This is a genomic window from Blastococcus saxobsidens DD2 (assembly GCF_000284015.1).
Lineage (GTDB): Bacteria > Actinomycetota > Actinomycetes > Mycobacteriales > Geodermatophilaceae > Blastococcus > Blastococcus saxobsidens_A.
Genome location: NC_016943.1, coordinates 1,655,694 through 1,711,853, shown reverse-complemented (window position 1 = coordinate 1,711,853; position 56,160 = coordinate 1,655,694). Strand labels below are relative to the sequence as shown.

The window sequence follows — 56,160 nt, the reverse complement described above, 5'->3', positions numbered from 1 at the left end:
AGTCATGAGCTGCGCACCCCTTTGACCTCGATCCGGGGGTCGCTGGGGCTGCTGGCCAGCGGTGCGCTCGGGGCTGTTCCGGAGAAGGGACAGCGGATGCTGGACATCGCCGTGTCCAACACCGACCGGCTGGTCCGTCTGATCAACGACATCCTCGACATCGAGCGCATCGAGTCGGGGAAGATCGCGATGGAGCGGCAGCGGACGGCGGTCAGCAAGCTGGCCGCCCAGGCACGCGATGCGATGGAGGCCATGGCCGCCGGGGCCGGCGTGACCGTGACCGTGTCCGCGGTCGAGGCCGACCTGTGGGCCGATCCGGACCGCATGATGCAGACGCTGACCAACCTGCTGTCCAACGCGATCAAGTTCTCCGACCGCGATGGTGTGGTCGAACTGGTCGCGCGGCACCACGGCGGAGAGGTGCTGTTCTCGGTGGCCGACCAGGGGCGGGGCATCCCCGCCGACCGCCTGGAGGCCATCTTCGAGCGGTTCCAGCAGGTGGACTCCTCCGACGCCCGGGAGAAGGGCGGCACCGGCCTGGGCCTGCCCATCTGCCGCAGCATCGTCGAACAGCACGGCGGCCGCATCTGGGTGGAAAGCACGCCGGGCCAGGGCAGCACCTTCTTCTTCACCGTGCCGGCGTACAGCGCCGAGCCGTCGCCGCCCGCCGCGGATGCTCCGGCGGTGCTGGTCTGCGACGACGACGCCTCCGTGCGAGAACTGGTCTCGGTGCTGCTGGAGCGCCGCGGCTACCGCGCCATCGCCGCCGCCTCCGGCGAGGAAGCCCTGCACCTGGCGGCCCAGGAACAGCCGGCGGCCATCCTCCTCGACCTGCTGATGCCGGGGCTCAACGGCTGGGAGACCGCCGCTCGCCTCAAGGAACAGCCAGACACCGAGCGCATCCCCGTCGTCATCTGCAGCGTGCTCACGCCCGAGGAGGCCACAGAACCGGCTCCGGTCGGCGTGGCCGGCTGGGTGGACAAGCCACTGGACGAGCAGTCCCTCCTGCAGGCGCTGGCAACCGCGCTGGCACCTCCCCTGCAGATCTCCCGCGTGCTCGTCATCGAGGACGACCCCGACCTCGCCGGCGTGCTCACCACGATGTTCGCCCAGCACGGGCTGGAGACCTTCCATGCCAGCACCGGCAGCGAGGCGCTGCGACTGGCCCAACGCGTACTGCCCGACCTGCTGGTGCTCGACCTGATGCTCCCGGACACGGACGGGTTCACCGTCGTGGACTGGCTGCGCCGGCACGAGCGGCTGCACCACGTGCCGCTGGTGGTCTACACCGCCCAGGACCTCGACGAGTCCCAGCGCGAGCAGCTACGGCTGGGAGAGACCCGGTTCTTCACCAAGGGGCGGATCAGCCCCGCCGACTTCGAACAGCGCGTCATGGGCCTGGTCGCCTACATGACCACCGAAAAGGAGGCCAGCCTTGTCCGGTAACCGGATCCTGGTGATCGACGACGAGGACGACATTCGCGAGGTCGCGCAGATGAGCCTCGAGGCGATGGGCGGCTGGCAGGTACTAACAGCCCACTGCGGCGCCGCCGGTCTGGTCACCGCCGCCGCCGAGCGCCCCGACGTGATCCTGCTCGACGTCATGATGCCGGACATGGATGGCCCCACCACCTTCCAGCGGCTGCGCACCGACCCCGCCACCGCCGACATCCCCGTCGTCTTCTTGACCGCGAAGGTGCGCTCGGCCGACCGGCAGTTCCTCACCGACCTCGGCGGGGATGCCGTGCTCAGCAAGCCGTTCGATCCGGTCAGCCTGTCCGACGAGATCATCGCGGCGCTCGACTGGCCTCCCCGGTAATGACGCTCGCGCCCCAGCCGCCCACCCCCGCCGCGGTCACCGATTCCGTCGCCGCGCTGTGGGACCGCCGCAAGGACGACGTCATGCGGCGTGCCGTCGTCTTCGACGACGTCGTCGTCGCCCTGCTCAACGGCGAGCTGACCGAGGAACTCCGTCAGCAGGCTGCGCGGGAGGCACACAAGCTCGCCGGCTCGTTGGGGATGTTCGGCCTGCCCGAGGGCTCGCGGGTGGCCCGAGAACTCGAGCACCTGTTCGAGACCGCGACCGCCCTGGACCACCGCCGGGTGCCGCAGCTGTCGGCGCTCACCCTTGAGCTGCGCCGCGAGCTCGAGCGGCCTGCGGTCCCCGCCGCCGCCCCCGCAGTCCGAGGTGATCGGCGGGGATCGGACCGCGGAGCTGTGCTCGTCGTGGACGATGACGAGGATTTCGCGGCCGGGATCGCTGCGGTGGCCGCCTCGGTCGGCCTGCGCGAGGAGGTTGCGGGGAGCCCCGCCGCCGCACGGCTGGCCATCGCCCGGCGACGTCCCGACCTGGTACTCCTTGACCTTGGCTTCCCGGGTGGCAGCGATGACGCCCTGGCGCTGCTTGCCGAGCTCAGTGCCGCCCGGCTGCCGGTCTTCGCCCTGACGGTGCGCGACACCTTCACCGACCGCGTCGAGGTCGCCCGGCGCGGCGCAGTCGGATTCCTGGAGAAGAGCCTGTCACCTTCTCAGGTGATCGAGGCGGTCCTCGACCAGTTGGAGCGCGGCAATGGCACGTCGGCAACGGTTCTGACAGTCGACGACGACTCCTTCGTGCTGGATGCGGTCAGGGCCCTGCTCACCCCACAAGGCCTGCAGGTCCACACCCTCGATGACCCCCGTCGGCTGTTCGAGGTCGTTGACGACATCTCCCCAGACCTGCTCGTGCTCGACTTCGACATGCCCCACGCCAACGGCGTCGAGCTCTGCCGCGCCTTGCGCAACAACGCTCGCTGGACCGCGCTGCCCGTGTTGTTCCTGACCGCCCGAGCAGATCCGGGCACCGTTCAGGCCATCTTCGCAGCCGGTGGCGACGACTACCTGACCAAGCCGGTCCTCGCAGCCGAGTTCCTGGGTCGGGTCATGAATCGCCTCGAGCGCGTCCGGCTGCTGCGCCAGCTCGCCGACACCGACGCGCTCACCGGCGTCAGCACCCGCCGGCGCTCCACCGAGGTGCTCAACCGTTTCATCCGTACCGCCCAGCGCTTCGGCCAGCCGTTGTGCCTGGCCGTGCTCGACCTCGACCAGTTCAAGTCGGTCAACGACCGCCACGGGCACACCGTGGGAGACGAGGTGCTGCGCCGTCTGGGTGAGCTGCTCACGGAGACGTTCCGGGGAGAGGACATCACCGCTCGCTGGGGCGGCGAGGAGTTCGTCGTCGGCATGTACGGCATGACCCGGGACGACGGTGTGCAGCGCGTTGCCGAGCTGCTCGAGAAGTGGCGGCATGAGGTCTTCACCTCCGTAGCGGCCGCACCGTTCTCGCTGTCCTTCAGCGCGGGGGTAGCGCAGTACCCATTCGACGGAACCGACGTAGAGGCTCTCTACCGCAGCGCCGATCTCGCGCTGTACCAGGCCAAGGCCCAGGGGCGGGACCGGGTCGTCCCGGCCGGCGCCCATCACACCGATCCGACCGATATCGACGTCGCGATGGTCGATGTCGCGCTCGTCGAGGACGACGAGGTGATCGCGGCACTGATCCTGCACAGCCTGGCGACGCGCGGGTACTCCACCTGCTGGCTCCGCGACGGTGACGAGGCCGCGGCCAGCCTGACCGGTCCGTTGTCGCCTCGTCTGGTGCTGCTGGACTGGGATCTTCCGGGTCGCAATGGTCTCGCCGTCCTGGCCGCCATGGCCGAGGCCGGTGTCCTCGAGCGCACTCGGACGATCATGCTCACCGGCCGCTCCACCGAGGAAGAAACGCTGGAGGCCCTGGAGCTCGGCGCGATCGACCATGTGGCCAAGCCGTTCAGCCTTCCCGTGCTCATGCAGCGGGTGCGGAGGGCGCTCGCCCGATGAGCGTCGCCGCACCGGCAGCGCTACTCGCGCACCTGGCGCTCGTCGAAGGTGCGCTGCTCAGTGCCGCCGCGGCCGCCCTGGTCGGCCACGCCCTGCACGCCCGTCGACGGGCTCGGCTGGACCGGGCGCGATTTGCCGTGCTCCACCGCCTGACCTCGCTTCGGCTGGCGGAGGGCACGGGCCGGCTGTCGTCCGCGCTGCTGCGCTCGATGCCGTTCAGGCTGCAGGTGCGGCTTCTGCAGGAGCTGGCCCCTAGCCTGGTGGGCGCTCAGCGCGCTCGGCTCACCGAGCTCATGACCAGGGTCGGTGTCACGGAGCGCGCCGAGCGGTGGTGCGGCAGCCGCCGGTGGTGGCGACGGTTGCAGGGCCTGCGCCTGCTCACGCAGCTGCGCGCCGGCGCCGCCATTGCTCCCGCACTGCTCAACGATCCGCGCCCGGAGGTACGGGCTCAGGCGATCGAGTGGGTCACCGAGAATCCCGATCCGGCGCTCATCGACCAACTGCTCCGCCTGCTGGACGGCAGCCAGATGAGGGGGCTGCTACCGGTCAAGGACGCGCTCGTGCGGATCGGCCGGCCATGCCTGGGCGCGCTCACCCACTTCCTCTCCGATCGTCGCGGGAGCGCCCTGCAGGCGGGACTGGAGGTGGCCGTGGTCCTGACCGACCCCATGATGTTCGGGCCGGCGCTCACTGCGACGACGGACGAAGACCCACATACGCGGGCGCTGGCCGCTGCCCTGATCGCGGCGGTGGGCGGCACCGACGCGGTGGACCGCCTCGCGGAACTGCTGGACGACCAGCATCCGGACGTGCGGGCCGCGGCTGTGCGGGGCCTGGGTCGCCTCGAGTACTGGCCCGCGGCGGCGCAGGTGGCCCGGCTGCTCAGCGATCCCGCCTGGGACGTGCGCAGCGAGGCGGCGCTGACTCTGAAGGCCCTCGGCTCGACCGGGCTCCTGCTGCTCCATCGCGCGCTCATGAACGACGACCCGTTCGCCCGCGATGCCGCGCGGCGCGTCCTCGACCTTCCGGACGCGCGACCGGAGTTGGCCGCGTGACCATGCCCGGAGCGGAAGCGGTCCTCGGCGCAGCCCAGGCCGTCGTCCTCGTCTACTTCCTCGTCCTGAACAGCTGCTACGCCGTCCAGTTGGTCGCCGCGACGCTGGAAACACTCCAGCACACCCGTACCGTCCGGGGGGCCGACCATCGGCGGCTGCTCGGCTCCGGCGTAGCGCCACGGATCAGTATCCTGGCGCCGGCCCACAACGAGGAGGCCACGGTCAGCGAGAGCGTCACCTCGCTGCTGACCCTGCAGTACCCCAACCTGGAGATCGTCCTGGTCAACGACGGCTCCGCCGACGGCACGCTGGACGTCGTCACGCGGGCGTTCGGGCTGACGTCGATCCATCCGGTCTACTGGCGGCGCATCGCGACGAAGCCGGTCCGGGGCCTCTACCGCTCCTCCACCCATCCCGACCTGATCGTCGTAGACAAGGAGAACGGTGGTAAGGCCGACGCCCTGAACGCCGCCCTCAACGTGGCCACCGGCGACCTGGTCTGCGCCATCGACGCGGACACCCTGATCGAATCAGACGCACTGCTGCGCATGGTCCGCCCGATGCTGACCGACGACACTGTCCTCGCGGCCGGCGGCACCATCCGCGTCGCCAACGGCTCGCTGATCCGAGGCGGCCGGGTGGTCACCGCTCGAGCGCCCCGGACCTTCCTCGCCGGCGTACAGGCAGTCGAGTACCTGCGCGCCTTCCTGTTCGGCCGGCTAGGCTGGAATCGGCTCGGCGGCAACCTGATCATCTCCGGCGCGTTCGGACTTTTTCGGCGGGATGCAGTGATCGCTGTCGGCGGCTATCTCCACGCGACCGTCGGCGAGGACATGGAGCTGGTCGCGCGGATCCGGCGGAACGCACGCGAGCAGCGGCTTCCCGACCGCGTGGTCTTCATCCCCGACCCGGTGGCGTGGACGGAGGTCCCGGAGTCCCTCGCGGTGCTGGGCCGCCAACGCGACCGCTGGCACCGAGGGCTGGCCGACGTGCTCTGGCGGTACCGGCGGCAGCTGCTCAACCCCCGCTACGGCGCCTTGGGCATGGTCGTGCTGCCCTACTTCCTCCTCATCGAGCTGTTGGCCCCGGTCGTCGAGTTCCTCGCCATCATCGGGCTAGTGCCCGCGCTCCTGTTCGGTGCCGTCGATGTGCGATTCGCCGTCCTGCTCTTCCTCGTCGCCTACGGGTACGGCCTGCTCCTCACCGTCTGCACCCTCCTCCTGGACGAGGTGGCCTATCGCCGCTACCACGGCCTGGCCGACCGTGCCGTCATGGTCCTATGGGCCGTGGTGGAAAGCCTCGGCTACCGCCAGCTCACCGTGGTGTGGCGGCTACGAGGGCTCTGGAAGTACCTGCGCAAGCGCACCGACTGGGGAACCATGACCCGCCGCGGCTTCGCCCCCTCGCCCTGACGACCCACCGATCCGCGGTCGTCCCGGGTGACCGTGGCACCTGAGCCAGCGCTCAGGCAGCCGAGGACGTGGGGAGCGATGTCGGCGCCAGAATCAGACACTCGCGAGAGGACTCCTCCCAGCACTGGGTAATCACGGTGAGACGCGCCATCCCCTCGTCGAAGACGAGCTGAATATCCGCCGCCGCGGCAGCTGTGATGTCCTCGAACGCGTCCTGATCCTGCTTCACCGTCGTCATCAACAGACTATCGGCAGCCAGCGCGCGGACCGTGACTGCGAGAGCTTGGCGTCCCCGGTGATCGTCGGTGTGCCGGTGGTCGATCAAAGCTGCGAGACCGTCAGGGGTTGACCCGAAGCAACGGTCGATGTAGGCGGCCGGCGCACGGCCCGCTCAGGGCCGATCAGGCACTGGGGCAGCCCGAGGCACTCAGCTCGGCCAGCTGGTTCACGAGGGCCGGTGAGTCCGCCAGTGCATCGTGCCAGTCCTTCCACTGCGCATATGTCAGGCCGGCTGCCGCGAGGCGAACGTCCAGGTCCCTGGTGATGCCGGCCTCGTCCGGAAAGGTCTGCGAGGTGACGGTGCATTGCCGCTCGAACTCGACCGCCGCGATCCGCTGCGTGAACTCGTCGGCGGGGACGGCGCCAGGGGACGAGTCGGCAATGGTCCCGTCCATCGACTGCTCGGCCCCGGATGCGCAGCCGCTGACAGCCAGGACCACCGCAGCGAGCACTCCCAGCACCCGGCGGAACGGCCGGCGCTGCCGTCCGGGGCGGCCGCTGACGGTCGGCGGGAGTTCACGAAACGACAAGGGTCACCGTCCCGGTCGTGGTGACGGGCGATGCAGCCGTGTAGCTGATCGTCAGCGGAACGGTGTACGTGCCGGCCGGGAGGGAGGTCGCCGCGAATCGGATACCCACGTGGTCGGTACGGCGGCCGACGAGCGTGCTGCCGCCGTTGAGAGTGCTGGCGGCCCTGTCGCCGGGGTAGGCCACCTCCAGGCCCGCGGGCAGCGCGCCCACGCGCACGCTGAAGGCGGCGAGGTCGGTCTGGCCGCCGGTGAACGAAATCTGCTGAAAGTCGCTGCTCCCCGCCGCAATCGCGACCCGGATCGTCTCCTGGGTGAACGGCGGGCCGACGGCAGGCACCACAGGCACGGTCACGGTCGCCGTGGTGCTCGACGTCCTGCTCTCGTTCCTCTGTCCCCGGTTCTTGCACTGGCCGTTGTCCCCGCAGAGCGTGTACGTCGAGGTCACCGTGACCGGGAAGCTTGTGCGCTGGCTGTAGGGCACGGCGAGTCTGAAGGCTGTGAAATCTCTGGTCTTGCCGACCAGGGTCGCCGAGCCGTACAGCGAGGTGTCGGCGCCGCCGCGGGTGGTCGGGTAGGAGACGGTCACACCGGCGGGGGCGCTGACGGTCGTGGACCAGTTGGTGACCGTCTTGTCCGCGGCCCAGACGACCGCGACCCAGGCCGACTCCCCGGGGGCAAGGGGCGCCGTCATCGGGGTCTCCGCGCGCACGTTGCTGTTGTCGGCGCCGGCGTTCGCGGCTGTTGCAGGCAGGAGCAACGACCAGCCGAGCAGCGGGCCGAGCAGCGCCAACGCGAGACCACCACGACAGCGCCCTCGGGACCCTGGGTGTCTCGACGCCGCTGGCAGGAGTCTCACCCGGGTCGTATCGGCATATATGACGCAGTTCTTGAGGCCAGCGCATGGATTGCGGCCCGGTGCTGTCAGGGAGGAGCCCCTGGCGTGGATCCCGGCCCTGGCGGCTACCCCAGCCAGCTGCGGGCGTGGCCGGTCCTCGTCCAGGACGGTGCGCACGGCTGCGGTCAGCTTGGCAAGCAACGCGGCTGCCTGCTCCGCTTCGGCGCGGGCCTGCTTGGCGCGGATCAGCGCGTGGGCGAACCGCCCCGCCCCTCCCCCGCTGCCGCGAATCAGGGTGGCGGTGGTCCCGGGATGGCCCCCGTAGACAGCGACGGCGGCGGCCTGGTCCAGGGTCAGCCCCGCACCGGCGACCGCGGCGGTTTAGGTTCTCGGCGAGCACCCCCACCTGCCGGGCCTCGGCGGCCCGGTCGCCGTCGGTGGCGTTCCCGTCGTTCGCGAGGTCGGGGCGCAGCACGCACGGCACCGCGGTCAGTCCGGCGAGGAGCGCGGCGGCCGCCCGGCGGTGACCGGCCACGATCTGGTGGCCCGGCGCTCCGTCGGCGGCGGCGTGCGGGATCACGGTGAGGGCCTCCAGCACGCCCTGGGCGGCGATGGAGTCGGCCAGCCCGGACAGGTCGCCGAGGTCGTCGCGGACGTTGCGGGGGTGCACGGCCAGCTCCCTGGGGTCCAGCCACACCAGCCGGTGTGCCCGCCCGCTGTCCTCGGCCGTCCCGGCGCGTGCGCTGCCCGTGCCGGCCGGGTCGACGTGCTCGGCCTCGCTGTACTCGCTCCCGGCACGTCGGGCGGTTCCGGTGGTGGAAGGCTCGTCGGGCGTGCTGTCGCGGCCGGTGGTCAGGCCGGCAACTGTCGTGGTAGTGGTCATGGCGGGTTCTCCTTCGATGCCCTGCGGTGTGGCGGTGCCCTCGGTGGGGGTGCTGGTGGCGGTCATGTCGCGCTCTCCCCGCTCAGGCGGTGGCCAGGACGCGGGCGCCCTCGGGCGGCGGGACCGGTCCGGCGAGCGGGGCGGTCTCCCAGTCCCCCAGCGCGTTCTCGGTGCTCTGGGCCTCGTCGAGGTGGCTGAGGATGCGGCCGGCGGCGGCGGTCACCGTGGCCGCGGCGGCGCGGACGACGTCGGTGTCCCCGGCCGACCAGGCGGCGACGTAGGGGACGGTGTAGGCGCCGGCGTCCAGCCCGGCCCAGGCGGTGACGATGTAGGCGACCGACTCGGCTTCGGCCTCCGCCCGCCCACGGCACCCGCGGTAGTCGTAGCCCTCGGCAGTGTGGCCGCACTCGATGTGCGCCAGTTCTTTTCCGCACCAAGATCGTTGTGTGCAGACGATCGCGGTGACCGGCCGGACCGGTGCAGCGCAGGGCGCACTAACGTGTTGACGTGGCGTCTTGGCTCCGAAGGGTTGGCCAGTACCTCGGCCTGATCTATCGCGATGACGGGACCTGGAAGATCGGTCGCGGCTACCCGAAGCCGCCGCGGAGCAGCCGTCGCTCGCGGCCCTCTCGCTAGGGACCGTTTCTCATCGTCGTCTCCGTACTCATGGCGGTGTGATGGCCGCTGGGGTGGCTGGAATGGCGGGGAGGCCGAGGTCGGTGGTCGTTCGGCTGCGGCGCATCTGGGCGAGCTTCTGTTCGGCCGCGGCGAGGCTGGTCTCCAGGCCGTCGACCTCGCCGAGCCAGTCCTGATCCTTGGCCTCGGCCAGCCGGGCGTGGAGGTTGGCTCTGATCTCTTCCAGCCGGTGCTGCTGCGCGGGGTCGGGCCGCAGCATGGGGCAGCGGATGCAGGCGTGCTCGTGCTGGCAGGGGGTGCCGTAGGCGCGCCCGCAGACGCCGAGCTCGACCTTGCGCCGTTGGAAGTGGCCGAGGAACTCGTCCCATTCGGCGTCGGTCGGCTCGCGGTACTCCTCGCTGGGTCGCACCGCCCTGCGCCGGGCGAGGAAGCCGCGGTAGTGCTCGACGACGTCGGAGTCATAGACGGCGACGTAGATCTGGGTGGTGGCCAGCGTCTGGTGGCCGAGGATCTTCGCCGCGATGTGGATCGGCAGGCCGGCGGCGACGGCTTCGGTGGCGAAGAGCCGCCGGAAGTCGTGCGGGGAGAACCGCATGGGCGTGCCGTCGGGAGCGGTCAGCCCGGCGGCGGTGACCAGCCGGTCGAGCAGCACCCGCACGTAGTGGTGGGTCAGGCAGTGCGCCGAGGCGCCCCACCAGCGTTGGAACAGGAACGGCAGCGCGGAGCTGTGCACGCGTTCCATGTGGTCGTAGCGGGAGACCAGCGGGATCTGCTGGTGGCCGGCGCGCACTCGGGCGATCACGGCGGCGAGCACGTCGGCCAGCTCGGGGCTGACCACGAGCAGCCGTTCCCGGTCGGTCTTCGATGGCACGATCTGCAGCAGCGGCACCACCTCGCCGGTGTCGGGCACGGTGTAGGCGACGAAGGCCCGGTGGGTGAGCTCGAGCATCTCCTCGATGCGCATCCCGGTGTGCCGGAGCACCTCGACGATGGCCCAGGTCCAGAACGCGTTGTCCTCGGCGAGGGTGAGGTTGCACCGCGGGCCGCCGTCGGGGTCGTCGACGTAGACGACGCCAGGTCGCCGGGTGCTGGCGGCGCGCTGGCCGGTCGCGACCGCCGAGCGCCGCCGCTGCACTCCGTCGAGGTCGAAGGTCTCGCCGGGAGCGACGGCGGAGGCGGCCTGTAGCAGCGCCGCCGCAGTCCGCCGACCGGTCTCGGCGGCGTCGACCAGCGCGGGCAGCCCCGAGGCCTGGGTGCGGGTGCGCTGGTGCATGCGGGCGGTGGTGCGGGTGCGCTGCTTGCCCATTCCGCGCAGGTCGTTGGCGCTGACCGGGTTGGGAGCGACCCACCGCCCCCAACGGAGCGGTTCCTCCAGCGCCCAGTGGGTCAGGTCGGCGTAGAACGCCCGCACCGCCATCAGGATCGCGTGCGGGTCCTCGCGGCGTTCCCCGATCCGGTGGTTGCCATAGCGGATCTCGCCCAGCCGGCTCTTCCAACCCCGCACCATCTGCTGGGACAGCTGGAACGAGTCGATGCCCGGTTCGTGGAGTTCCAGGTCGCGCCAGAACAGCAGCACCAGCTTGGTCGCCAGCTGGCGCAGCGAGGCGTAGTCCATGCCGGCCTGCCGCTCGTGCAGGTAGTCCACCAGCAGGTCGCGGACCGGACGGCACTCCACGTCGTAGCCGTCGACCAGCTCCTCCACGGTCAGCTGCCCGCGTCGGCTGGCCGCCCAGATGCTCGGTGGGCTGCCCGGCGGCAGGATGCCGGCCCGCAGCAACAGCACGTACCAGTAGCTGTGCCGGCGCTGGCTGTATCCGGCCTGCGCCCGGTAGGCCTCCACGCAGTCGGCAAGGGTGACGTCAGCGAGCCGGCCGCCGTTGTGGATGAGGATGCGGGTCAGCTGACAGAAGGCCAGCCGCCGATCCGCCGGGGTCAACCGCGTGTCGTCCTCGGTGAACAGGGCGTCCAGCGCGGCGAACCCGTCCGGGTCGTGGCGGGCGCGGAACCGCTCCAGCACGCTGGCCGAGCGCAGCGCATACAGCCAGGCGTAGCTCGGCCGCAGCGCGCCGAGCACGATCAGCCGGCCGACCGCCCCGGTGAGCTGTGCGCGGCGGTCAGGGCCGGTCTGCAGCCCGTCGACGTCCACCAGGTCGGCCCAGTCGGAGCCGGCGGCGTCCGCGCCGCAGGCCTGCCAGCGCTGCTGCCAGGACCCGCCGGGAAAGGTCTGCAGCCAGTCCAGCAGCAGTCCGACCGCGGCGCGACGGCGGCGCCGCTCTTTGACCGGCACCCCACCGCCCAGCTCGTCCAGCGCGGCGAGGACCTCGCTGCGGCTGCGGGCGGTCTCCGGCCACACGCTCGGCCGCGCCAGGATCGGGGTCGGCAGCGTCGGCGTGCGGAAGTCGTGCTGCTCGGACGGCCGGCGGGCGGTGCGCGGGCCACGTCCGCGCGGCGCCGGCACCGCATCGACGTAACGGTCCGCCCCGGAATCGACGCCCTGCTCTACGAGCTCCTGACCGGACTGGCGGCCGGTGGTCTCAGCGCGCATCGCGGGCCTGCCCGAGCAGCTCGCGCAGCGAGTCCGGGCGGTAGCCGCCCGACGGCGGCGCTGCCGGCTGCCGTGCCGGCCGGTCACCGCGCGCCCGGTGGTGCTCGAGCACCCGGGCGACCACCGCGTCCTCGCGTGGACGCAGGTAGATCTGCGTGGTGGCCAGCTGCGCGTGCCCGAGCACCCACTGCACGTCGGTCAGCGTCAGCCGCGGATCCTCGGCCATCCGGAAGGCCGCGGTGTGCCGCAGATCGTGCAGCGTCCAGCCGGTGCCCAGCTCCTCGTTGGCCCGCTGCAGCACCCGCCGCATCGCCGAATAGGTCAGCGGCCGGTGCGGTGCCCGGCGGGTCAGCCACAACGCCTGCTGCCCGGCCGGCCGGTCCTGCCGCTGCTGATAGAGCCGTAGCCACACGAACGCGTCCGCCGACCCGGGCAGCCACTGCAGCCGACCGCTGCCCTTGCGATGCACCCCGATCCGCTGAGCGCCCACGTCGACCCGGTCCACGCTCACCCCGAGCAGCTCGCTGGCCCGGGCGCCGGTGCTGACGTAGAGGGCCAGCAGCGCCCGGTCCCGGTCACTGCGCATCGCCGCGAACAACGTGTCGAACAAGTGATCTGGCAGGCTGCGCGGCAGCCGGGCCGGCGTCTTCTGCCGCAGCGGCGCGCGGCGGTGCCGCTCCGGCGGCGCCATCGGATTGGCGTGCGCACCCACCCGCTGCCCGCCGCGGCCGACCGCCTCCGGCACCGGGTTGACCACCGGACCGTCCCCGGCCGCCATCCGGTCGGCGTAGAAGCCGCGCAGCACCGCCAGGTTGTGGTTGATCGTCGCCGGCGCGTACCCGACCCGCTCTCCCACCCGGCCGGCGCGCGTCGCGCCGCCGGCAGTCGTCGCGGCCAGCCGCATCCACAGCACGAAGTCGCGGGCCTCGACCCGACTCGCCCGCTGCCAGCCCAGCTCCACGGCCGCCAGAAACCGCCACCAGCGCAGCAGCGCGAGCGCGTAGGACCGCACGCTGCCGGTGGCAGCGCCGCTGGCCAGCAATGAGCACAGGTAGTCCGCGATCGCCGGCACCGGCACCCCCGCAGCGTCGAGCACCGCCACCCCGGGCAGCTCGTCGCTCACCCGGATCCCGCCAACCGCGGCCACCGTCAACCCCGTCACGTCCCGTGACGGATCACACTCCCCGGCCCTCGCCACAGCGGCTCCTCCCCACATCGGTGGAGAGAGCGCAGCAGCCAACCAGCCCGGATGATCGCAACCGAACCCGCGACGGCGAGTCCGCTGCGCGCGAACCGGCCGCGCACGCTCACCGACCCGGCTTGGTGCGGTCAATAGGTCGTGGGCGAGGGTCTTCACCGCCTGCGCGTCGGCGACATCCGGGCGGACCCGGACCGTGCGGGCTGCCGGGTCGGTGAGGCCGTTGGCCTGCCCGCAGGCCTCGCGGGTGAGCGTGTAGCCGTGGCGGGCGACCTGGACGGCCAGCGCGCCCCACAGGGCGGCGGGGGCGTTCCCGGTCAGCAGCTCGGGGATGATGTCGGGCAGCGGATCGCCCTGGGTCTGGGAGATGTCGAAGACGTGCGCGACCCGGAACCCGCGCAGCACCCGCCCCCGGGCCGGCTGGTCGGCGTGCCCGCCGGCCGGCTCCCCCGCCGCCCCCGACCCCGCCGTAGCCGCGGCGGCGGGCGTGGCCTGACGGGTGTCCTGCCCGGTGCCGGTGTCGGGTCGGCTGTCCTTGGGGGTGTAGGTGCACGGCGCCAGGACCGCGAGCCCGGTGGACCCCTTGACCACGCTGCGGCCCAGCGCCTTCCAGGTGCCGAACCCGGCGACCCGGGTCGGGCTTATGCCCAGCCGCGCGGCCTGCAGCGCGATCAACAGCTGATTGTTGAGGCTGTAGGTGTGGAACTTCGCGGCGGCATCCAGCATCGCCCGCCACTGCGGATCGGCGGTCAGCTGCTCGACGCGCTCGCTGATCCGCTCGTGCAGGGCGGCGATCCTCGCCGCCCGCGCGCTGTCGGCCGCCTCCCGCTGCGCCGCGCTGAGCTGCCGCCGCCCCCTCCCCTTGCCCGCGCCGGTGCCACTCGCGGTGCGGCCCGTGCGACTGGCCGTGCTCCTCGTTGTGCTGCTGGTGCTGGTGTTGGTCATCTGGACCCTCCCGGGACTGGAGCCGACACCGGTACGGGAGGGACCACGGAATGGGTGTCCTGCCACCCATTCCCCGGCCCGTCCGGCAAAGAGCTCTGCTCAGGGGCCGGGAGCGACGGCGGGGGACGACCGGACCAAGACTGCTTCCGCAGCGCAGCGCCCGAAGGGCGGAAGGATCTTGGTCCGGTCGGGAGGAGACGGCGCGGGAGGCCCCTACGCTGAGCTGCCGGACGGGTCGGGGGACCAGCAAGGACAGCCCGCCGCAGGCGGACCTTGACGACGGCGCAGCCGGCGCCACGCGCAGCGTGGCCCGAAGGGAGCTCCTGGCCCCGCCCCACCGGACGCGGCGCGACGACATCGACGGCGCGCCCACCGGATAGCGAATCTCGATCAGCTGACACGTCGCGCAGGCCCCCCGCGGACCGACCACATGCCCCGCCGTCTCGCCGTGCTCCGGGTGCGGTGTCCAGCGCCATGAGTCGAGCGTGGCCACGCCGGCGCCCGCCGCAGGGCGTCCGCCCGGGCGCTGTGGACAAAAGCCGTCGTCCACAGGGACCAATTGCGCGCGAGCGCCCCGATGCTCGCGGCCTGTGCATCCGCTGACTGGAGGACAACAGGAGGACAACTGGAGGAACCCCAGGCCAGCAGCGGACCTCCAGTTGTCCTCCAGTCCCTGTGGGCACGCGGGTCCCTCGACTGTCGTCGGCCTACCGGAGAACGGCTTCACACCGCACGAGCGAGGCAGGTCGGTCAGCGACAGCGTCGCGGACAACAACCGGGCATCGGCCGGAGACGAACTGGAGGCGGTCCGGGACTGCCTATCGGGACGGGGGCCAACTCAGGCGCAGTACCGATGCTGTCCACCGGCTGTCCCGGCACCGACCCCGGCGTCGGGAGATGCAGGGCTTCCAACGCTGGCGGGTAACGCGCCGGGGCGCCACTACAGGAGCAGAACTGGAGGCATCGAGACAAGGCTGGCTGTGAAGTGTCACCACCGGGGCCGAAATGGCGCCTTCTGTGGTGAAGGCACCGCCCACCACCGACGACCTCCGGAGCCAGCCATGCCCGACCTCACCGCCGACCACGACCCCGAGTTGCTCACCATCACCGAAGCCGCGGACGTGCTCCGCGCGCCCGTCGCCACTCTCCGGTACTGGCGACACTGTGGCACCGGCCCGAAAAGCTTCCGACTCGGCCGGCGCGTCCTCTACCGCCGCGCCGACCTGCGCACCTGGATCGACGCACAAGCGGCCCAGTCCCCGCGCCGATAGCTCCGCGCCCCCGGAGGGCGGCTGGACGGGGCCCCATCCGGCTCTGGGCACACGGTGAGGCCTGGTGGCCACTCCCCGGCTGTGGACAACGACGGCCATCCACAGAAGCCAAGCCGGACAGGCCGGGTCAGCGCCGGAACGGCGACGCTGCACACACGCACCGAGAGGAGGAGCGATGGGATGGATGGGCCCGGTCGTGGACGACCAGGAGCACGAGGGCTGGGTGGTGCCGCTGTTCGCGGACGGCGCGCACGGCGCCGGCACCAGCAGCGCCCGCGGTGTGCTGGTGGCCCGCCGACTCGACGACGGGCCGGGCAACGGCGACCTGGTGCGGTTGACCTACCGCGACGGCTGCACCGCCGAGGGCCTCTGGCAGAACGGCACGGTTCTCCGCGGCGACGGGATCGTGCACGCCCACACCAGCGGCCAGGTTCGGCTCGAGGTGATCGAGCAGGCGGAGCAGTGGCGCCCGGACGCCGCGGTCGTCGGCTGGGTCGCCGGCTGCACCTGCGGCTGGCGCGGCACCCCCTGGACCCGCGTACCACCGGAGCTGGTCGACCCCGCGGCGCGGCGGCTCGCCGTCACAGGTCCGTGGGCCGATCTGGAGGCGCCGACGAGAACCAGGTGATGACCGAATGGCGCTGCCACATCGCCGGTTGGCAATCCCTGGAAGACGTCGAGGCGGCCGCCGCCCGGCAGGCCGCCGCCGCCCGCGCGCTGGACCAGGCGGTGCAGGTTGCACTCGCGGCCGGAGCCTCGTGGGCCGACATTGTCCGGGCCGCCGGCATGACCGGACGGTCGGCCACCGAGCGGTGGTCCGGCCGTGACTGAGCAGCCGGCCGGCCACCCCGGACGGGGCGACGCCGCCCCGGCAGGGCAGTGCACCGTGCTCGTCGTCGACCTCGACGGCGAGCCACTGGCGCCGATGCGCGCCCTGGAGGAAATCCTGCTCTGCCTGGGCACGTGGGAGGACGACGACCGGCGGCATCCGGGCGCCGACACCGAGCCGCTACGGCTGCCGGCACCACTGGCCGACCGGGTCGCCCTCGCCGCCGTGCAACGCCTGCTCGGCGCACTGGCGCCCACCCAGTCTCGGGAACCCTGGCGCGGCCGGCTGCTCGCCCCGGACGGCCGCTACGAGCACGCGCCGATGACCGCGCTCACCCTGCCCTCCGCCGACATCGACCTCCTCTGCGCCACCGCCGCCGCACTCGGGGATGCAGCGCTGAACCCCGAGATCGCCGACCTGGTCAGCACCTTCGCCGAGCAGCTCGGCAGCGGCTGCCGCTCGGGCGGCCGCACCGAGCTGGTTTCGCTTCTCGCACGGCTGGCCGGCCTGCTCGACCTCTCCCCCACCGACGACACCCGACTGCTCATCACCCGGCTGCGGACCACCCCGCTTGGTACCGACTGCGTGCTCAGCGACGCTGAGGAAGCCGCCCACGCCCGCACCGCCGACCGCATGAACGACCTGTGGGCGCACGGCTCCGGCATCGACCGCTACCTGTATTGACCCGCGCGACCGCCCCGGAGCGGCGAGCCGCCAGAGAACCGCACCATTCTGCGAGAACACGTGCAACGGACGCTCGGGCCGACGCGGTGGGCAGAGGGGGCCTCATCGCCGGACCGACGATCAACGAACCGACGGCAGCGATCATGGTCCGCACTACAGGCTGAGCGGGCTGACCTTCATCGCCGGGGTCAGATCTGGTCGGGCCGACGCTGGGCGGCACGCTGCCGTGCTGCGGTGATGCGCTCGGCAGCGGTAAGCGGCGGGTTCGCCGGCGGGGTCTCCGATGGTGGCTGGGCGGCCCGAGCCCGGTGCGTTGCTCCGGCCAGCCGGTACAGCTCGGGCAATGCCTCTTGGTCCTTCCGGCGTGCCGCGGTCTCCTTGGAGCGGATGACGTCCTGGAGCGCTGCAACGAGCACCTCGACACCACCGATAATGCGGCGGCTGGCCCCGGGCGTCAGGTCGTCGTAGCCGCCCTCGAATGCGGCCGGGCGAATGGTCAGGTCAAGCTCGCCGTGGCGGGTCTGCAGATTCAGCACCCGCTGACCAGCCATGGACTCGCCCGAGGTGCTGAACGGCAGCCCGTCCGGCTCGGCGTCGGTGCGAATGCGCGCGTCAAGCTCGCGCAGTGCTGCGGCAAGCCGGTCCAGATTGTCCGGAGTGGTGGCGGGGGTGATGTCGATGTCGCGGGTGGGCCGGGTAGCCCCATGGACCACCGCAGCGAAGCCGCCTACCACGACGTACTCCACGCCGTGGCGCTCGAGAATGCTCAGGATGGGCGTGGCGTCGAACGGCTCTACGCTGGCTGCCTCGGGACCGGTCACTGCTTTCCGGCGGCGGTGAAGGCATCGACCAGCGCCTCGTGACGTGCGTCGGTGGCCGCTTGCTGATCGGGGGGCATCGCGGCGTAGGTGGCGTCCAGGACGTCGTCGTGGTTGTCGTAGTCCTCCAGCCGAATGCGCATCTCCAGGTCGATCGCCGCGAGCAGCTTGCTGAGCGTGACCAGCGAGGGCTGCCGGGTCCCGGCCTCGATCCGTTCCACGGTGGAGCGGGGAACTTCGGCCAGCTCCGCCAGTTGGGCCTGCGAGACACCCTTCTTGGCGCGGGCGCTACGCAGCAGATTGCCCGCCCACCTTTCGGTATCGCGTCGCGTCGTGAGCCCCATCGTCGCCATACGCTGAGAGTAGCCAACTGGCAGGTATGACGCCAGCTTTCGACTGCGAGGGCTCCGGTAATGCGTAGAGCACCGGTGGTGTGGACAAGCCTCCCATCGCCTTTCCGGTATCGACCCCTCACGCCCACCGCGCCCACACCGCGCCCACACGACGCCCACAGAAAGCCCGTATCGCACCATCGGAAGTCAACGACGGTTAACGTTGAAACACCAGGTCGGAAGCGGTATTTTCGATATACGCGCAGGTCAGCAACACGCCTTGAGGTATCTCATAATCCCTGGGTCGTGGGTTCGAGCCCCACCCGCCCCACTACCAGGCCATACCTGGGATATTCGATCCCGGCAGCGGCGTCAGAACCCCACTGGAAATCACCGTACTCCGCGAGCCCGCCTGGCCGGAGCTTCGTTTGGCCCAGCGGATAGAGCCGGGTACTCGGCCAGCCACGAAACTCATTGAGCAGCGATTCACCTCGTCAGGACAGCGCTACGCGGGTAAGAGCCCATCATCCCTGGGTCGTGGGTTCGAGCCCCACGGCCGCCCCGGGACTATCTACCGCTCTTGCTACTCGGGTAGTAAGATGGAAGCGTGGCTGCCGAGAAATTCTCCGCATCGATGGATGACGCCCTCCTTGCCGACGCCCGCGCTGACGCCGAGGCTGAAGGGCTCACCCTTTCCAGTTGGCTCGCCGATGCCGCCGCCGACCGTCTACGCCTCAAAGCCCTCCGCCAGCTGGTCGACGACTGGGAAGCCCAGCATGGCGCAATCAGTACCGCCGAGCTCGACGCCCTCGAGAACAAGGTGGCAGCCGCGCGCCGTACTGCCGCCCTGCGACTGTCCCGGTCGCAGGTATCGAGCCCGCGTCAGCAAGCCGCTTCGTGAGCGCCACCTTTGATACCGGCATGCTCATCGCGCTGGACCGCAACGCGCGAGAAGCCTGGACGGTGCTCCGACGGCTGGTTGACCGAGGAGAGGTCCCGACCGTGCCCACGGTCGTGACCGCTCAGGCATGGCGCGATGGTCGTCGCCAAGCCCGGCTGGCTCAAGCCCTCCGAGAATGCCGAGCCGATCCACTCGGTGACGACGTGGCCCGACGGGCCGGTGAGCTATGCGGCCGCGCCGGAACCTCCGACGTCGTCGATGCCGCCGTCATCGAAACCGCCCGACGTCGCGGCGACGACGTCTACACCAGTGACATCGACGACCTGGAACACCTCGCCGATCACATCACCCGCGCAATTGCCATCGTGCCCATCGGCCACTGAAGTCTCCTCAATGGATTGGCCGTTCGGCGGTGTGAGCGCGTTGCCGGCGTCCGAGATGTCGCGAGTGATGATCTCGCCGACGTCGTGGCAGATGTCCACCCTGACGTACGGTTGCGCCGAAAGCCCCGGTGGACCGCTGGTCGAGACCGTGTCGCCGGGGCTGCGTCCTCCCGTGCATCTGCTCATGTGGGATGCCGGCGGCCATGGTCACCGTGCCAGCCGCCCCGCCGGAGGTCCGACAGCCGAGGCAGCGGGGCGTGCGCTCGCCATGCCCCGCAGAGTGCCGGCGGGTGCATAGAACCGACGTCCCGCAGACGGGCGCCGAGACCGGGTGGTCTCCGGGTCGCGTTACAGCCGGGTATTGGCTACCGCACGCTCGCTAGCGACCTGCGTCTTTGCAGGTCAGCACAGCGTTCCGGCGGGAAGTGCGCATAATCCCTGGGTCGTGGGGTCGAGCCCCACCCGCCCCACCAGCGTTTCCCCCAGGCCGTCACGCCTCATCGGGATGCGGCCCGTACTTCTCCTCCAGCACCTCGCGCTGGTCGCCCTCGTTCAGGTTGATGGGCCGCGAGAAACCCGACGGCGGGTCGTCCGGATCGATCACGTTGACGTAGATGAGCGTGAGCGGGGTGATCTCGCTCTCCCAGATCAGCCGCACGCCCTCGGCGTAGAGGGCCTCCATCCCACCGGAGCAGCCGGCCATCGCGGCCAGGACGAGCGGCGCCAGGGCGGCGGCCGCCCTGCGCCAGGTGGCGAAGCGGATCAGGCGCACCGGGTCACCTCCTGCCGATCGAGTAGACGTGCGCCACCACCTCCGCGTCCGCACCGGGAAGGGCGAAGAACGGGGCGGCACTGGCCCGGTACGCGGCGATCGACGGGTCGTCGCTGCGGTCGACGATCCGGGCCGCACCCAGGTACGCGCTGTTGATGCCGTGATTCTCGCCGACGGAGCCGTACTGGGTCTGGAAGGTCACGGTGGTGACGTTCGGGTCGTCGTCGTTGGCCCGCCCGTCCAGGTGGGGGACGACGTCGTGGGCGTTCTCCAGCGCGAGCATCTGCACCGACGACGGCACGTCCGCCCGGGCGACCGGTGATCCCACGGCGAGCACGCTGCGCACGTCGTACGGGAACGCGGCCGTGCCGGCGTCGTGCGCGGCCTGGGCGGCCACCATCCCGCCCTGGCTGTGACCCACCAGCATCACCGGATCGCTCGATCCGGCGCCCGCCCGTCGCAACGCCTCGGCGACGGCCGCCTGCCGTGTGGTGGTGTCACCGCCGAGCACCCGGACGTTCGTGCCGAGGTCATGGGTGGGCGGGTTGACCGAGCCGCTGGGCGGCGACCAGTTCCTGGTCCCCGGGATGTCCACGATGTAGGCCCTGCTCCCGTCGGCGCGGGAGATCACCCGGACGCTGATCTGGTCCTCCCCGGCGCTGGAGCGGACGGCGCGGAGATCGAGGGCCACCAGCAGGTCGCTGACGTTCGTGGGCGGCCTCGTCACCGGTCCGCGCTGGTCGTCCGGCAGCGGAGTGACGACCGGCCGGCCGTCGGGCCACAGGTGCCCGAGCCGGCGCGCGGCGGCGCGGACGTCGCTCCCGCCGAGCCACGGCGAGAGCAGGCCACCGGTCATGGCGGTCGCCCGCGAGGCCAGGCCCGGCGCCGTGCTCACCGCGTGGTCGACCAGGCCGGGGTGCTGGGTCAGCCAGCGCTCCGGATCGTCGATCAGCGCGTCGATCTCGCCGACCGTGCCGGCCGGATCGGCCAGGAACTGCCCCACCCCCAGCGTGACCAGCCCGGCCAGGGTGGCTGCCGGGAAGTAGCCCGCCGCCCAGTGCAGGTCGTCGGCCAGCTCGGCGAGGGCGGCGTCCGCGGCCTCGTAGGCGGCTGCGGCCGCCTGCAGTACCGCGGCCCGTGCCGTGAACCTCACGGCCAGGGCAGTCAAGCCCTGCGGACCGTGCAGAACCTCGAGCAGCGCGGCCTCGAACCGGACGACGCCGGCGGGGTCGAGCAGGGCGGAGGCGAGCAGGTCCGGGTCGGTGAGCATCCCGGAGCAGGTTCCGCCGGTAGCGGCGAGCAGCTCGGCCAGGCCGAGGCTGCTGCGCCCCAGAACGGCGAGGTCGGCGAGCTCGGCCTCCAGGCCCCCGGCGCCACCGCTCACCCGGATCTCAGGGCCGCCCATCGGAGTTCCCCAGCAGCGCGCCCACGGTCGGCGCCACCCACGTTCCGATGTCGCCCGGCTCCACCGGCACCAGGTCGAGCATCCGCCGTGGCTCCCCGCCCAGACGCGGCCGGAGGCCCACCCACCCCGCGTGGGTCGCCAGCCAGGAGACCTCCCCGGAGCCGACGGCCGAACCCGCCCGGCCGGCCACCCGGCAGCTCAGCGAGCCGGCCGTCCGCCGCTCCAGCTCCTGCGCCAGCGCCCGTTCCTCCGCCGTCGCATCGGGCGACAGCACGTCCTCCAGCAGGGCCAGCGGAAGGGGGCCGGCGGTCGGGACGCCGTCGCCCGGCTCCTCCCCAGCCGGCCAGGGCCCGGTCAGCTCCGCCGCGTGGGGCACGGCCCGCGCCAGCTCGGCGCCCAGCCGCACGGCCGGCGCGAGCGACAGCTCCACGCCGCCGTCTGCCAGCGTGAGCAGTCCGACGACCACGTCCCGGCCGAGGGCCAACCAGCCCTGACGGGCACCGGTACGGCCGGTGACCTCGAGCTCGACCGTCAGCAGCGGGCGGCCCAGCGTGGCCAGGTCGGCTGCCAGGGGCGGCACCGGCTCGACTGCTCCCCCGTCGTGCCGCACCACGATCCCGGCGCCGACCAGAACGGAGATCGCGACGTCCCGGTCGCCAGGGCTCAGCGGGACCGGGGCGAACGCCGCCGGCGGGTGCGTCAGCCGACCGGCCGCGACCACCGACCACCCGGCCGCGGTGAGGGTCTGCCGCCGCGGCTCGGCGCTCACCACAAAGCCAGTCTGCTGAGCCGGCCCGACACCTGGCGCCAGGCGTCGGCGCCCGCCTCGGGCAGCTGGCCCAGCACGTCGCCGACGTCGCCGAGCAGCTCGCCGCCGCGGGCGGCCCGCTCGGAGAGCCACGCCCGCACCGCGTGCTCGGCCCGGGCGATCTCCGCCAGCTGCTCGCGCAGCTCGTCGGCGTGCCGGCGCAACAGCTCGGCGGCCTCCGCCATGGCCCCGGCGGCGGTATCGACGTCGGTGCAGTCGAGCGCCACCTGCCGGCGGTACGCCGCGGCGGCGTCGGACACCCAGCGGGCGCGCTCGGCCCCGCGCCGGTGTTCGGCGCCGGCCGCGCGCACGTCCCGGGCCCGCTGCGCGAGCTCCGCCGCCAGCGCGTCGAGCGCCTCCGGGTCTCCGTACCACCCCACCGCCGCCGCCTCCCCGGTCCAGAACTGCAGCGGAGCCTAGGTGCGCGCCTGAGCGCCCCGTCGCGGTTCCGGAGCACCTGTGGAGACCGGCTGGACCTGTTGAGGAATGCTGGGCCGGTGCCTGGTGAAGCCTCCTCCGACGCCCGCGTGCAGGCCGTCCTCGACATCCCGCTGCACCGGTTCCTCGGGGTCGAGCTGCGCGACGCGCGGGACCCCTCGGCGGGGATCCGCTTCCCGGTCGGCGAGGCCGCGCAGAACCCGGCGGGGCTGCTGCACGGCGGCATCGTCTACGCGCTGCTCGACGTCGCCTCGTTCCTCGCCCTGCTGCCCTCGCTGAACGACGGCGAGCACGCGGTGACCCACGACGTCGCCGCCTCGCTGCTGCGGCCGGTCGCCGCCGGCGCGACCGTGGAGCTCTCCGCGACGGTCCTGCGGCGGGGCCGCGCGGTGGCGTTCATGCGGGCCGAGGCCACCGTCGACGGGGTGCTCGTCGCCACCGGTCAGGTGACGAAGACGGTGCTCATCCCCCGCTGAACGGGCTACCAGAGCGCCATCGACCGGCGGAAGATCCCGGCGAGGTCCTCCGCGGTGACCTCTCGGGGGCAGGTGGCCAGCAGCCGCTGCTGCTTCATCGCGCCGTCCACCAGGACGGGCACGTCACCGTCACCGAAGCCGACGGCGCCCACCCCGTTGGGGATGCCGATGTCGCGCATCAGGTCGGCCAGCACCGTGGGCAGGAACTCCGCCAGGTCCGACGGGCGGTCCGCCCCCGGCGCCAGCAGCTCGGCGGCGCGCACGTGCCGGTCGGGCGAGGCCTCGAACGTGAACCGGAAGGCCTCCGGGGCAGTCAGGGCCACCGACATCCCGTGCGGCACCATCGGCTCGTCGCCCGGATAGTCGTCGGGGTGGAAGTCCGTGACCTGCCCGGCGATCGGGTAGGCGTTGGCGTGCGGGATGTGCACGCCGGCGTTGCCGAACCCCATGCCGGCGAACGTCGCGGCGAGCGCCATGTCGGCGCGGGCCTGCACGTCGTCCCCGTTGCGGACGGCGGTGCGGAAGGAGCCGGCCAGCAGCGTCATGGCCTTCTCCGACCACATGTCCGAGATCGGGTTGGCGCCGCAGTAGGGCACCCGCTGCTCGGGCGACTTGCGCTCGTAGGCGCTGAACCAGCGTGCGGTGTAGCTCTCCAGGGCGTGGCAGAGGATGTCCATGCCCGACGCCGCCGTCACCCCGGCCGGCTGGCTGCGGGTCAGATCGGGGTCGATGACCGCCAGGGTCGGGCGCAGCCGCGCGTGGCTGATCCCGGTCTTCACCTTCAGCGACAGCACGTCCATCACGCAGATCGTGGTGCTCTCCGAGCCGGTGCCGGTCGTCGTCGGCACGGCGACCAGCGGCTTGAGCTGCTCCGTCGGCGCCTGCCCCTTCCCCACCGGCACGTTGACGTAGTCCATCAGCTCGCCGGGGTTGGTGGTGAGCAGGTTGATCGCCTTGGCGGTGTCGATGGCCGAGCCGCCGCCGACCGCGACGAATGCGTCCCACGGGCCCGACGCCCGCGCCTCGTCGATCGCGGCGATCAGGCTGACGTCGGTCGGCTCGACGTGCACGCCGTCGAAGACGCGCGCCTCGATGCCGAACCGCTGCATCTGCTCGGCGACCCGCTGCGGATGGCCGGTGGCCGCGACACCCGGGTCGGTGATCACCAGCACCCGCCGCACGCCGTACCGGCTGAGGTCGTAGCCGATCTCGTCCGACGCGCCACTGCCGAACTTCAGCTGCGGAGCGCCGTAGGTGAAGACGGACTCCGGATTGCCGGGCACGCTGCTCGTCATGGGATCCCCCTGGGCGGGTCGGGCGGTGCGGTGACGGTGATCGGGTGGACCGAATGGTGCACCAGCGGTCGTGCTCGCCACCACGGCGGTCCGGATGACCGCACCGGCGCTCCCCACCTCTGGTACGACGGCAGAACCGGATGCCGGCAGGACGTGGCCGCACGTCGGCGCGGCAGCCGGTACGCCGGTCGACCCCGTCGTCATCGAGGAGCACCGTGAGCAGCTACGACGACCGTCCCTGGCTGGCCGTCTACGGCGACCAGCCGGCCGACTACGCGATCGAGTTCGAGAGCGCCCTGGACATGTTCCGGACCGGCGTCGAACGGGACCCCTCCGGGGTGGCGCTGCGCTACTTCGACGGAACGATCACCCGCCGGGAACTCGACGAGCTCACCGACGGCCTGGCCTCCGGGCTGCTCGCCAACGGGTTCGCCCCCGGCGACCGGCTGGCGGTCTACCTGCAGAACGTGCCGCAGTTCGTCATCGCGATGGTCGCCACGTGGAAGGCCGGCGGCGTCATGGTGTCGATCAACCCGATGAGCCGGCAACGCGAGCTGTCGTACCTCGTGACGGACTCCGGCGCCACGGTGCTGCTCGCCCTCGAGTCGCTCTACGACCAGGTCGCCCGCGAGGTCGTGCCGGACACCGACGTGCGCCTGGTGCTCACGACCAGCGAGCTGGACTTCCAGACGCGCAACGACGAGCGTCTCTTCGCCGGCGTCACCCGGCAGCGCCACGAGGGGACCGTCGACCTGCTGGAGCTGATCGACCGGCACCGTGGGCAGACGCCGCCACCGGTCGGGCTGCGGTCGGACGACGTCGCCTTCCTGACCTACACCTCGGGGACGACGGGCGTCCCCAAGGGCGCGATGAACACCCACCGGAACGTGGTGTTCACCGCGCAGGTCTACCGGGACTGGGTGCGCGCCGGGCGGGACGGCGCGATCTTCGGCATCGCCCCGCTGTTCCACATCACCGGGCTGATCGGGCACGTCGCGGTCAGCCTGCTCGTCCCCGCCCCGCTCGTGCTGGCCTACCGGTTCGAGCCGCAGGTGGTGCTCGACGCATTCGTCGAACACCGGCCTGCCTCCACCATCGGCGCCATCACCGCGTTCACCGCCCTGCTCAACGCCCCCGGCTGCAGCCGCGACCACTTCGCGTCGTTCACCTCGGTCTACTCCGGTGGAGCGGCCATCTCCCCCACCGCCGAGCAGGCGTTCCTGGCGGCCACCGGAAAGCAGGTGCACAGCGCCTACGGCCTGACCGAGACGACGTCCCCCATGACCGTCACCCCGCTCGGTGCCACGTCCCCGGTCGACCCGACCTCGGGCGCCCTCTCGGTCGGCGTCCCGGCGCCGAACACGGTCGTGCGCATCCAGGACGACGAGGGACGGGACCTGCCCCTGGGCGAGATCGGCGAGATCGTCGCGGCGGGGCCGCAGATCGTCGCCGGCTACTGGGGCAAGCCGGAGGAGACCGCGGCGAGCCTGCCCGGTGGTGCGCTCAAGAGCGGGGACGTCGGCTTTCTGAACCCGGAAGGCTGGGTGTTCATCGTCGACCGCAAGAAGGACATGATCAACGCGTCCGGCTACAAGGTGTGGCCCCGCGAGGTGGAGGACGTCCTCGCCGAGCACCCGGCGGTCCGGGAGTCGGCGGTGGTCGGCGTCCCCGACGAGAAGCGCGGCGAGACGGTCAAGGCCTTCGTCAGCCTCAAGGCCGGTGCCGCCGTGACCGAGGACGATCTGATCGCGCACTGCAAGGAGCGGATGGCCGCCTACAAGTACCCCCGCAGCGTGGAACTCGTGGACGAGCTGCCCAAGACCGTCACCGGCAAGATCCTCCGCCGGGAGCTGCGGGGCTGACCGCCGGCCGCGATGACCGGGCGCAGTGGGGCCGGTTGCGGCAGGGTGGAGCCATGACGACGCCGGAGACGCCGCAGCCCCGCGACATCGCCCTGGAGCAGGAGAGCGCCGAGGTGGCGGCGGACCTGGAGGCGCAGAGCGCACCGCGCGAGGCGCCGCAGGGCGACGAGCGCGACGTCGAGGGTCACCCCTCCTAGACCGGTCAGCGTCCGCCGGTGAACTGCCGGAGGGGGATGCGGGCCTCCGCGACGTAGTACAGGGTCGCCCCGACCGGTACGGGCGTGTCCCACGGCGGGTTGAGCACCGGCCCGTCCGCACCGCGCAGCGCCAGCGCGGTGGCCCGGAACTCCCGGCCCAAGTGGGACTGGCAGTCACCGAAGGTCGCGTACGGGAATCCGGGCGGCACCGTCAGCGAGTAGGTGTTGCCGCTCCCACCGCTGCGCATGAGGTCGGTGTAGACCTGCGCGATCCCGGGGTCGGTCGCCTCCTCGGTGAGGAGGAAGGGCATGTGCCACTGCACGACCTGGATCCCGTCGTCGACGTAGCGGAGGTTCTCCCCGCGGTCGAGGTCGCGGACGGCGGCGACCACGTGCACGCGCGGGTTGGCGTGGACGACGGCCACCGCGATCGCCAGCGTCTCGTTGTCGTCCCGTCCGTCGATGACCACGGTGCGGGCGGCGGCCACGCAGGCCCGGGACATCACGTCCTCGCGGGTGAGGTCGCCACGGACGAAGTGCACCGCCGGCCGGTCGGACACGGGATTCTCCGGGACCTCGTCCCAGGCGCAGAGAGCGACCTCGGTACGTCCCTCGGCGGTCAGCTCGGTCAGGATCCGCTCGGTGCGCCCGGGCCAGTAGCCCAGCAGCACCAGGTGGTCGGACAGCTCCAGGGGGACCACACCTCTCAGACGCCGGCTCCGGACCGACTGCAGGGCGTCGGAGAGCCGGGTGAACAGCAGGGTCAGGGTGACGATGCCACCCACGATCACGTACCCGCCGACGATGCGGCCGCCGAGCGAGGACGGGAATACGTCGCCGTAGCCGACGGTCGCGGCGGTGACGAGGAAGTACCACCAGTAAGTGGCGGGGGCGGCGATGTCGGTGTCGGCCGGCTCGACCAGGGCCATCGCCAGCCAGCTGGAGAGGAAGACGAACACGGCGACGGCCAGCGGCAGCCGCCAGCCGGTCAGGCGCGCCCGGACGAGCCGCGTGAAGCGGTGGAGGAAGAACGGCAACGGATCTCCTGGCGACGGCGTCCGGACGAGGCAAGCTACCGCGCGCCGTCCCGGGAGGGCTGCCACGACCGAGCGGTGTCCCCTTCCTCGCGCGACGGGCAGCCGGCCCCGGTTCGCCGTACGTTCGAGCTGTGACCGTCGACAGCCCTGACTTCTACGCCTTCGAGGACCTGCTCGAGCCGGAGGAGATCGCGATCCGGGACCGGGTCCGCGCCTTCGGTGAGCAGGAGGTCCTCCCGCGGATCAACGACTACTGGGAACGGGCGGACTTCCCCTTCGAGCTGGTGCCCCGGCTGGCCGAGATCGGCGTCGTCGGGGGGATCATCGAAGGGTACGGCTGCCCCGGCATGAGCAACGTCGCCGCCGGTCTGGTGGCCGCCGAGCTGGCCCGTGCCGACGGCAGCATCGGCACCTTCAACGGGGTGCACAGCTTCCTGGCCATGCAGTCGATCGCCCTGCTCGGCGACGAGGAGCAGCGCGAGCGCTGGCTGCCGGAGATGGCGCGGCTGGAGAAGATCGGCGCCTTCGGCCTCACCGAGCCCCGGCACGGCTCCGACGCCGTCGGCCTGGAGACCTCGGCCCGCCGCGACGGAGACGCCTACGTGCTCAACGGTCAGAAGAAGTGGATCGGCAACGGCTCGATCGCCGACTACGTGATCGTCTGGGCCCGCGGCGAGGACGGCGCCGTCAGCGGGTACGTGGTGGAGAAGGGCACCCCCGGCTACGAGGCCACGGTGATGACGGGGAAGACGGCGCTGCGGGCGGTGTGGCAGGCCGAGATCACGCTGACCGACGTCCGGGTGCCGGCGGAGAACAAGCTGGCCAACTGCCATTCGTTCAAGGACGTCTCGCAGGTGCTCGACCGGACCCGGTACACCGTCGCCTGGCGCGCGCTGGGGCTGGCGACGGCCTCCTACGAGCTCGCGCTCGCCCACGCCCTCCAGCGGGAGCAGTTCGGCCAGCCGATCGCCGGATTCCAGCTGGTGCAGGACAAGCTCGCCCGCATGCTGGCGGAGATCACCTCCATGCAGCTGATGTGCTGGCGGCTGTCCAAGCTGGCCGATGCGGGCAAGATGACCGCGGCCATGGCGTCGCTGGCGAAGATGAACCACGCCGCCAAGGCCCGGGCGATCGTGGCCGACGCCCGCGACATCCTCGGCGGCGACGGCATCCTCATCGACCACCACGTCGCCCGGCACCACGCCGACATGGAGGCCGTGTTCACCTTCGAGGGCACCGACTCGGTGCAGGCCCTGATCGTCGGCCGGGCGATCACCGGGCTGTCGGCGATCAGCGGCCGGAAGCCCGAGAAGAGCTGACCGGCACGACACAGCCCCGGGGCCCGTCGGGACGGGATCCGGGGCCGGGCGGAACGGTCAGCTGGCGGCGGACAGCCGCCTTCCGACCGCGGTGATGCGGGCGCACTCGGGGCACCCGGTGCGGCCGACCCCGACCCGCTGCCATTTCTGCGTGCCCCACACCTGGACGATGGCGCCGCAGACCGCCAGCTCCACCTCGCCGTCGAGCTCGGCCGGCGGTCGGTGTGCCTCCACGGCGTGCCAGGGGTAGCTCTGTTGGTTGCGCGACCCACCCGACCATCGATCGGGACGGGCGAACCCCACCGCGTACGTTTCCACGGGATTCACCGTGCCCCGCCGACACGGCCGCCAATCCCCCTGATCGGGCGAAACGTGCCTCGGGTCACGACCCCGGCGCGGTCACGCTCCGCAGTTCCGGCATGCCTCGGTCACCCCTCCGGGGACCGTGCCGGCGCGCTACCGTCGGAAGCCTCGCGCGGGAGGTGCACGACGATGGATCCGATCAGCCTGGCCGTGGGCGCAGCCCTGCTCGGGGCCGGCTTCCTGGCCGGGCGGCTGGGTCGGCACCGGCCGGTGGCCGCTCCCCCACCGGTCACCCCGCTGTGCGGGTGCGGGCACACGCTCAGCCAGCACGACACCGAGAGCAACACCTGCTACGCGGAGCTGCGCCGCGACACCTACGACAAGCGAGGCCGCTGGTCGGGGCACAACTGGGTGCCCTGCACGTGTCGCCAGTACGTCGGTCCGCGCCCTGTCGACGAGGTGTTCGTCCCCCGGGTCCTCCCGCCTGGCGACTGATCCGCCGGCTCCCCGGGCATCGAAGGCAGGTGTCCACCCGTCCCGCACCGGCCCGCCGCGATCGCGCCGACAACCTCCTGGCCCTCACCGAGCCGGCCCGCGCGCTGGTGAGCGCCGGCGCCCTCGCCGCCGGCCGGCCGCTGCTGTGCCTGGCACCACGCGGCGAGCCGCACCCGGTCGTCGTGCTACCCGGGTGGCTGGCCTCCGACGTCTCCACCCGCACGCTCCGCCGGTGGCTGGGGCGCCTCGGCCATCCGACCGTGGGATGGGATCTCGGACGCAACCACGGCCCCCGGCCGGAGGTGGTGGAGGGGGTGCGCACGCTCGTGGAGCGGCTGGTCGACCAGCACGGCACACCGGTGAGCATCGTGGGCCAGAGCCTGGGCGGGATCTTCGCCCGCCGGCTGGCCCGGCGCACCCCCCGGCTGGTGCGCCAGGTCCTCTCGCTGGGCTCCCCGTTCGCCGCGGTCCCTCCCCGGCCGCGCCCTCCGTCGGGGGCGGGCATGTACCGGGAGTACCGCCGGCTGCGGGCGGTCGAGCAGCTGCGGCCGGCCAAGGCGCTGTCCGTGCCGAGCACGTCCATCTACTCGCGGTGGGACGGCGTCGTCGACTGGCGCACCTGTCTCCAGGAGGAGGGTCCGCGCAGCGAGAACGTCGCCGTGCACGCCAGCCACCTCGGCATGGGCGTGGACCCGGCGGTGCTCTGGGTCGTCGCCGACCGGCTGGCCCAGCCCGCCGACGACTGGCGCCCGTTCGTCCGGCCGTCCCGGTTCGGCCTCCGCGCCCTGTTCCCGGAGGAATGAGCGGCCGGTTCAGGTCCAGGCGGTTCCGGCGGCCAACACGACCAGCGTTCCGGTGGTGGCGATCTCCAGCACGGCGCCGAAGACGTCGCCGTTGACGCCGCCCAGCCGCCGGGCGGCGTGCCGGGCCAGGAGGGCGGCGACCAGCAGCGCGACGACGACCGCCGCGACCCACCACAGCACCTGCCCCGCCGATCCGCCGGTGACCACCCGGGCGCCCGCGGCGGCGACGAGCAGCCCCGCCGTGGTTCCCCAGCGCACGACCGGAGCCCCGGAGCCCGCCACCAGCACGCCGAGCGACGATCCGGAAGCGGGCGGCCGGGACGCCGCGTGCAGCACCGCCACCCGACCGGTCGTGGTCGCCAGCGCGACGGTGAGCACCCCGACGGGGACCGACGACACCGCCAGCACGCTGCCCAGCGCGGTCACCTGCAGGATGAGCACGCACGCCACGGCGGCAACGCCGAACGCACCCACGTCCGGACGCCGCATGATCGCCAGCGCCTGCCCGGCCGGCCGGCCGCTGCCCAGGCCGTCGGCGAGGTCGGCGGTGCCGTCCAGGTGCAGCCCGCGGGTCAGCAGCGCCAGCGCGGTGACGACCAGGGCGGCGCCTAGCAGCGGAGACCCGGCGCCGGCGCCCCGCCACACGGCGAGGGCGGGCAGGCACGCCAGCGAGCCGAGCAGGAGCCCGACCACCGGCAGCCAGTGCAGCACCCCGGCCATGGGGTGGCGGGCATGCGCCGGCACCGGCACCACGCTGAAGAGGCCGAGCGCGGCGAGCAATCCCCCGCTGCCCGCGTCCTGCCGCGGGGCGGCGCTCATCGCAGCCGCTGGGGCAGCCCGGCGGTGAGCAGCCACACCCGCTGGGAGGCCGCCGCGATCCGCGTGTTCAGGATGCCGAGCTCGTCGCGGTACCGGCGGCCCGACGCGGTGGCGGGCACGACCCCGGACCCGACCTCGTTGCTCACCGCGACCACCCGCCGGCGGGTGCCCTCCCAGGCGGTGACCAGCGCATCGACGGCCGCGTCCAGCCGGGCATCGGCGCCCGCGGCGTCGGACCACACCCCGCAGTCGTCCATCACCCGCGCCAGCCAGGTGGAGAGGCAGTCGACGAGGACCGGCGGGCCGGGTCGGCCGAGCACGGCTCCCAGGTCGACGGTCTCGACCGTGCGCCAGGACGCCCGACGCCGGTCGCGGTGCAGGGCGATCCGGCCGTCCCACTCGGGGTCGCTGCCGTCGGCCGGCAGCCCGCAGGCCACGTACTCGACCCGCCGCGCCCGGGCGACCAGCTGCTCGGCGTGCCGGGACTTGCCCGACCGGGCACCGCCGAGCACGAGGGTCCGGCGCGGTCGGCCGATCACGAGACCCGACCGGCGGTGCGCCGGGCACGGACCGCGGTGAGCAGCAGCTGCGCGGCCAGTGCCGCACCGACCCCCTCCCCCGAGCGCAGCCGCAGGTCCAGCAGCGGCTCCAGACCGAGCTCGGTGAGCACCTCGGCGTGCGCCCGCTCGCGGCTGCGCTGGCCGGCGACGAGCGAGGTCTGCGCGGCCGGTTCCAGGCCGACGGCGACGACGGCCGAGACGGAGGTGACCAGCCCGTCGAGCACGATCGGGACGCCGGCCGCAGCCGCCCCGAGCGTGAGCCCGGCCAGCACGGCGACCTCCGGCCCACCGAGTGCGGCGAGTGCCGTCAGCGGCTCCCCGAGTGCGGTTCCGTGCTCGGCCCGGGCCCGCTCGAGCGCCCCGGCGACGACGGCGCGCTTCCGGGCGAGCATCGCGGCGTCGGCACCGGCGCCCAGCCCCACCGCGTCGTCGGGTGCGAGGCCCAGCAGTGCGCAGGCCAGCGCGGCGGCCACCGTGGTGTTGCCGATGCCGACCTCGCCGAGGCAGACCAGACCGTGCGCGGCCAGCTCCCGGCCCAGCTCCCGACCCTCCTCGACGAGAGCCGCGGCCGCCGCCGGGGTGAGCGCATCCGCGGTGACGAGGTCGCCCTGCCGGTCCGGTGAGACGGCGTGGTGCGCCACCACGCGGAGGCCCGCCTGCCGCGCCGTCGCCGCACCCAGCGACTCCCCGGCGCGGGTGGCGGCGAGCACGTCGGCGGTGACCGACGCCGGATAGGCGGACACCCGGTGCGCGGTGGCCACCGGGTGCTCACCGGCGACCACGACCAGGGTTCCGGTGCCGGGCCCGACGCCCGGCAGGGCGAGCACCCGGTCGACGGCGCGGTCCAGGACGCCGAGCGAGCCGGGGACGGCGAGCAGGTCGGCGCCGCTGTCGCGCCCGGCCACCACGGCGTCCGGCTGCGGGCCGGCCAGGTGCGACACGGGAGCCTCCGGGCTCCCGTCGGCCGGCCAGCGCTCGGCGAGGACCACGTCGTCGAGCGAGAGCCGGCTCGACCAGCCGTGCCGCACCAGCCCCGGCTCGGGCGGACGTTCGTCGGGCCAGCCCAGGCAGAGCCAGCCGAGGGTCTCGACGCCCTCGGGAAGGTGCAGCAGCTCAGCGAGGTCGGCCGGCTGGAACAGCGTCACCCAGCCCACGCCCAGCCCCGCGGCGCGGGCGGCCAGCCAGATGTTCTGGATGGCGCAGGCGCAGCTCCACAGGTCGGCGTCGGGAAAGGTGGCCCGGCCGAGCACCCCGGTGGCGTGCGCCCGCCGGTCGCAGGCGACGACGACGCCCACCGGCGCCTCGCGGATGCCCTCGAGCTGCAGGTCGAGCAACCGGGCCCGCCGGTCGGGGCTGAGCAGCTCGGCCTGCCGGAGCCGCTCGCGGTCGGCGAGCACGGCCGCGCGGTCCCGGGTCGCCTGCTCGGTGACGACGACGAAGCGCCACGGCTGCGAGTGCCCGACCGACGGCGCACGGTGGCCGGCGCCGAGGACCGTCCGCAGCAGGGCCGGCGGCACCGGGTCGGGGCGGTAGCGGCGGATGTCGCGGCGGGCGTCGACGACGGCGTGCAGGGCCGCGACGCTGTCGGCGTCGAACGCCCAGCCCGCCGGGTCGGCGGCGCGCTGCGCCGCATGGGTGCGGTCACCGATCACCGGGACCGGCCGGGGCCAGGTCATGCCGTGGACCTCACGGTCACCGGCCGGCGTCCAGGTCGTCGGCGACATCCTCGTCGCGCGCCCCGGCTCCGTCGCCGCCCCGAAACATGGGGGGACCATACTTCTCCCCGCGCGGGTGGCCGCCCACGAACAGGGCTTCGTGTGGTTCGCCATCGGCCTTGTCCTGCTGGCCACCGGCCGCAGGCCCGAGATCAAGGCGGAGGAGAATTTGTGACCCTCGAGGTCGTCTCGCTCAACCCCGAGCCCGGCCAGTACCGCTACAGCTTCGGCGGAGCGCCGGAGCCGCTGCTCCGGGTGCAGCCGGGCACCGTCGTGGAGCTGACCACCGAGGACTGCTTCGGCGGCCGGGTGACCAGCACCGGCGACCTGCCCAGCCAGGTCTGCGACTTCTCGCAGCTGAACCCGGTCACCGGCCCGATCCACGTGGAGGGCGCGGAGCCCGGCGACACCATCGCCGTGCACTTCGTCGACATCGCCCCGGTGCGCGACTGGGCGGTGTCCACGACGTTCCCGCACTTCGGGGCGCTCACCGCCACCCACAGCACCGCCATGCTGCACGACGCCCTGGAGGATGTCGTGTGGGTGTACGAGGTCGACCGCGTGCGGGGCACCTGCCTGTTCCGCCCCCGCCGCGGCGGCCCGGAGGTGGAGCTCCCGCTCGACCCGATGCACGGGACCGTGGGCGTGGCCCCGGCCGGCGGCGAAGTCTTCGCCAGCATCACGCCGGGCGCGCACGGCGGGAACATGGACACCCCCGAACTGCGCGCCGGCACGACGGCGTACTTCGGCGTCAACGTCCCCGGCGCGCAGCTGGCCATCGGCGACGGCCACTGCCGGCAGGGTGAGGGCGAGGTGTGCGGCACCGCCGTCGAGGCGGCCATGCGCACCGTCGTCGTCGTCGACCTCATCAAGGGCGCGGGCACCCCGTGGCCGCGGCCGGAGACCGACGACTTCCTCATGTCCACCGGCTCCGCCCGCCCCCACGAGGACGCCTACCGGGTGAGCCAGCACGACCTCGTGACCTGGGCCGCCGAACTGACCGGCTGGGACACCCTGGACGCCTACCAGCTGGTCAGCCAGGCGGGGCTCGCCCCTACCGGCAACGTCGTGGACACGAACTACACGATGGTGGCCAAGCTGGCCAAGAAGTACCTGGGCCGTGCGGGCGTCACGGTCGCCGGCGGCGTGCACGACCGGCTCCGGCAGACCGGCGCGGCGTACCTGGCCCAGGGGTAGCCGCCGGCACGCGTGCACTGCCGAGCGGCGGGTACGGCGGAGAGCGAATCGCCTGCACCGACCTCGGAGGAGGACAGACGCATGACGAACGAGACGCCGAACACCCCCGGTTTGAGCGAGACCGAGCTGCGCGAGATGACGGTGGACGACCTCCGCCGGCGCGCCAAGGACGACGGCGTGGAGGGCACGTCGTCGATGAAGAAGGAAGAACTCGTCGACGCGATCTCCCAGGCGTACGAGGAGGACCGTGGCGACGGCGGCGACAAGGGCGGCGACAAGGGCGGCGGCGAGGCCGGCGAGCCGGGTGACCGCGGCCCCGACGACGGTCACCTGCGCACCGGCGACCAGACGTCGAAGTCGCTGAAGTACTCGCAGGAGATCACCTCGCTGGACGAGGACCCCGAGCGCGCGGGACGCAGCCTCGCCACCACCAGCCACGAGGTCGTCCGCCGCTGGGCCGAGGACCGGGGCGGTGTCCCGGCCACGGTGGAGGGCACCGAGCACGGCGACCACCTCGGCGTCCTGCGCTTCGACTTCGGCGGCGACTCCGAGAACCTCCGCCACGTCAGCTGGGACGAGTGGTTCGACACCTTCGACGCCCGGAAGCTCAACTTCCTCTACCAGGAGGAGCGCAAGGACGGGAACCAGAGCACCTTCTTCCGCCTGGAGAGCCCCGACCGCGAGGACGCCTGAGCTGAGGCGGGCGGTGGTCGTCCCCGGGGGTGACCACCGCCCGGCCAGGCGTCAGGACGCCTTGCTGGTGCCCCCGCCGCGGGCCTCGGCCACCGCGCGGGCGAGCTCGTCACGGGTCATCTTCGACCGGCCGGGGACGTCGAGCTCCTGCGCCAGCTCGTAGAGCTCGCTCTTCGACATCTCCGCCAGGTCGTCGGCCGGCGCCTGGTCGGCGTCCCGGCCCGGCTTCCGGGTGGCCAGTGTGCCGGCCGACGCCGCGTTGCCCGGCCGGTGCTTGCCCGCGGCCTCGACGCTGGCACGCAGCGCGGCCATCAGGTCGACGACGTTGTCCGACGTGTCCGGCTCACCCTGGATGACCACCTCCTCACCGCGGCGCTTGGCCTCGATGAGCTCGTTGACCCGGTCGCGGTAGGTGTCCCGGTAGTTCGTGGGCTCCCACTCGGTGCTCATGGTATCGATGAGCGAGACCGCCATGTCCAGGTCGCGCGAGGTGAACGAGTGCTTGACCGGTAGCTGCTCGATCTCCTCCACCGGATCGCGCACCTCGTCGGCGAAGAACATCGTCTCCAGCGTGAGCACGTCGCCCTGCGGGCGGATGGCGGCCAGGTACTGCTTGGACCGCATGACGAACGTGGCGATCCCGACCCGTCCGGCGCGCTCCATCGCCTGCAGCAGCAGTGCGTACGCGCGCTGGGCGGCCTCGTCCTGCGGGGCGAGGTAGTAGGTCTTCTCGTAGTAGATGGGGTCGATCTCGGCGACGTCGACGAAGTCGGAGATGTCGATGACCCGGGAGCGGCCGGGCTCGATCTCCTCGAGCTCCTCCGGCGTGACGATCACGTACCGGCCGTCGCCGATGTCCTCGCCCTTGACGATGTCCTCGTAGTCGACCTCGTCGCCGGTGTCCTCGTTGATCCGCTTGTACCGGATCCGGGACGACGTCCCCCGCTCGAACTGGTTGAAGTGGACGGAATTGTCCTGGGTAGCCGCGTACAGCCCCACGGGGACGTTGACCAGCCCGAACGTCACGGCTCCGGTCCAGATGGCTCGTGCCACGGCAGTGCTCCCTCCTCGACAGCCCGTCGACGATCACGGGCACCTACCCCGCTCCCGGACGGTCACTCGGCGCGGCCCCGTCCGTGTCGGCCGCCAAGCGCTCCACCCGCGCACGTGCCCGGTCACGGGCGGTCCGTGCCCGCCCCGACCGGCGCTCACCTGCGTCCCGGCGTCGCTGGGCGTCACGCAGCTCCGCACCGAGCGAGGCGGCTTCCGCCTCCGCCCGGCGCAACCGCTGCTCGAGGTCCTCGACCTGTGCCCGGGCCTCCTCCCGCCGGGCGGTCACGTCGGCCAGCCGGTCCCCCGCGGCCCGCGCCTCGTCGTCAGCCTCCGCGGCGGCCACCTCGGCCTCCTCCAGATCGGCACGGGCCTTCGCCAGCGCCTGCTCCCGTTCCCGCCGCCGGCGCTCCTCGGCCGTGGTACGGCCCTTCCGAGCCCGCTTCCGCCGCGGGGCCGCCGCGGACCCGTCATCCCCGAGGTCCGCGACGGCACCGCTGACCTCCGACCTCGCCAGCCCCCGGTGCGACAGCGCGGTGAGCAGCCGGCCCGAGAGCACCGCCTGCCCGGCGTCCTCGTCGGCGATCGCTGCGCGGAGCGTGTCCTGCACCTGGCCGGCGACCGCGTCGCTGACCGGGCGCCCCAGGTCCGAGGCGAGTGACCGCGCCTGGCGGGTCAGCGCCGCGACCACCCGGTGGCGCTGCTGGGAGAGCTCCTTGAGCTCGTCACCGTCCAGGCTGCCCTGGGCGTCGCGCAGCGCGGCCCCCAGCTCCACGAGCTGCGCCAGCTCATCGGGCTCCCGCCGGACGAGGGTGTTCACCACCCAGGCCGCCGTGGAAGGCTTCCGCAGCTTCCCGACCGCGCGGGCCAGGTCGCGGTCGCCCCCGGCGCGGGCGTCCTTGCGCCGGGCCTCGCGCGTCTCGACGAACTCCTCGGGCGGCACGCCGTACAGCTCGTCGGCGACGTCGGCGAGGGTCACGCCCGCGACCGGCCGGAGCGGGCCCACGCCAACAGCCAGCCGGCCTCGAGTACCGCGTCGACCAGGTAGCCGCGGCTGATCCGCCCCGGGATCGCGTAGGCCAGGTCGGCGGCCGCGAGGGTGGCCGCCGTCCCCAGGCCGATCCGGCGCGCGCCGGCGATCCCCTGGGGAGACGGTTCGGCGCGCCACTGGGCGAGGCCGTTGGCCACCATCAGGCCGGCGACGGTGCGCACCAACCAGCGGTCGGCCTTCGGCCCGGTGACCGCCGAGAAGCTGCGCATGGACAGCAGCGGCCACAGCCCACCGACGCTGGTGAACGACCCGTGCGCCTTCGCCGGCCCGGCCGGCCCCGATCCGATCCGCATCTGGTCGTCCTCCTCCTGGTCGGACTCCTGCCCTTGGTATCAAAACGGGGGTGGTCCGGTGGCGGCAACCAGGCCGGTGGGTGTGGTGACGGTGAGGGTGCCGGTCGGGTCGAGGTCGTAGGTCCAGCCGGGTGCCTGGTGTTTGCCGCGGTGGTGGCCGGTGCAGAAGCCGGTGAGGTTCTCCGCACTGGTCGGCCCGTCGGGGTAGGGCGTGTTGTGGTCCAGTTCCCCGCCCCGCGGGACGCGGCGGCGGCAGCCGGCGAAGCGGCAGCGGCGGTCGCGGGCGCGCAGGTACCGGTCCAGTGCCGCCCCGGGTCGGTAGCCGTCGGTGGGTGGTGGCGGGCCGAGGCCGGGCCGACCGGTGAGGTCGTGCTCGCAGGTCTCGGGCCGGCGGGTGCAGGCCGGTCGGCCGCAGTGCGCCCTGCGGCGTAGTTCGCGGGCGTCGGTGAGTGCCAGCAGGGCGCCGGTGAGCTCGTCGACGACCGCGATGCGTGGCCGGTCGACCAGCGTGCCGCCACCGGATCGGTCGAGCAGTTCGGCCAGCGCGGCGCGTTGGGGGGCGGTCGCCGCGACCAACGCTGCCAGGTCCGATCCGGCCGCGTCGATCCGGCCGGCCGGGCTGCGCCGCCAGCTCTCCTCGTCCTCGTGGTCGGCCATCCGCGCCCGGTCGACCGCCCCGGAGGCGCGGTTCATTGCCCGGTCCAGCGCCAGCAGGGCGAGGCTCGCCTCGTCCACGGCCGCATGCGCGGCGGGCCACAGCCCGGCCGGCGCCGGGGCCGGGGCCGGGGCCGGGGCCGGGGTCGGGGCCGGGGCCCCGCAGGGCGCGGACTCCGTGGCCGCCCACCGCTCGTCCTCCCGGGTGGGGACGGCTGCGTGCGCTGCGCCCGGCCCGCCGTCGTCGGCCCGGAGCTGGGCGGTCCCTCGGAACTCCTCGTCCCAGAGCCGCTGCCGCACCTCCGGTGGCGGATCGTCCTCACCGCCCCATCCGCCGGCCAGGGCGCGGGCCTCCAGCTCCGCCCACCACCGCTCGTCGGCGTCGCGCAGCCAGTCCGGCCAGGTCTCCGGCGGTGACGTCTCGACCTCCCACTGCGCGAGCAGGTGGCCGGGGATCGGGCCCTCGCCGGTCGACCCGGTATCCGCCGGGCCTGCTGCCGCAGGCGCCAGCAGACCGAGGCCGCGCGCCAGTGCCCGGACCATCTCGGCCGGTACCGGCTCACCGCCGATCTCGCCGGGTTCCTCGCCACCGGCCAGGGTCCGCACCCCGGCCACGACGGTGAGCTGTGCCTGTACCGGCGGCAGCTGGCTCTCACCCGGGCGCAGCACCAGGTCGAGCAGCACGTCGGCCATCTTCTGCCCCCGGGTGCGGCGGTCCTCGGGGTCGTCGAGGGCGTCGGCGTACCGGCCCAGCACGTCGACCACCGCCTGCGCCTCGGGCTGGGTGAGCAGTGCCGTCAACGCCGCCATGCCGGGCCGGCGGTCCGGCCGTGCCCACACCCCGCGCTCCCTGAGCGCCGCCAGCAGCTCGTTCGCGTCCTGCCGAGGGTCGCGGCCCAGACCCATCCGACGCAGCTTTCCACCGAGCTGCGCCGGGGTGGTGATCTGCCGCTTACCGGCCCGCTCGGCCACCCAGGCGAGCACGTCCCGCTCGAGGTCGGCCCGCTTCTGCTCGTCGGTGACCGGCGCGACCCGCTCCAGCAGCGCCCACAGATGCCGGTCGTGCAGCAGCCCGGACTCCATCGCATCCACGGTCCCGGGCAGCTTGTGCACCAGGGTGAGTGATCGCTCCAGCAATTGCCCGGCGCCCTGCCTGCTCAGCCCGAGGGCGATCGACAGCTCCTGAGCTGTCCACTCCGACACATCAGCCAGCACCGCGGGCCGGGCGGCCCGCCGCGCCGCGCTCATCGCACCCGGCTCACCGGGCTGCCGGTCCACCGACGCCGGCCGGGACGCCGCGAACTCCGCCACCGCCCGCGCTCGCACCGCCGTCTGCCGGGCGATCTCCCGATCGGCGGCCTGCACCGCGCCCAACGGCCCCGACGCCCAGCCGGCCACAGGCGCACCGGCGGTGCCGGCCGCGAGAGTGGTCTCCTGCTCCATGTGTTCGATCATATGTTCGACCACCGACAGAAACGGGTCACGCGAGGGAAGGCCGGACGCGGAAGTTGGAGGAACGCCTCGGACCTGGACGTATCCCGTGAGCTCCGCACCCATCCGGCCGCGCCCGTGGCCGGCTCCTGGCTACCGGTCCCGCTCAGGCCCGCCGACTCCCGTCCACCCCCGGTGCGGCGCCCCGACGCCCTCCACGTCTGCGTCCGCCTCCTCCGGCGTCTCGCGTCCCGCGCGCGCCTCGGCCCGCGCGAAGGCGTGCGCGATGGGCACGTCGGTCGAGGAGTGCGCGACGATCGAGGCGACGATGACCAGCGCGATCAGGTGGAACATGGCGTCCGCGCCGGGCGCGTCCGCCTCGAGGATCAGCAGCCCGTAGACCACCGAGGCGAACCCCTTGGGCCCGAACCAGGCCGCGACCGCCTTCTGCGGAGTCGGCAGGCCGCTGCGGAACAGCGACACCGCGGTAGCCAGCGGACGGGCGAGCAGCAGCGCCAGCACGGCGAACAGGTAGCCGTTCAACGGGATCTCGCCCAGGAAGGCCGGCGAGATGAGGGCGCCGAACACCAGGATGGCGGCGAGCTTGAGCAGCTCGGTGACCAGCTCGCCGAACTCGGCGAACGACTTCTCCACCTGCGGCGCGAACGTGGCGATCGTGACACCCGCCGTGAACGCCGCGAGGAAGAGGTTCCCGTGGGTGAGGTTCGCCAGGCCGAGCACCATCAACCCGATCGACAGGCCGCCGAGCGACGCGTAGAGCGGGGTGGCCGAGGTGAACCGGCTGCGGATCAGCAGGATCGCCAGCGCCGGGACGGCGAAGCCGATGCCGATGCCGACCGCCAGCTCGGTGGCCAGCGCCCCGTAGGAGACGTCGTCCCGGGCGAGCACGGAGAGCAGGACGAGGACGACCGGCAGCGCCAGCCCGTCGTTGACCCCGCTCTCCACGTTGAGCAGCGACCGCAGCCGCCCGGGCACCTCCTCGCGGCCGACGATGGCCGAGGCGAAGACCGGGTCGGTGGGCGCCAGCACGGCCCCGACGAGCATGGACTGGATCCACGGCAGGCCCGCGACGTAGTGCGCGAGGAGCGCGGTGATCCCGAAGGTGAGCGGCATGCCGAGCACGAGCGCCCGGCCGGGCAGCCGCCAGGCGGTCCGGAGATCGGAGAAGCCGACCCGCATGCCGTCGGTGAAGAGCACCGAAAACAGCGCGAGCTCGGCCAGCCCCACGACGATCTCGTCCTCCGGCTGCAGGTCGAGCACGCCGGTCACGCCGTCCCCCAGCACGAACCCGGCCAGCAGGAACAGCACGGCTGTCGACAGCACGGTCCGGTGCGCGAGACCGGAGAAGAGCACGCCGACGAACAGCAGCACCGCGAAGACCAGGAGGAGTTCCACCGGTGTGCCGTACCCCCGCACACCCGCTCTCGGCTCATTACGGTTTGCCGACGAAACGGCCGGTCAGCGCTCCGGAACGATTGCGTGCACCTGCACCCGGCAACCCATCCCTGGTGTCTGCGACCTCCACCGACGGCAGCTTCCGCGCCGCGCCGCTCACCGACGGCCCCCCGGCCGTGGCCCTCGACGACGCGGCCGCGACCGACGACCGGCTGACCGGCGCGAAGGCGGCGGCACTGGCGCGCGCCCGCGCCAAGGGCCTGCCGATCGTGCCGGGGTTCGTGATCACCACTGCCGCCGTGGAGCGGCTGGCCTCCGGCGTCCCGCTCCCCGACGAGGCGCTGGCCGCCTGGCGGGAGCTGTCCGAGGACGGCCGGCGGTCCCTGGTGGTGCGCAGCAGCTCGACGGTGGAGGACCTCGGGGACTCCTCGATGGCCGGCCGCTTCGAGTCGGTCGTGGGGGTCGAGGGCCGCGAGGCGTTCGACCGCGCGGTGGCCACCGTCATCGCCTCGCGGGAGACGGCGGCCGCCGGGTCCGACACCCTCACCGGGAGCGAGCCCCTCGCCGTCCTCGTCCAGCCGCTGCTCGAGGCCCGCAGCGGCGGTGTGCTCTTCGGGATCGACCCGGTGTCGGGCCGGGAGGACCGGCTGGTCGTCGCCGCGGTGACCGGCGGGCCGGACCGGCTGGTGAGCGGCGAGGTCGACGGCGACCGCTACGAGCTGGACCGCTCCGGGCGCCGCACCGACGTCACCCGGGGCGACGGCGGCGTCCGCCTGCGCCGTCCCCAGCTGCGCGCCCTGGCCGACCTGGCCCGCCGGACGGCGGCGGTCTTCGGCGGACCGCAGGACGTCGAGTGGGCGTTCGACGAGCAGGGGCACCTGCGCCTGCTGCAGAGCCGCCCGGTCACGGCGGAGGGACGGGGCCGGCCCTACGGACCGGTGCTCGGGCCCGGTCCCGTGGCCGAGACGTTCCCCGAGCCGCTGCAGCCGCTGGAGACCGACCTCTGGATCACCCCGCTGCGCGAGGCGCTCCGGCACGCCCTCCTGCTGGCCGGCACCGCCGACCGCACCGCCGTGGACGACTCCCCGCTGGTCACCGTCCTGGGCGCCTGGCCGGCCGTCGACCTCGACCTGCTGGAGAGCCGTCAGGAAGCGCCGCGGCTGCGCGAGCGGCTCGACCCCCGCCCACGGCTGCGCCGGTTGCGGGCGTCCTGGCGGGTGGGCCGGCTGCGGTCCGCGCTGCCGGTGCTGGCGCAGGACGTCCTCGGCTCCGCGGACCACGTGCTCGGTGGTGTCCCACCCCTCGCCGCGCTCTCCGACCGCCAGTTGGTCGCCGTCCTGCACCGCGTGCAGCCGGCCCTGCGCTCGGTCCACGCGCACGAGGTCCTCATGGGGATGCTCGTCGACCCGGCGGCGCCCCGGCTCACCGGGGTCAGCGCGGCCCTGCGCGTGCTGGCCCGGTCCCGGCAGTCCGGGCTGACCGACGCCCAGATCGTCGCCGCGAACCCCGTCGTGCTCGCCCTCGCGGCGCCGCGGATCTGCGCCGTTCCCCAGCTGCCGCCCGACGTCGACGCACCCGACAGCGCACCGCCCGGTGACGAGACCGACGCCGGGCTGCTCCGGGAGGCGCTCCGCCTGCGGGTCCGCTGGCTCCAGGAGGTCACCGCCCGGGCGGCGTGGACGCTCGGGGAACGGCTGAGCGCGGCCGGCCGGCTGGGCGGCGCCGAGCAGGTGCGGGGGCTCCGGCTGGAGGAGCTCGCGGCCGCCGTGCACGCCACCGATCGCGAGCTCCGGCCGCAGCTCGAGGAACCGGGTGAGCCGCTGCCCGCCCGGTTCCGCATGAGCGACACGGGCCGGCCGGTGGCGGTCACGGGCACGTCCGGCGGAACGGGTGCCGGTGGTGGTGCCGGCAGCGGGCCGGTGCACCACGGCGAGAATCCGCCGGAGGGAGCCGTGCTCGTCGTCCGGAACCTCGATCCCTCGCTCGCCCAGGTGCTCCCCCGGCTGGCCGGTCTGGTCGCCGAGACCGGCAGCGTGCTGGCACACCTGGCGATCCTGGCGCGGGAGTCCGGCGTGCCGACCGTCGTCGGTTTCTCCGGGGCGCTCGATCAGTTCGAGCCCGGCACGACCGTCCGGGTCGACGGCGACACCGGTTCGGTCGAGGAGGAGACGTCGTGAAGAAGCTGAGCTGGCTCATCGGCGTGGTGGCCCTGATCGCCACCGGCGCCTACCTGTTCGTCTACATCTACCGGTGGGAGTGGCACCGCGCTCTGCTGGTGGGGATCCTCTTCCTCGCCACCCTGGTCGGCCTGTGCACCGCCCTGGTCATGCGCCGGCTGGGATCGATGGACGAGCGCGTGCGAGCCATGGCCGGTGATCCGAGGCCGCCCGGCGCGCTGGAACGGCTGCGGGCCGCGCCGGTGGAGACGCAGCCCTTCCGGTGGCTGTCCGCCGATGCGCTCGACCGCACGCACATCTTCATCCCGGTGCTGCTCGGCGGCGGCTTCGTCGTCTCCGGCATCGCCTGGCTGGTCGAGCGCGTCGCCGGGGGCTCCGCCCGCGCAGGCGTGGAGGAAGAGCTCGCCACCGAGCTGGAGGAGATCGCCTTCCCGGCCACCTCCCTGGTGCCGACCGACGCCGAGCTGCTGGCCGGCGGAGACGACTACGCCGACGACGCCGGCCTCCGGGTGCTGCTCGGCCCGGCGGCGACGAGGGCCGCCCGGTGAAGCGGGTCCTCCCCTGGCTGGCCGCCGCCCTCGTGGCCGGGACCGGGATCCTGTTCCTGCGCGCCGAGCTGATGACGGTCGACATCCCGCAGCCCGAGGGGTCCTACACCGACGTGGTGCTCGCCGTCTCCATCCGGGAGGACGAGGCCGTGCGCGAGGAGATGACCCGGGGGCTGGTCAGCAACTGCCGGCTGCTGGTCAACGCCGACGTGGTCGAGGACTCCTTCGCCGCCGTCGACGAGGGCGTGTTCTCGTTCCGGTTGCGCCCCGGGCTCGACGAGTTCGACCGGCGCGAGCTCGAGGGGTGCCTCCGGGACACCAAGGTGCAACACCTGCTGGCCGACGTGCGGCGGCTGGAGACGGTCACCCCGCAGGACGCCGGCTCCCCACCGTGACATGGTGCGGTCGCCCGCCGTAACGCGATCGTCGGGAGGGTGGCCGTTGGGTCCCCGGGTGCCCGGGTACCTCCGGTGTCCATGAGCAGGGTCGCGGAGCACGTGGACACATCACCCGAGGGCGCCGCCGGCGTGGGCCGCTTCGGGGCGCGGGCCGCGCTGGGGCTGGCCGCTCTGCTGATCGGGGCGGTCCCGTTCCTGCTGCTCGTGCTGCTGGTCCAGGAGGAGTGGTCGCCGCTGGCCTCGCTGGACGGCGAGGTGGCCGCCGGGTTGAACGCGGTGGCCAGCGACTCCCCCACGCTGGTGAGCGTGCTGCGGGTCGTCACCGACCTCGGCGGCAACTTCGCCGCCATCCTGATCTTCACGCTGACGACCGTCTTCCTCCTGATCCGCGGACAACGCCGGCTGGCCGCCTTCACCGTGGCGACCGGGATCGGGCTGGCGATCCTCGTGCCGGTCACCAAGGCGCTGATCGGGCGGGCGCGACCGGTCGTGGAGAACCCGGTCAACGAGCTCCCGTCGAACGCCAGCTTCCCGAGCGGGCACGCGATGGTCTCGATCGTCACCTTCGGCATGCTCGCGCTCCTGGCACTGCCCGCCGTGCGCCGCCACGCCCGCCCGTGGGTGGTGGCCGCTGCGCTGCTGATCGCCCTGGCGGTCGGCTTCACCCGGCTGGCGCTGGGCGTGCACTTCGTCACCGACGTCCTCGCCGGCTGGGCTCTCGGGGTGGGCCTGCTGGCCGTCACGACGGCCGCCTTCCGCGGGTGGCAGCACGACCACCACCACCGGCCGGACGAGTCGCTGGACCCGCTGGACGTCGAGCCGCACGCCGGACCGCACCTGGCACCCTCCCGCCAGCCGGCGCTGCCGGCCGGGAAGAAGTCGGGAACGGCCTTGGTGGTGGCCGCCGCCGCGCTCGCCGCGGCACTCATCGTGCTCGGACTGCTGATCACCGCCGTCCTCGGCGACAGCGTCATCGGCCGCTTCGACCGCGCGGTGGTGCAGGCCGTCGCCGACCTGCGCACACCGACCCTCACCGACATCGCCACCGCGGTCGGCATGCTGTCGGGGACGCCCATGGTGATCGCGGTGTCGCTCACCCTCGGCGTGGTGGCGCTGGCGGTGACCGCGAGCTGGCGGCCGGTGGTCTTCGTCGCCGTCACCGTGCTGGGCGAGGTCGGCCTCTACTTCGTCGTCTCCCGCATCGTGGAGCGCGCGCGACCGGCGGTGGCGGACCTGACCTCCAACCTGCCGACCGCGGCGAGCTGGCCGTCGGGACACGTGGCCGCCGCGGTGGCGATCTACGGCGCCCTCGCCGCCCTGGTGATCACCCTGAGCCGCAGCAGGTGGCGGTGGGCGGTGCTCGCCGTGCCGGCGCTCGTGGCCCCGGCGGTCGCCCTGTCGCGCATCTACACGGCCGCCCACTACCCCACCGACGTGGTCGCCGGGCTCGTCCTCGGCACGGTCTGGATGCTCGCCTGTGCCCGCTACCTCCTTCCGGACGTCGACGGCCAGGTCCGCTACCCCGGGACGTCCGCTCCGGCCCGGCCGGTCCCGGCCATGCGCTGACCGCAGGCGTCACCGAACCGCAAGGTGCCGCGGCTGTTCCCCCGCCGGGTCCCGGGTAGATCCGTCCACCATGCCGGACACCCACTTCGAGCCCTTCGTGCACCTCGTCGATCTGGCCCCCGACCGGGCGCTGATCGCCTGGGGTGGCTTCTGGTTCCGGCGCGACGCCCCGGACGGGTCCTGGCAGGTCGTGGGCGACGACGAGCTCGGGGAGCTGGACCGGGGGCGGACCGGCAGCATCGGGGCCCGGTCGGAGCCGTACGGCAGCGCCGTGGTGGAGGTGTTCGACCGCTCGGGCGACGTCGTGGCCGAGGCCCGCACCGACACCGGCAACCACGTCTGGGTCGACGGCCTCTCCCCCGACACCGGATACGGCTACCGCATCCGCGTGGACGGGCTGCCGTGGGCGGAGGGGCCTCGCATGGACTGGGGTCCCGTCGAGCGGGGAGGCCTGGACCTGCGGCCCGGCGACCGGGCCTACGACCTGCGGTTCCGCACCCATCCGGCGCCCGGCGTGGCCGTCCCCCTGGACTTCGCCGTGCTCGGCGACTACGGCATCGGCGTGCTCACCGACACCGGGAGCGGCCGCCGTCAACGACAGGTCGCCGACGTGCTCCACCGGCTGACCGAGGAGCCCGGTGTGCGCCTGGTCATCACCGTCGGCGACAACGTCTACCCCAGCGCCGGGACCCGGGGGTCGCAGGGCAGCGGAGCGCAGGACTCCGACTGGTACGGCAGCTTCTACCAGCCCTACCGGTACGTGCTCTCCCGGGTGCCGGTGTACCCGACGGTCGGCAACCACGACACCAGCGACGCGGAGTCCAGCGACGACCGCGAGCAGATCCGCGACAACTTCCACACCGACGCCCGGTTCACTCCCGAGGTCGCCGGCCCACGGGCCTCGGTGGACCCGGGGATGTTCTACCGGTTCGGGTTCGGCGCCGACGTCGAGTTCGTCTGCATCGACACCTCCCTGTCCCGCGACCTGGCCACCGAGCACTTCTTCGAGGACCCGCGCCACGAGGAGTTCCTGGAGCAGGCCTTCCCGGACGACGGCGGCGCCGGACGGCGGTGGCGGTTCCCCTTCTCCCATCACCCGGCCTACTGCGCCGGGCCGCACCACGGCAACACCGAGCCGATGGTCGAGCACCTCGTTCCGCTGTTCGCCCGGGCCGGCGTCCGGGCGGCGTTCGCCGGGCACGAGCACAACTTCCAGCTGGCCCGCGTCGACGGCATCGACTACTTCGTCTCCGGTGCGGGTGGGAAGCTGCGGGAGGATCCACCGGAGGACTTCGGGCCGGCCGGGACGGTGGCGTGGGGGGCTCAGGTGCACCTGCTGCTGGCGCGGGTGGACGGGAACACGCTGACCGTCACCCCGCTGACCGCAGTGACAGCCGACGGAGCGACGGCACCGATGACCCCACGCGCACCCGACGGCGCTGCCGTGGAGGTGCCGTTCGTGGTCCGCCACGACCGGTGAGCGCCGGTTGCGCACGACCGGATCGTCACCACATCGACACACCGCCGGGCATGACCGTGGGTAGGCCCGGTGCATGACCGATGTGATCTCCTTCGACGGCACCCGCCTGGCGCTCTACTCCTGGGGGCCCGAGGACGCCCCGCTGCTCGTACTGGGGCACGGGCTGGGCATGTCCGCCGAGTCGTGGGGCGAGGTGCCCCAGCGTCTCGCCGAGAACCACCGGGTGGTCGCGTACGACCTCCGCGGGCACGCCCAGTCCGGTGACGCCCGGTCGCAGGACTACAGCCTCTCGGCCCATGCGCAGGACCTGTCGGCCGTGCTCGGCGCCGTGGTCCCCGACGGTGGCTCCGCGGTGGTCGTGGCGCACAGCCTGAGCGGCGGCATCCTGCTGCGGCACGTCCACGGCTCCCCGGACGACCGGATCGCCGGGGCCGTCTTCGTCGGATCGGGTGGCTCGGGCGTGACCGCGCCTGGCTTCCCGGCCCGGCACCTGCCGCCGTGGGCACGGGCCCGGATGCGCTCGGCGTGGTTCGCGCTGCTGCGGTCCGGTGCCCGGCTGGGCCGGCGGCTCCGGCCGGTCCGCGCGGTCTCCGACCGCGCCATCCGGCACTTCGCCTTCGCACCGGACGAGCCGCTCGAGCAGGTGCAGCGGATGCGCGACAACTTCCTGACCACCCGGCCGCTCGCGCTCGCCGGCACGACACTGGCCGGCGTGAGCAGCGACGGTGTCGAGCTGGCGCCCAGCCTGACCGTGCCGGCGCTGATCGTGCACGGCAGCCGCGACCCGGAGGTACCCGGTGCCGAGGCCCAGCGGCTCCTGGACGCACTTCCGGACGGCGAGCTGTTCACGATCCCCGGCGCCGGCCACATGCTGCCGCTGACCCAGCCCGACCTGGTCGCCGAGCAGGTGACCCGGTGGGCGGCACGGATCGCCGCCGCCCGGCCGGATGCGGCCTCGGTCGGCTCTGCCGTGGGATAGCCACGACTTCCGCGCGGACGACGGGCCGGCCGGCGAGCGCCGGTCGGCCCGTGCCGTTCCGGACTCAGCCGTCGACGACGACCTCGATCACCGGGTACCCCGAAGCACCGTCCGGCGCCACCGGCGTGCGCTCGTCGGTCTGCACCTCGCCCTCCCCGTCGGTGGCCCGAGCCATGATCACGTGCCGGCCGGGCGTCGCGTCCCACGGCAGGAACCACTGCCGCCAGACGTCGACGTCGTAGGACTCGGCCAGCTCCGCCTGCTGCCACGGCCCGTCGTCGATGCGCACCTCCACCCCTTCGATGCCGCGGGTGGGGGCCCAGGCCACGCCGGCGATCGGCCGCCGGGCCGCCGGGATGGTGCTGCCGGGCCGGGGGACGTCGATGCGGGCCTGGGTCTTGACCGGCCCCTCCTTGGCCCAGCCACGGGGGATCCAGTAGCCGTCGACGTCCCAGTCGGTGAGCTCGATCGCCGCGAGCCACTTGGTCGCCGAGACGTAGCCGTAGAGACCGGGGACGATCAGCCGGGCCGGGAAGCCGTGCTCGGCGGGCAGCGGCTCGCCGTTCATGGCGACCGCCACCATCGCCTCCTCGAGATCCAGCGCGGTCACGGTGGGGAAGCCCGCGGTGAAGCCGTCGACGGAGCGGCCGATCAGCTGGGTCGCCCCCTCCTGCAGGCCGGCCCGCTCGAGCAGCGGCCGCAGCGGCACGCCCTGCCACCGCGCGTTGCCCACCAGATCCCCACCGACCTCGTTGGAGACGCAGGCGATGGTGATGTCCGCCTCGATCTGCGGCAGCTCCATCAGCTCGGCGTAGGTGAGCGTGAACGGGTTGTCCACCATCCCCCGCACCTCCATCTGCCAGGTATCGGGATTCACCACCGGCACGCGCAGTGCGGTGTCGATCCGGTAGAACTCCTCGTTCGGGATGAACAGCGGGGTGAGACCGGGGATGTCGAGGGTCGCGCCGGGCGGGACGGGGCCGGCCTGCCGCACCGGGGCGGGCAGCCGGATGGCGGCGCGCAGGTCGTTCAGCCGCTCCCGTCCCGACAGCAGGTAGCCCCCGACGCCGGCGAGGACGCCGAGCACCGTGGCTCCGCCGGTCACGGCGAGGAAGCGGCGGCGGTCGACCGGGCTGAGCGCGGGCGTGGGCCCGGCGTCCCCATCGGCAGTCGGCTCCGGCGGCACGGCACGGCTCGGCAGCGCGACCACGAGGGTGTAGAGCACCGCGACGCCGGCTGCGGCGCCGAGCGCCCCGACGAGCACGCTGAGGACGACCGGGTTGCGGTCGTCGGCCAGCGCGGCGACCACCCCGAGCAGGGCGAACAGGGCGATGCCCCCCGCTGCCAGGACGAGCCAGCGACGGGCGAGCACCCCGAGGGCGGCCCCGAGCAGGACCGAGATGACGAGGATGCCCCCGATGAGCACCGGCTTGTCCGCGGTGCCCAGGGTCGCGATGGCCCACTGCTCCAGCCACCCGGGCACGCTGTCGATGACGAAGTCCCCGACCGCGATGATCAGGGAGGGCGCCTGCGGGATCAGCCCGGCGACCAGTTCGGCGAGCCCGAGCGCCGCAGCCACCGACGCGATCCCGGCGAGCGCGGCATGACCGCGGCTCATCGGACGCGTACGGCTGGTCCGTTCCTCTGCAGTTCGTACGTCGTCTGCCACATCGGAGCGATGTCCCGCCGGACGCCGCCGGACACCGCCGGCACGGACATCGACGCAGAACTGTCATGCACGACCGGATCGCCCCGTGCTCTGCCCGGGAGCGCCCGTGCCCGTGCCTCGGTCGGTCAGGGCCGGCGGCCGGCCAGACCGATGGCCCCGAAGCCCCGCAGCGGCCGGCCGACCACATCCGCCGCGACCTCGAACGTGCGCCGGCGGAGGCCGCGGGACCGCCACCGGTCGGGATCGACCCGCTCGCTGCGGCCGAGGTCCTCGGCGAAGTGCTCGTCCAGCACGCGGACCACCGCGGGATCGTCGAGCATGAGGCAGACCTGCTCGTTGAGCGCCAGGGAGCGGGTGTCGAAGTTCGCCGTACCCACCATTGCGACTGCGCCGTCCACGGTGACGACCTTGGCGTGCAGCGGCGCAGGCTGGTAGCGCCAGATCTCCACCCCGGCGTCCAGGAGGGGCTGGAAGTCCAGTTCGCCCTGCAGGTGGATCGAGGGCCGCTCGACGTGCGGGCCGCCGACGAGCAACTGCACGTGCACCCCGCGCTGTGCGGCGTCGGTGACCACACGGCGCAGCCAGCGCGGCAGCCGGAGGTAGGGGCTCGTGACCCGGACGGTGTCCCGCGCCGTCTGCAGCAGCGCCGCGATCGCGACGGCGGCCTCGCTCCAGCCCGGCTGGGACGGCGTCCGCAGCACCTGGACCGACGTGTCGCCCGCCCTGCTGATCTCCGGGAACCGGTCGGCCTCGGAGACCAGTCCTCCCGGGAGCCGGACCTGGGCCTGCATCCACGCGGCCACGAAGGCCGACCGCAGCCCGTTGACGGCCGGGCCCCGCACGCGGAAGGCCGTGTCCCGCCACCGCCCCGGCCGCAGCCCGTCGCCGGTCCACGCCTCGTCGATGACGGTGCCGCCGGTCAGGGCCACGGTCTCGTCGCACAGGAGCACCCGGCGGTGGGTGCGCAGGTTCCAGACGGTCATCCGGGGGCTGAGCATCGGCCGGTAGAAGAACACCGTGCACCCGGAGTTCCGCAGGAGGCGCAGGTCGTCGCGGTCGATGTGCTTGCCCCCGTAACCGTCCAGCATCACCCGCACCCGGACGCCGTTCCTGGCCCGCTCGGCCAGTGCGCCGGCGACCTCGTGCGAGATGTCCCCGCCGCGCCAGCCGAACCAGAGCAGGTCGATGGTGTGGCGGGCCGCCGATATGGCCCCCAGCATCGCGGGGAAGGTCTCCTCGCCGTTCCTCAGGACGTCGACCCGGTTGCCCTCGGTGAACGGGATGCCGACCAGCGACTCCAGCACCCGACGGGTGCTGGTCCTGGTGGCGAGCTGCTCGGTCATCGGTGGCCGGCCTTCCTGTCGTCGCGTGCCCTCCCGCGGCGTTCCTGCGGACACGGGGGAACTCCGCTGCGTGGGGTCGTCGTCCCTGTCGCTGCCCGCTCGGCCGGTCCGGGAACCGCCTGGTGAGGCACTTGTCACGGCCTCGGCACGCGCGGCCCCGGGCGCAGGACGTCGGACAGCAGGCTGCGCGTGGCGTGGGCCATGAGCCCGGCCATGCGGAGGCGCGTGCGCAGCGGCACGTCCGCGAGCGTGGCCTGCCCGCGCCGTCCCGGGTCGCGGTACCGGACGTCCCGCTCCTCCACCGCCTCGACCGCGGCCGCGACCGCCGGCTCCCGAAGGCCCGCCCCACGCAGCGCACCGGGCAGCCACACCTGGAGGCTCCGCCAGCCGAGCACGAAGTCGCTGTGCCGGAAGGCCCGCCCGCCGAAGCCGCCGAACCGCACCAGGAACTCCCCGGCGAGCAGGTCGGGCACCTGCTCCTGCCCGGCGGGCGGGCGCGCATCGCCCGACGGCTGCTGCAGCAGCCGGAGCGGGGAGATGACCTCCGTGGCCACCGGCACCCGGCCGGCCACGTTCCCGGCCTCGCGCAGCGCCCGGCGCAGGACGTCGGCGGTGTCCCCTGGGGCCTCGTCACCCAGCGCCCGGCGCAGCGCCTCCTCGGCTCCGGCGCCCAGATGTGCTGCCAGGGTCCCGGCCAGCTCGTCCAGCCGGCGCAGGCGGGCGTTGACGTCCTCGATGCCGCGCAGGTCGGCGTACAACGACTCGACCGACAGTGCGGTGACCATGCGGACCAGGGTGGCGGCCCAGCTCGGTCTGCGGTCGGGATCGGTCCACCTGCCGTCGTCGCCCGGCGGGGCGGTGTGCGGGTGGACGAGGACGTGCAGTCGGCGGGGCTCCCCCTCGGCGGCCGCCGTGCCCGGCGGGACGCCCCACGCCTCTTGGTCGGCCCGGCGCGCCGCGCCGAGGGTGGCACCGAGCGGACGCCGGACGAGCGCGCCGCCGTCGGCGTACCAGAAGTGCCCGGACTCCGGGAAGTCCGCGACCCCGGACCGCCGGTAGCTCTGCTCGTCCGGCCGGCGGTCCAGCAGCCGCGGATCGAAGAGGGCGGGGTGGGACATCGAGGCGATCGCGGCGTCCAGCGGGCTGCCGCGCCGCGGCTGCAGGTACCGGTCGCGATCGTCGTCCGGGCCGAGGGTGAAGGCGGCCCCGTCCGTGTGGGTCAGGCCGCTGTGCGCCGGGCCGTCGCCCGCGCGCTCGATGAGCGAGGTCAGGCCCTGCAGGTTGCCGAGCCCGACGGTGTACTCGACCGGCCGCCGCTGCCGGGCCGCGTCCGGCACCCGGTGCACCGGATGGCCGCGCCGGTCCCGCGGCTCGAGCAGTTCGATCGTGTCGGAGTGCGCCGTCGCCATCGACAGGGGCGCGTCGCTCCGCCCGCGGGCCAGCCGCCGCAGGCCGGCGTTGCGCACCCAGGCGGCGTGCAGCACGGGCAACGGATCCAGACCGGCCAGCAGGCAGCGTGCGGCGAGCAGACCGACCATGGCGCCGGCCGACGTCCCCCCGACGGCGTCGACGCACACCGACGCGGGACGTCCGTCCCGGGAATCCCGCTCGTTGAGCCGTTGCAGCGCGACGACCAGCCCGGCCGTCGCACCCGCCTCGTACGCGCCGAGGGATGCCCCGTTGCTGATGCTGAGCGCGATCCGGACCGGATCCCCAGCGGTCATGCCGGCCGCACCCGCGAGATCCGCACCCCGCTGGCCGGGGCAGCCGGCATCCGGGACAGGTCGACGCTCAGGTCCTGGAGCGGCACGTCGTAGCTCATGGCCGTGGTCAGCAAGTAGCGGCGCACCTCCTGCACGAACCAGCGGAGGTACTCGTCGTCCTCGCGCACCCGGGCCCGGCAGTCGGGGTGCTGGTGCAGGGCGAGCGCCGCGAACGCGACGTACCGGGCCACCGCGACGGTCGGGCGCAGCACGTTGATCAGCTCGACCCGGGCCACCTCCACGCCCAGCAGTCGGCCGTCCTCGTCCCGGTGCGCGGCGATGACCCGCGCCGCGCGGCCCTCCTTCACCGGCAGGTCCCCGCTGCGGATCCGCTCGATCACCTGCCCGGCCCAGCGCTCGGCGCGGTGTCGCAGGAACTGGCCGCGGAGGTTCCGGGGCCCGGCCGAGCCGGCGCCCTCCACCATCGCGGCGAACTGACGGGTCCGGGTCGCCACCTCGTCGTCGGCGAGCGGTATGCCGCTCCACGCGCAGACCGCCCGGCACAGCACCTCACGGACGGCGTCGAAGAGGACGACGTCCTGGGCCTGCTCCCACTCGGGGATCCGAGCCTGCCACTCGCGTTCCACCAGGTCGCCCAGCTCGGTGAGGGCGGCCGGCGTCATCAGCGACATGAACATCGCCTTGCGGTGCCGGTGCGGCCGCTCGTCGAGGAGCTCGACGCTGCCGAAGTCCTGCAACAACGTCAGGGTGGTCACCGGCAGCGCCCGACGCCGGGTCATCCGGTCCGGCTCGTACAGCAGCCGCGCCGCCTCCTCCCCGTAGGCGATCACCGCCTTCCGCAGCATCAACCGCGTCTCGAAGGCGTCGGACCCCGACCGCAGGTAGCGGTGGGCGCCGAACGCGTACCCCTCCCGGAGCAGCGCGGCGCTGCTTCCGAGCCGTCCAGCCGGGCAATTCCGTCGGTGGGCACCGTGAGGTTCCCTGCGGTCACGGCAGGCTGGTCAGCGGCCGGCTGGCCCCGCCGGGCCCGGAGAGCCGGAGACTGCCCGCGCCCGCGACCCGCAGGCGCTCGTCCAGGAGGTGGTCGACCAGCCGGGACCGGGTGTCGATGGTGATCAGCAGGGTGGCCTCCAGGTCGGCGAGCTCCTCCTGCCGCCGCCGCACCTCGGCGAGCTCCTTCTCGGCGTCGCGCCGGATGGTGCGCGTGGAGTGCAGGTCCGCGTCGATGGCGGCCAGTGTGCGGGCGACGGGCCGCGCCACGACGGGCTGTGACGCGGGGGGCTGTGGCGCGAGGGGCTGTGACATGGCGTCCTCCGGGCGGAGCGGGTGGCGAGGATGCGGCCCCCCGGGAGGCGCCGCACCGTCGGATGTGCCCGCCTCGCGCACGGCCACCGCGATGCCGCCGTCCTGACACCGATCCGCAAGACGGGCGCAACATGACCGGCCACGGCGGTGCCTCCCGAGACCACGCAGTCCGTTGCGTGACCTGCTCGTGACCATGTGGCGGGACGGTGTCGGCTACGTGTCAGAGCCGCAACGGGCGGCGTTCCTCGTCCCTCGCCGGGCAGGAGATGCGTCGTCCGCTACTTCGTGGGCCGCGCTCTGCAGCGGCCCCGACTGCACAGAGGAGACGACATGAACACGAACGCTGCACGCCTCACCTCCACCCGCACGCGCCGCGCCGGCCGTACCGCCGGCGCCGTGATCGCCGCGGTCGTCGGCATGGGCGGCCTGGCTGCCTGCAGCGACGATTCGGCCGGTCCCGAGGCCGGCGGGGTATCCGTCGAGGACCTTCAGGGGGTCGAGGACCAGGTCGCGGGCCTGGACGAGCGGATCGGCGCCTTGGAGGAGGGCCTGGGTGCGGACGTCGGTGCGGACGTCGGTGCCGACGCCGTCGACCCGCTAGGGGCCGACGACGACACCGAGGCCTTCTTCGGGGACAACGAGTCCTACGTCGGCCAGGAGGTCACGGTCAGCGCGGAGGTCTCCGAGATGGTCACGACGACCGACATCGGTAGCTCGTTCCGCATCGCGGGTGAATCCGGCGACCCGATCGCCGTGATCTCGGCCTCCCCGCCCGCCGAGATGGACGCCAACGACGTCGTCCAGGTCTCGGGCACCGTCGTCCAGGTGCAGCGGGACACCTTCGAGGAGGACTTCGGCCTCGCGTCCGACGACCTCTTCGAGGACGCCGACGCGTTCTTCGAGGAGGAAGAGGGCTCGATCGCCATCTCCGCCGACCGCATCGAGGTGCTGCAGGAGCAGGGCCAGAACGACTGACCGATCGGGCAGTCGTCCACGGCGGCGGACCGGAAACCCGGTCCTCCGCCGTGGCCCGGTCCGCCTCGTGCGCAGTTCCGCTGCCCTCGACAGGACGCCACCGCCGCCGCGCGCCACACTGCCGAGAGGCGCGATCGTCAGGGGTCCGTGAACCCTCTGCGTGTGTCAAGTACTTGACGCCCGCACCGTCCGTGCACAGACCTCCCGCTTTGTGGGAAGTCGAGTCAGCGCAGACGACCGGGCTCCGGTCGAGTTCCCAGGAGAGGACCGGGTGGCCGCGGTGAGATGGTGGTCGAGAGCTGAGCTCTCCGGCTCGGAACCTGTCGGCGTTCGGCCGGAGGCCAGCGCCGACGGCGCCGGGGGTCCGAGGGACAGCGTCTCTCCCTCAGCCCCCCGGCCGGTTCCGGTGGCGCCGCACTGGGCGGTTCGAGTCCTGATCACCGGGGCGGCGGTCCTGATGCTCGCCGCGGTGGGATGGCTGTTGTTCTGGTTCCTGCTGCGCCTGCCGCTGCT

Annotated in this window: 56 protein-coding genes and 1 pseudogene (2 of these 57 running past the window's edge); 28 read left to right on the top strand and 29 right to left on the bottom strand. The window is 73.2% G+C overall.

Features of this window, described 5'->3' with window-relative positions; all coding sequences use genetic code 11:
- The 5 genes in view from BLASA_RS08025 to BLASA_RS08005 are tightly spaced (at most 2 nt apart) and all read left to right on the top strand, a layout consistent with a single transcriptional unit that may run on beyond the window.
- Positions 1-1,446, top strand: partial view of a response regulator gene (locus BLASA_RS08025; protein ID WP_014375591.1) — the end only. It extends 1,458 nt beyond the left edge of the window; only the last 1,446 of its 2,904 coding nucleotides appear in the window; its start codon lies off the left edge, out of view; it ends in the stop codon at positions 1,444-1,446.
- Positions 1,436-1,819, top strand: a complete 384-nt coding sequence (locus BLASA_RS08020; protein WP_014375590.1) for a response regulator — start codon at positions 1,436-1,438, stop codon at positions 1,817-1,819. The genes BLASA_RS08025 and BLASA_RS08020 overlap by 11 nt, the downstream gene beginning before the upstream one ends.
- Positions 1,819-3,858: a response regulator gene (locus tag BLASA_RS08015; RefSeq protein ID WP_014375589.1), complete on the top strand. Its 2,040-nt coding sequence runs from the start codon at positions 1,819-1,821 to the stop codon at positions 3,856-3,858. The genes BLASA_RS08020 and BLASA_RS08015 overlap by 1 nt, the downstream gene beginning before the upstream one ends.
- Positions 3,855-4,913, top strand: coding sequence for a HEAT repeat domain-containing protein (locus BLASA_RS08010; RefSeq protein WP_014375588.1), 1,059 nt, complete (start codon positions 3,855-3,857; stop codon positions 4,911-4,913). The genes BLASA_RS08015 and BLASA_RS08010 overlap by 4 nt, the downstream gene beginning before the upstream one ends.
- A gap of 2 nt (positions 4,914-4,915) precedes the next feature.
- Positions 4,916-6,325 carry a glycosyltransferase family 2 protein gene (locus tag BLASA_RS08005; RefSeq protein WP_041776262.1) on the top strand — a complete coding sequence of 470 codons (1,410 nt, stop codon included), beginning with the start codon at positions 4,916-4,918 and terminating at the stop codon, positions 6,323-6,325.
- Positions 6,326-6,377: 52 nt separating this feature from the next.
- Here BLASA_RS08005 and BLASA_RS08000 read toward each other — a convergent pair whose 3' ends face one another.
- The 7 genes and pseudogenes from BLASA_RS08000 to BLASA_RS23385 form a co-directional block, all read right to left on the bottom strand.
- On the bottom strand, positions 6,378-6,563 hold the full coding sequence (locus BLASA_RS08000; RefSeq protein ID WP_166486509.1) for a hypothetical protein: 186 nt from the start codon (positions 6,561-6,563) through the stop codon (positions 6,378-6,380).
- Positions 6,564-6,726: 163 nt separating this feature from the next.
- The gene (locus BLASA_RS07995) at positions 6,727-7,056 is read right to left on the bottom strand and encodes a hypothetical protein (RefSeq protein WP_041775675.1); all 330 of its coding nucleotides are present in this window, start codon (positions 7,054-7,056) and stop codon (positions 6,727-6,729) included.
- Between the two features lie 64 nt (positions 7,057-7,120).
- Entirely contained in the window at positions 7,121-7,924 is an 804-nt protein-coding gene (locus BLASA_RS24945; protein ID WP_014375584.1) for a hypothetical protein, read from the bottom strand.
- Between the two features lie 565 nt (positions 7,925-8,489).
- Positions 8,490-8,852, bottom strand: a pseudogene (locus BLASA_RS25850) (ParB N-terminal domain-containing protein); the annotation flags it as partial.
- An 82-nt stretch (positions 8,853-8,934) separates the two neighbouring features.
- Entirely contained in the window at positions 8,935-9,075 is a 141-nt protein-coding gene (locus BLASA_RS24940) for a hypothetical protein (RefSeq protein WP_014375583.1), read from the bottom strand.
- Between the two features lie 441 nt (positions 9,076-9,516).
- Complete coding sequence (locus BLASA_RS07985) at positions 9,517-12,033, bottom strand: tyrosine-type recombinase/integrase (protein WP_014375582.1); 2,517 nt, start codon at positions 12,031-12,033, stop codon at positions 9,517-9,519.
- Positions 12,023-14,176, bottom strand: a complete 2,154-nt coding sequence (locus BLASA_RS23385) for a tyrosine-type recombinase/integrase (RefSeq protein WP_014375581.1) — start codon at positions 14,174-14,176, stop codon at positions 12,023-12,025. Before BLASA_RS23385 ends, BLASA_RS07985 begins: the two co-directional genes overlap by 11 nt.
- A 1,061-nt stretch (positions 14,177-15,237) precedes the next feature.
- Here BLASA_RS23385 and BLASA_RS07975 point away from each other — a divergent pair.
- The 4 genes from BLASA_RS07975 (at position 15,238) to BLASA_RS07965 (ending at position 16,960) form a co-directional block, all read left to right on the top strand.
- Entirely contained in the window at positions 15,238-15,447 is a 210-nt protein-coding gene (locus BLASA_RS07975; protein ID WP_014375580.1) for a helix-turn-helix transcriptional regulator, read from the top strand.
- Between the two features lie 175 nt (positions 15,448-15,622).
- Positions 15,623-16,075 carry a hypothetical protein gene (locus BLASA_RS07970; RefSeq protein ID WP_014375579.1) on the top strand — a complete coding sequence of 151 codons (453 nt, stop codon included), beginning with the start codon at positions 15,623-15,625 and terminating at the stop codon, positions 16,073-16,075.
- Positions 16,075-16,278 (top strand): hypothetical protein, encoded by a 204-nt coding sequence (locus BLASA_RS25845; protein WP_231839574.1) that lies wholly within the window; start codon positions 16,075-16,077, stop codon positions 16,276-16,278. Before BLASA_RS07970 ends, BLASA_RS25845 begins: the two co-directional genes overlap by 1 nt.
- Positions 16,271-16,960, top strand: a complete 690-nt coding sequence (locus tag BLASA_RS07965; RefSeq protein ID WP_014375577.1) for a hypothetical protein — start codon at positions 16,271-16,273, stop codon at positions 16,958-16,960. The genes BLASA_RS25845 and BLASA_RS07965 overlap by 8 nt, the downstream gene beginning before the upstream one ends.
- A gap of 188 nt (positions 16,961-17,148) precedes the next feature.
- Here the strand turns inward: BLASA_RS07965 and BLASA_RS07960 are convergent, their stop codons facing one another.
- Entirely contained in the window at positions 17,149-17,781 is a 633-nt protein-coding gene (locus BLASA_RS07960; protein ID WP_014375576.1) for a nucleotidyl transferase AbiEii/AbiGii toxin family protein, read from the bottom strand.
- Entirely contained in the window at positions 17,778-18,131 is a 354-nt protein-coding gene (locus BLASA_RS07955; RefSeq protein WP_014375575.1) for a helix-turn-helix transcriptional regulator, read from the bottom strand. The genes BLASA_RS07960 and BLASA_RS07955 overlap by 4 nt, the downstream gene beginning before the upstream one ends.
- Before the next feature lie 586 nt (positions 18,132-18,717).
- Between BLASA_RS07955 and BLASA_RS07950 the strand changes: the two genes are divergently transcribed.
- Complete coding sequence (locus BLASA_RS07950; protein WP_014375574.1) at positions 18,718-19,011, top strand: hypothetical protein; 294 nt, start codon at positions 18,718-18,720, stop codon at positions 19,009-19,011.
- Complete coding sequence (locus BLASA_RS24935; protein WP_014375573.1) at positions 19,008-19,394, top strand: type II toxin-antitoxin system VapC family toxin; 387 nt, start codon at positions 19,008-19,010, stop codon at positions 19,392-19,394. Before BLASA_RS07950 ends, BLASA_RS24935 begins: the two co-directional genes overlap by 4 nt.
- A gap of 490 nt (positions 19,395-19,884) precedes the next feature.
- Here BLASA_RS24935 and BLASA_RS07940 read toward each other — a convergent pair whose 3' ends face one another.
- The 4 genes from BLASA_RS07940 to BLASA_RS07925 are packed head-to-tail and all read right to left on the bottom strand — an operon-like array spanning position 19,885 to position 22,759.
- Positions 19,885-20,166, bottom strand: coding sequence for a hypothetical protein (locus tag BLASA_RS07940; protein WP_014375572.1), 282 nt, complete (start codon positions 20,164-20,166; stop codon positions 19,885-19,887).
- A 4-nt stretch (positions 20,167-20,170) separates the two neighbouring features.
- Entirely contained in the window at positions 20,171-21,571 is a 1,401-nt protein-coding gene (locus BLASA_RS07935; RefSeq protein WP_051004900.1) for an alpha/beta hydrolase, read from the bottom strand.
- A complete protein-coding gene (locus BLASA_RS07930) occupies positions 21,558-22,340 on the bottom strand; it encodes a hypothetical protein (protein ID WP_014375570.1) in 783 nt (260 codons plus the stop codon). Before BLASA_RS07930 ends, BLASA_RS07935 begins: the two co-directional genes overlap by 14 nt.
- Entirely contained in the window at positions 22,337-22,759 is a 423-nt protein-coding gene (locus BLASA_RS07925) for a hypothetical protein (protein WP_014375569.1), read from the bottom strand. Before BLASA_RS07925 ends, BLASA_RS07930 begins: the two co-directional genes overlap by 4 nt.
- 117 nt (positions 22,760-22,876) lie before the next feature.
- Here BLASA_RS07925 and BLASA_RS07920 point away from each other — a divergent pair, with 117 nt between their 5' ends.
- Positions 22,877-23,293, top strand: coding sequence for a PaaI family thioesterase (locus BLASA_RS07920; RefSeq protein ID WP_014375568.1), 417 nt, complete (start codon positions 22,877-22,879; stop codon positions 23,291-23,293).
- Positions 23,294-23,298: 5 nt separating this feature from the next.
- Here the strand turns inward: BLASA_RS07920 and BLASA_RS07915 are convergent, their stop codons facing one another.
- Entirely contained in the window at positions 23,299-24,588 is a 1,290-nt protein-coding gene (locus BLASA_RS07915) for a hydroxyacid-oxoacid transhydrogenase (RefSeq protein WP_014375567.1), read from the bottom strand.
- A gap of 215 nt (positions 24,589-24,803) precedes the next feature.
- Here BLASA_RS07915 and BLASA_RS07910 point away from each other — a divergent pair, with 215 nt between their 5' ends.
- Positions 24,804-26,450 carry a class I adenylate-forming enzyme family protein gene (locus BLASA_RS07910; RefSeq protein WP_014375566.1) on the top strand — a complete coding sequence of 549 codons (1,647 nt, stop codon included), beginning with the start codon at positions 24,804-24,806 and terminating at the stop codon, positions 26,448-26,450.
- Between the two features lie 53 nt (positions 26,451-26,503).
- Entirely contained in the window at positions 26,504-26,647 is a 144-nt protein-coding gene (locus BLASA_RS24930; protein WP_014375565.1) for a hypothetical protein, read from the top strand.
- Positions 26,648-26,652: 5 nt separating this feature from the next.
- On the opposite strand, the gene BLASA_RS07905 is transcribed toward BLASA_RS24930, so the two are convergent.
- Entirely contained in the window at positions 26,653-27,684 is a 1,032-nt protein-coding gene (locus BLASA_RS07905; protein ID WP_014375564.1) for a potassium channel family protein, read from the bottom strand.
- Between the two features lie 131 nt (positions 27,685-27,815).
- On the opposite strand from BLASA_RS07905, the gene BLASA_RS07900 reads away from it, so the two are divergent.
- Positions 27,816-29,003, top strand: coding sequence for an acyl-CoA dehydrogenase family protein (locus tag BLASA_RS07900; protein ID WP_014375563.1), 1,188 nt, complete (start codon positions 27,816-27,818; stop codon positions 29,001-29,003).
- 57 nt (positions 29,004-29,060) lie between these two features.
- Here the strand turns inward: BLASA_RS07900 and BLASA_RS07895 are convergent, their stop codons facing one another.
- Positions 29,061-29,321, bottom strand: coding sequence for a hypothetical protein (locus tag BLASA_RS07895; protein ID WP_014375562.1), 261 nt, complete (start codon positions 29,319-29,321; stop codon positions 29,061-29,063).
- 174 nt (positions 29,322-29,495) lie between these two features.
- Between BLASA_RS07895 and BLASA_RS07890 the strand changes: the two genes are divergently transcribed.
- A complete protein-coding gene (locus BLASA_RS07890) occupies positions 29,496-29,801 on the top strand; it encodes a hypothetical protein (RefSeq protein WP_014375561.1) in 306 nt (101 codons plus the stop codon).
- Positions 29,802-29,830: 29 nt separating this feature from the next.
- The gene (locus BLASA_RS07885) at positions 29,831-30,604 is read left to right on the top strand and encodes an esterase/lipase family protein (RefSeq protein WP_014375560.1); all 774 of its coding nucleotides are present in this window, start codon (positions 29,831-29,833) and stop codon (positions 30,602-30,604) included.
- Positions 30,605-30,613: 9 nt separating this feature from the next.
- Here the strand turns inward: BLASA_RS07885 and BLASA_RS07880 are convergent, their stop codons facing one another.
- The 3 genes from BLASA_RS07880 to bluB are packed head-to-tail and all read right to left on the bottom strand — an operon-like array spanning position 30,614 to position 33,659.
- Positions 30,614-31,423 (bottom strand): adenosylcobinamide-GDP ribazoletransferase, encoded by an 810-nt coding sequence (locus tag BLASA_RS07880; protein WP_014375559.1) that lies wholly within the window; start codon positions 31,421-31,423, stop codon positions 30,614-30,616.
- Positions 31,420-31,962 (bottom strand): bifunctional adenosylcobinamide kinase/adenosylcobinamide-phosphate guanylyltransferase, encoded by a 543-nt coding sequence (locus tag BLASA_RS07875; RefSeq protein WP_166486507.1) that lies wholly within the window; start codon positions 31,960-31,962, stop codon positions 31,420-31,422. The genes BLASA_RS07880 and BLASA_RS07875 overlap by 4 nt, the downstream gene beginning before the upstream one ends.
- Positions 31,959-33,659: a 5,6-dimethylbenzimidazole synthase gene (gene bluB / locus BLASA_RS07870; protein WP_014375557.1), complete on the bottom strand. Its 1,701-nt coding sequence runs from the start codon at positions 33,657-33,659 to the stop codon at positions 31,959-31,961. The genes BLASA_RS07875 and bluB overlap by 4 nt, the downstream gene beginning before the upstream one ends.
- Here bluB and BLASA_RS24925 point away from each other — a divergent pair.
- The 3 genes from BLASA_RS24925 (at position 33,658) to BLASA_RS07860 (ending at position 35,588) form a co-directional block, all read left to right on the top strand.
- Positions 33,658-33,873: a hypothetical protein gene (locus BLASA_RS24925; protein ID WP_166486506.1), complete on the top strand. Its 216-nt coding sequence runs from the start codon at positions 33,658-33,660 to the stop codon at positions 33,871-33,873. The two genes, bluB and BLASA_RS24925, sit on opposite strands and share 2 nt — an antisense overlap.
- Complete coding sequence (locus tag BLASA_RS07865; protein WP_014375555.1) at positions 33,870-34,895, top strand: acetamidase/formamidase family protein; 1,026 nt, start codon at positions 33,870-33,872, stop codon at positions 34,893-34,895. Before BLASA_RS24925 ends, BLASA_RS07865 begins: the two co-directional genes overlap by 4 nt.
- Before the next feature lie 81 nt (positions 34,896-34,976).
- A complete protein-coding gene (locus BLASA_RS07860) occupies positions 34,977-35,588 on the top strand; it encodes a Rho termination factor N-terminal domain-containing protein (protein WP_014375554.1) in 612 nt (203 codons plus the stop codon).
- A 51-nt stretch (positions 35,589-35,639) separates the two neighbouring features.
- Here BLASA_RS07860 and BLASA_RS07855 read toward each other — a convergent pair whose 3' ends face one another.
- The 5 genes from BLASA_RS07855 to BLASA_RS07835 form a co-directional block, all read right to left on the bottom strand.
- Complete coding sequence (locus BLASA_RS07855; RefSeq protein ID WP_014375553.1) at positions 35,640-36,641, bottom strand: Ku protein; 1,002 nt, start codon at positions 36,639-36,641, stop codon at positions 35,640-35,642.
- A gap of 43 nt (positions 36,642-36,684) precedes the next feature.
- Positions 36,685-37,617 carry a hypothetical protein gene (locus tag BLASA_RS07850; RefSeq protein WP_014375552.1) on the bottom strand — a complete coding sequence of 311 codons (933 nt, stop codon included), beginning with the start codon at positions 37,615-37,617 and terminating at the stop codon, positions 36,685-36,687.
- Entirely contained in the window at positions 37,614-37,982 is a 369-nt protein-coding gene (locus tag BLASA_RS07845; protein ID WP_014375551.1) for a hypothetical protein, read from the bottom strand. Before BLASA_RS07845 ends, BLASA_RS07850 begins: the two co-directional genes overlap by 4 nt.
- 39 nt (positions 37,983-38,021) lie before the next feature.
- A complete protein-coding gene (locus BLASA_RS07840; protein ID WP_014375550.1) occupies positions 38,022-40,079 on the bottom strand; it encodes an HNH endonuclease signature motif containing protein in 2,058 nt (685 codons plus the stop codon).
- A 141-nt stretch (positions 40,080-40,220) separates the two neighbouring features.
- Entirely contained in the window at positions 40,221-41,483 is a 1,263-nt protein-coding gene (locus BLASA_RS07835) for a cation:proton antiporter (RefSeq protein ID WP_197536276.1), read from the bottom strand.
- Between the two features lie 113 nt (positions 41,484-41,596).
- On the opposite strand from BLASA_RS07835, the gene BLASA_RS07830 reads away from it, so the two are divergent.
- The 6 genes from BLASA_RS07830 to BLASA_RS07805 all read left to right on the top strand — a co-directional run bounded on the left by BLASA_RS07830 (position 41,597) and on the right by BLASA_RS07805 (position 48,631).
- Positions 41,597-43,660 carry a PEP/pyruvate-binding domain-containing protein gene (locus BLASA_RS07830; RefSeq protein ID WP_014375548.1) on the top strand — a complete coding sequence of 688 codons (2,064 nt, stop codon included), beginning with the start codon at positions 41,597-41,599 and terminating at the stop codon, positions 43,658-43,660.
- Entirely contained in the window at positions 43,657-44,208 is a 552-nt protein-coding gene (locus tag BLASA_RS07825) for a hypothetical protein (RefSeq protein ID WP_014375547.1), read from the top strand. Before BLASA_RS07830 ends, BLASA_RS07825 begins: the two co-directional genes overlap by 4 nt.
- Complete coding sequence (locus BLASA_RS07820) at positions 44,205-44,603, top strand: hypothetical protein (RefSeq protein WP_014375546.1); 399 nt, start codon at positions 44,205-44,207, stop codon at positions 44,601-44,603. The genes BLASA_RS07825 and BLASA_RS07820 overlap by 4 nt, the downstream gene beginning before the upstream one ends.
- Before the next feature lie 81 nt (positions 44,604-44,684).
- Entirely contained in the window at positions 44,685-46,172 is a 1,488-nt protein-coding gene (locus BLASA_RS07815; protein WP_014375545.1) for a phosphatase PAP2 family protein, read from the top strand.
- A gap of 70 nt (positions 46,173-46,242) precedes the next feature.
- On the top strand, positions 46,243-47,652 hold the full coding sequence (locus BLASA_RS07810; protein WP_014375544.1) for a metallophosphoesterase: 1,410 nt from the start codon (positions 46,243-46,245) through the stop codon (positions 47,650-47,652).
- 73 nt (positions 47,653-47,725) lie between these two features.
- Positions 47,726-48,631, top strand: a complete 906-nt coding sequence (locus tag BLASA_RS07805) for an alpha/beta fold hydrolase (protein ID WP_014375543.1) — start codon at positions 47,726-47,728, stop codon at positions 48,629-48,631.
- A gap of 64 nt (positions 48,632-48,695) precedes the next feature.
- Here BLASA_RS07805 and BLASA_RS07800 read toward each other — a convergent pair whose 3' ends face one another.
- The 5 genes from BLASA_RS07800 to BLASA_RS07780 form a co-directional block, all read right to left on the bottom strand.
- Positions 48,696-50,249: a molybdopterin-dependent oxidoreductase gene (locus BLASA_RS07800; RefSeq protein ID WP_014375542.1), complete on the bottom strand. Its 1,554-nt coding sequence runs from the start codon at positions 50,247-50,249 to the stop codon at positions 48,696-48,698.
- A 176-nt stretch (positions 50,250-50,425) separates the two neighbouring features.
- On the bottom strand, positions 50,426-51,643 hold the full coding sequence (locus tag BLASA_RS07795) for a phospholipase D-like domain-containing protein (RefSeq protein ID WP_014375541.1): 1,218 nt from the start codon (positions 51,641-51,643) through the stop codon (positions 50,426-50,428).
- A gap of 134 nt (positions 51,644-51,777) precedes the next feature.
- Complete coding sequence (locus BLASA_RS07790; protein WP_014375540.1) at positions 51,778-53,367, bottom strand: patatin-like phospholipase family protein; 1,590 nt, start codon at positions 53,365-53,367, stop codon at positions 51,778-51,780.
- Entirely contained in the window at positions 53,364-54,212 is an 849-nt protein-coding gene (locus tag BLASA_RS07785) for a cytochrome P450 (protein WP_014375539.1), read from the bottom strand. Before BLASA_RS07785 ends, BLASA_RS07790 begins: the two co-directional genes overlap by 4 nt.
- 142 nt (positions 54,213-54,354) lie before the next feature.
- Positions 54,355-54,627 carry a hypothetical protein gene (locus BLASA_RS07780; protein WP_014375538.1) on the bottom strand — a complete coding sequence of 91 codons (273 nt, stop codon included), beginning with the start codon at positions 54,625-54,627 and terminating at the stop codon, positions 54,355-54,357.
- A 375-nt stretch (positions 54,628-55,002) separates the two neighbouring features.
- Between BLASA_RS07780 and BLASA_RS07775 the strand changes: the two genes are divergently transcribed.
- Both BLASA_RS07775 and BLASA_RS07770 read left to right on the top strand, forming a co-directional pair.
- A complete protein-coding gene (locus tag BLASA_RS07775) occupies positions 55,003-55,647 on the top strand; it encodes a hypothetical protein (protein WP_014375537.1) in 645 nt (214 codons plus the stop codon).
- 406 nt (positions 55,648-56,053) lie between these two features.
- Positions 56,054-56,160: the start of an AI-2E family transporter gene (locus tag BLASA_RS07770; protein ID WP_014375536.1), read on the top strand. The gene runs 979 nt beyond the window's last position; 107 of the gene's 1,086 nt are visible here — the first part of the coding sequence; its start codon is at positions 56,054-56,056; its stop codon lies beyond the right edge, outside the window.

Excerpts from the sequence above, each read along its gene's own strand:
- BLASA_RS07890 (WP_014375561.1), top strand. The coding sequence starts at position 29,496 with ATGGATCCGATCAGCCTGGCCGTGGGCGCAGCCCTGCTCGGGGCCGGC.
- BLASA_RS07810 (WP_014375544.1), top strand. The coding sequence starts at position 46,243 with ATGCCGGACACCCACTTCGAGCCCTTCGTGCACCTCGTCGATCTGGCC.
- BLASA_RS07795 (WP_014375541.1), bottom strand. The coding sequence starts at position 51,643 with ATGACCGAGCAGCTCGCCACCAGGACCAGCACCCGTCGGGTGCTGGAG.
- bluB (WP_014375557.1), bottom strand. The coding sequence starts at position 33,659 with ATGACCTGGCCCCGGCCGGTCCCGGTGATCGGTGACCGCACCCATGCG.
- BLASA_RS08005 (WP_041776262.1), top strand. The coding sequence starts at position 4,916 with ATGCCCGGAGCGGAAGCGGTCCTCGGCGCAGCCCAGGCCGTCGTCCTC.
- BLASA_RS07805 (WP_014375543.1), top strand. The coding sequence starts at position 47,726 with ATGACCGATGTGATCTCCTTCGACGGCACCCGCCTGGCGCTCTACTCC.
- BLASA_RS07880 (WP_014375559.1), bottom strand. The coding sequence starts at position 31,423 with ATGAGCGCCGCCCCGCGGCAGGACGCGGGCAGCGGGGGATTGCTCGCC.
- BLASA_RS24925 (WP_166486506.1), top strand. The coding sequence starts at position 33,658 with ATGCCGTGGACCTCACGGTCACCGGCCGGCGTCCAGGTCGTCGGCGAC.
- BLASA_RS23385 (WP_014375581.1), bottom strand. The coding sequence starts at position 14,176 with ATGACCAACACCAGCACCAGCAGCACAACGAGGAGCACGGCCAGTCGC.
- BLASA_RS07955 (WP_014375575.1), bottom strand. The coding sequence starts at position 18,131 with ATGGCGACGATGGGGCTCACGACGCGACGCGATACCGAAAGGTGGGCG.
- BLASA_RS07970 (WP_014375579.1), top strand. The coding sequence starts at position 15,623 with ATGGGATGGATGGGCCCGGTCGTGGACGACCAGGAGCACGAGGGCTGG.
- BLASA_RS08000 (WP_166486509.1), bottom strand. The coding sequence starts at position 6,563 with ATGACGACGGTGAAGCAGGATCAGGACGCGTTCGAGGACATCACAGCT.
- BLASA_RS07775 (WP_014375537.1), top strand. The coding sequence starts at position 55,003 with ATGAACACGAACGCTGCACGCCTCACCTCCACCCGCACGCGCCGCGCC.
- BLASA_RS07985 (WP_014375582.1), bottom strand. The coding sequence starts at position 12,033 with ATGCGCGCTGAGACCACCGGCCGCCAGTCCGGTCAGGAGCTCGTAGAG.
- BLASA_RS07840 (WP_014375550.1), bottom strand. The coding sequence starts at position 40,079 with ATGGAGCAGGAGACCACTCTCGCGGCCGGCACCGCCGGTGCGCCTGTG.
- BLASA_RS24930 (WP_014375565.1), top strand. The coding sequence starts at position 26,504 with ATGACGACGCCGGAGACGCCGCAGCCCCGCGACATCGCCCTGGAGCAG.
- BLASA_RS07975 (WP_014375580.1), top strand. The coding sequence starts at position 15,238 with ATGCCCGACCTCACCGCCGACCACGACCCCGAGTTGCTCACCATCACC.
- BLASA_RS08015 (WP_014375589.1), top strand. The coding sequence starts at position 1,819 with ATGACGCTCGCGCCCCAGCCGCCCACCCCCGCCGCGGTCACCGATTCC.
- BLASA_RS25845 (WP_231839574.1), top strand. The coding sequence starts at position 16,075 with ATGACCGAATGGCGCTGCCACATCGCCGGTTGGCAATCCCTGGAAGAC.
- BLASA_RS07915 (WP_014375567.1), bottom strand. The coding sequence starts at position 24,588 with ATGACGAGCAGCGTGCCCGGCAATCCGGAGTCCGTCTTCACCTACGGC.
- BLASA_RS07785 (WP_014375539.1), bottom strand. The coding sequence starts at position 54,212 with ATGCTGCGGAAGGCGGTGATCGCCTACGGGGAGGAGGCGGCGCGGCTG.
- BLASA_RS07935 (WP_051004900.1), bottom strand. The coding sequence starts at position 21,571 with ATGGGCGGCCCTGAGATCCGGGTGAGCGGTGGCGCCGGGGGCCTGGAG.
- BLASA_RS07845 (WP_014375551.1), bottom strand. The coding sequence starts at position 37,982 with ATGCGGATCGGATCGGGGCCGGCCGGGCCGGCGAAGGCGCACGGGTCG.
- BLASA_RS08010 (WP_014375588.1), top strand. The coding sequence starts at position 3,855 with ATGAGCGTCGCCGCACCGGCAGCGCTACTCGCGCACCTGGCGCTCGTC.
- BLASA_RS07800 (WP_014375542.1), bottom strand. The coding sequence starts at position 50,249 with ATGAGCCGCGGTCATGCCGCGCTCGCCGGGATCGCGTCGGTGGCTGCG.
- BLASA_RS07815 (WP_014375545.1), top strand. The coding sequence starts at position 44,685 with ATGAGCAGGGTCGCGGAGCACGTGGACACATCACCCGAGGGCGCCGCC.
- BLASA_RS07860 (WP_014375554.1), top strand. The coding sequence starts at position 34,977 with ATGACGAACGAGACGCCGAACACCCCCGGTTTGAGCGAGACCGAGCTG.
- BLASA_RS07790 (WP_014375540.1), bottom strand. The coding sequence starts at position 53,367 with ATGACCGCTGGGGATCCGGTCCGGATCGCGCTCAGCATCAGCAACGGG.